The organism is Pseudomonadota bacterium, assembly GCA_036141575.1.
Taxonomy (GTDB): Bacteria; Pseudomonadota; Alphaproteobacteria; order UBA2136; family JAPKEQ01; genus JAPKEQ01.
In genome coordinates this window covers 1-57,072 of sequence record JAYZXF010000015.1, presented here as the reverse complement: position 1 = coordinate 57,072, position 57,072 = coordinate 1, and the positions used below count along the sequence as shown (strand labels likewise).

Here is a 57,072-nt window from a genome sequence, read left to right as displayed (position 1 = left end):
CGCACTATCTCCTGTTGTACCTTGTAACACAAGGATACCTTGGCCAGCAGCATTTGCAGAAGTAATATCATGTCCAGCTAAACCAGTAACTGTTAACGTACCATCACGATCTGCATTACCAACACCAAGCGCACCTGTTGTGCTATCTGCCTGATCACTACGCAGGAACTGGGTGCTATCTAAACCGTCAAGAGTGCCTGAGTCACCAGAACCACCAGCAACCTGTGCATCCACATATGCCTTTGTGGCGGCATCTTGCGCTGCAGTTGGGTCAGCAACATCTTGAACACGCCCAGACCCCATATGTACAGAACCACTTGCAACCTCAAAAGCTTTACCGTTTGTAGAACTTACAATAAGCGCCGTTGCTGTCGCATCATTTGCAGTGGCACGCACACCAACGCCTGACGAACCAGTCGCACGACCATGAACCCCTATCCCTCCTGCGCCATTTGTTTGCACATCTAGTCCTGTCGCAGCACCGTTCTTAAGAATGCTTACAGCACCAGACCCACTCACTTGAACCCCTTCATTATCCCCATCACCTGAGAGATAATAAGATCCTAATTGAATATTTTGATCAGCTACATGGTCACCCATGTCATCAGCAGCACCCGCTGCCGCTGTTGCGGCATCCACACAAGACAATGCTGTGCCGTTCCCGCTTAATAGTTGGCTTGCCGTACAGTTTGGCAAGTTATTCTTTGCAAATGCTTCCACTGTTGGGTCAGTCTCAGATACACTGGCCACACCAGCAGCAACCTCGGCATCTACATAAGCTTTTGTTGCAGCATCCTGCGCACCTGTAGGGTCTGCTACATTATTGATAGCATACGTTGCCATATCTAGAGCCTGCGTTGCAACGTGGCTACCAAGGTCATCGGCTGCACCAGCAGCGGCAGTTGCAGCATCTACACAGGCAAAGGCCTGTCCAAGGCCATCCGTGTTACTTAAAACTTCATCTGCGGCACAAACCGGTAGTGTCCCTTTTGCAAAGGTCATTGTAAGAGGGTCAGACTCGGTAAATCCACCGTCTGTATCTGTTACACAAGAAAGAGACGTACCATCAGCACGTAGAACTTGGCCTACACCACAGGTTGGTAGAGGGCTTTGTGCGAAAGAGTAAACTGTTGGGTCACTCTCCACACCTGCACCAGAAATAGCCACACAAGTCAGTGACGTACCATTCCCTTTAAGGGCCTCATTGGCGCCACAAGTTGGGAGCGGATCTTTCGCGAAATCTGTAACCGTAGGGTCAATCTCAGAACCTGTTACAACGGATGTGGCATCTACACAAGACAGGTCGGTACCATCCCCTTGCAAGAATTCTGTACCAGCACACGTCGGAAGCGGGTCTTTGGCGAACCCGTAAACGGTTGGGTCATCCTCTTGGATACATGTAAAGGAGTTAGTGCCTGCGTTCCAATTAATTTTTTCACCAAGGGCATCACAATCTGGAAGGACTGAAAAGGATTGTGGCTGAAGAAGATCAATGGTGGCTTGTTGACTGTCATGAAGCTGCTGCATACGCGCGCCCATTTTGGCATTTTCTAACCCTCGGCCAGAACTTTGCACATTAAAGGTCGCTTGAGAATGCACCATAGGTGCAACTAATAGCATAAATAATATAGATAATTTGTAGGCTTTCATGCCCCGTTCCCCATTTCAGTCACAGTTTTCCACTATTCTTATGTAAGTCTACACGAGACCGTATTAAAAAAATGTGTACATATTGCTCGCATACGGACATTACCTGACGTATTTGCCACAAACTGTTGTATTCTCAACACTTGAGCGCAATCCAGCGTTACATTTTAAATCACTGTTTTCTAAAGCAAAGCTCGTGCCTAAACCTCTTGCAGAATATGCAACAATCTTTGTCGCATTTAACTTTTTAGGGTAAACTCACCCCTAAGAATTAATAAAAGGCTATACAAATGAACTACTTCGGCGCCGCCCTCGGCATTCTTATTTCTTTAAGCTTTAAAGAGATTCACTGGATTACAGGAGGATTGCTTGGCTGGCTGATATTTGCTCTATATGAAACGCGCGCAGACCTAAAAAGCGCCAAAGAGCAACTTGCGAGCCTTAAACCTAAAAAGAGCCAAACGAAGAAAAAAGCTGTCGAAGCAGTTCAAAACATCCAAAAATCCATTTCTAAAACAGCAGACGAAAAACCTGCCACCAAGGCAATTAAAGCTGCCAAAGCAGCTCCTAAAAAGAAAACACCTACCAAAAAAGAGCCAGAACCACAGCTTGCAGGTAGCTTTTTCAATCTGATTATTGATTTCTTTAAAGGCGATAAAGGCCTTGTACGTATTGGTGTTGTGATCCTTCTGATTGGTATTTCTTTCCTCATGAAGACCATCACGCCGTTTATTGAAATTACGCCTCTCATGAAAGTGTCAGGTATTGCGCTTGCAGGTCTCGCCTTTATTGGCGCTGGCCATTACTTGAAAAAAGATAAAGAAGTTTACGGCCTCTCTCTTATGGGGACAGGTCTTGCGGTTCTGTTTTTAGATACCTACGCCGCGTACTTCATGTTTGAGCTCCTGAGCTATAAAGTTGCCCTGCCTCTCACTTGTGTTATTGGTGGTGCTGGCCTTGCGCTTTCACTTAAAAACAACTCCCTTTCCCTTGCTGTACTGGCACTTGGCGGTGGATTTGTGGCCCCTATTCTTTCTGGTGTTGCCAAAGACATCCCCGACATCTACGTCTTTGCGTACTACCTCATTTTAAACGCTATTGTCCTCTCTACGGCTTATTACAAGTCATGGAGACTGCTGAACATTCTTGGCTTCCTCAGCACATTTGTACTTATTCCACAATGGTACGCACCACAAGATATTCCACTTATGCAAATGATGCTGGCAACATTCTTCATCCTTTACCTTGCTGTCAGCATTCTCTTTGCCCGTAAAGAAGTGGTGAATAACGACGGCTATGTGGATAGCCTCATCACATTTGCTTTGCCGTTTGCGATTCTCGCCTTCAATGAGTTCCCAATGCGAGACATTGAGTACGGCTACGCTTATACCTCTGCCAGCATGGCCCTTGTGTATGGATTTACAGCCCTTATCCTACAAGGCCAAAAGCAGATGCAAGGCATTAGACTTTCATTCATGGCGCTTGCAGCCATCCTTGGTACGCTCACAATTCCATTGGTGTTTGATGCCCGTGAAGTGGGTGCCCTCTGGGCGCTAGAAGGTGCTGCCGCTGTATGGCTTGGCCTGCGTCAAGGCAGCAGATCGACAGCAACAGCAGGTATTATTCTTCAACTGCTTGCAGGTGGCGCACTCATCCTTGAGTACCTCAACCCATTTGCGAGCCATACAACAGGCTTACCGATCTTCAACCCAGAATTTATTAGTTTCATGAGCCTTGCTGTAGCAGGCCTGTTTACTAGCTATATTACCGGTAAAGATAAAGGCAATGCCAGCCTCTACTGTACGCTCTGGGGCATGACATGGCTTTTTACAGGATTATTTAGAGAAATTTTAATTTTCGGCACCAATGAATACCTGACAAGCCCTATCATATTTTATAACCCTGCCGACCCTGTTATATACTTTGCAGGGTACAACCTCTTTGTCCTTGCATTTGTGCTTATTACTGCAGGGTTCCAGTGCATGAGCAACAAACTTAAATGGAAAGACATTGGCCTGCTCTCACCTATCTATACACCGGCTGTATTTACTGCTGGAATCTGGATTGAAGCCACTATGTGGCACAAAGGCTTAGGGATCACTGGCCTTACAGTTCTTCCTTTTGGCTGGATAACTTGGATTACTGCCATTGCCGTTCACTTCATGCTACTCAAGCAACTACCAGAGAAAAAATTATCAATTTCATGCGCTATAGGGCTATTAGGCTCTCTCTCTTTTGCAGCCTATGAAAGCTTTTGTATCCTTGGGACATCAAATATAATCACAGATAACATTAGCTATTTCCATTCTGAGCTGGTTGGATTCCTATTATTTTCCGCTGCCCTTTGGTTTATTCCTTACAAAGGTATACAAATACTGTCACCCTTTAAAAAGCGTGCAGATACCTACCAAAACATTGCACTCCCAATTATTGCAGTAGTGGTCATTCTATTTATATTGTTTGAATTCACGCATGGATACCATAAACAAGGCGTTTATATTCCACTGCTATATTCAGCAGAACTTGTGAACCTTTTTGCCCTTTATGTCCTTTTTATATACCAGAAAAAACTGCCTATATATTTACAGAATTATAAAACTTACCTCACTCTAGGGTGGGGCGCACTATGCTTTATATTTATAAACACAGTACTGGCACGTACTATCGTGGAGTATTCGGGCGCTACATCATATAATATGGATGAACTTTGGAATGATAATACCTTCCTTGCAGCAACCTCGATCCTATGGACAACCATCGCCCTTGCTATGGTGCTTTACGGTGCACGTATTCAGCACCGCACACTATGGCTCACAGGTGCTGGCCTTATTTGTGTGGTAGTTGGTAAGCTCTTCCTTGTTGATATCTCACAGGCAAGCATGATTGCGAAAACAGTATCCTTCATTGCCACAGGCCTCATGCTTGTGGGTGTGGGTTACTTTTCACCAATCCCGCCAGCCTCGAAAAAATAACGAGACGTTGTAACAAAGCTCGTATATAAACTTTAAAGTTAATATTTTATGGAGATAGAAACCTTATGAAACGAACATTCAGAAATATGCTGATTGCATCAGCATGTCTAACAATTTATGGATGCAACAAACAAGCCCCAGAACTCAGCCGAGAAGAACAATTCAATCAAGATGAAGAACGTAAAGTCTTTGAAGCTACACACATGACTCGCATCTACAAAGGGAAGACTCAAGAGGAAGTCATTATAGCTGCTGAAAAGCTACTTACACTATCGGATCCTAAAGATACAAAATTTATTCATAATAAAAACGGGTTCCTCGCAAATCGTTCATGGCTCTGGTATGCCATACTTACAGCAGATAGCGGCATTGACAAATGGGAAGTTCACACAGAGGAACAATCCAATAACAGTATTAAAATGACAGTTACTCTCAATACAGGTGGTGTAAACTATGGCGATAATAGTATCTACGCTATAGGAGAAGGTATTACATTTGCAGGTAGAAAAAAAATGACCCAGCCAGAGCTATTCCAAAATCGTAAAGACCTTTACAGCTTATTCTGGAAACGAATGGACTATTTACTAGGTAAAACTCAAACTTGGACAACATGTGAGGACTTCAAGAACCAACTTGGTCTAAACAAATTACATCAAGAAGAAAAAGTTAAAAAAGGGAATAAACTTAACCCCCTATGCGGGAGCCTTTCAGCTGATAAGCTTCCTGAAGAATTGAGAAACAGCTAAGAAGAAAAGAGCCTCTAAATAGAGGCTCTTTTTTTTAGAACTTAAGCTTTATTTTTTGCTTCTTCTCTTAACTCCTCAGGAAGTAAATCTTTAGCTAACGGGCCACAGAGTTGGTTAAATTTACCTGAAAGCTTATTATTGCTTTTCACCTCTTGCTTATGGGATTCACAGGTTGTCCAATCGCTTCTCTGTCCTAATATATAGTCCATTCGCTTCCAGAATAAATCGTAAAGCGCTGAGCTTTCAGAAATCAACTCTGTCTTCCTAACTGTTGTTCCTGTACTCATTGTACCTACACCATGGACATATATATAATTAGGTTGACTACTTGCACGATCAGTCCTCTCTTCTACAGTAGCTTCAACTCTCCCTCCTGAAAGCTCTTTGACATTAACTGTCCAGTTATCTGTCCCTCTTTCATTTGTAAAAACGGCATAATAATCCCAGTCTCTACGGGCTTTGAACCCATTATCATGATGAGAAAACCCAAAATCTTTAGGGTCTGAAAGCTTTAATACCTTTTCAGCTGCATCAATAATCTCACGCTTATTTTTTCCATTATACACCCTGGTTAAATGCTCTTGCTCAAATACTTTTTTCTCAGCCTCTTTTCTTGCATTTTCTGCAAGCTGCTCTGCGCGCGTTAAAGGAGGTTTATTACCAGCACAACCAACAAGCACAGTTGTAATAAGTGCAAGCGGTATAATTTTTAAATTATTTAACATTTTTCTCACCTATTTCTTAAAAACTAACACCCGTATAAATATTACAAAGCCCATAAATTCACAACAAAAAGTTACATTTCTCATCTATAAAAAACACCCCGCTTGGGGTGTTTTTTAATTCGATTTAAAAGAGCTTTACAGCGCCTTCAAAGTACTTCCATCCTGCACGGACAAAGCCCGCCAGAGACAGTACCGCAAACAGAGTGCCTGCACCGCTGCTGAACATCAGCAGAAAGATAATGGCAAGCACCAGAGCAAAAGTACCCGTGGTTGCCAAATCAATGGCCCGTGAAAGCGCATGGCTTGCATCGCGCGCAATAGAATTGATAAGACCCATAACAGCCTCCTTAGAGTAAAAGCGACCACATGTCGCATCAGAAAAACTAGGCAGATAAATATTAACGCTGTTCTAACGTATACAAATCACACTATCAATCTAAAGGCTGGTTTCTTATGAGATTTTATGCTTCTTTTCATGTGCCAGCAGCCACTCTTTGCGTGCCAGCCCACCCGCATATCCTGTAAGAGATCCATCAGACCCAATTACACGGTGGCATGGAATAAGAATGGCAATTTGGTTGCAGCCATTGGCCCTAGCAACAGCACGTACGGCATTCGGGTTACCAATATGCACAGCTTGCTCTGCGTAGCTGCGCGTGCTGCCATACGGAATCCCCTGTAGGGCGTCCCACACCTGCCCTTGGAAAGGCGTTCCGCAATAGACAAGCGGTGTTTTGAACGTTTTTAGCTCACCTTTAAAGTAAGATGCAAGCTCTGTTTTTAGCTGATCAATCACAGGCGTTCCACCCGGTAGAATCACCGCTTTAAATTGACTGCGCATGCGCTCAATCTCACGCTCCAGTCCTCTGCGGCTGGTAAACTCAAGGAGATATAAACCATCATCATCCGCAATGGCAAGCATGGCACCAATCGGCGTATCAATCCACTCTGCCTTTAAAACCAATTCAGGCTCTTTGCTTGGCGCTTTACCAATAATGCGAGAGAACGCATCTCTAAACCCACTGCCAGATTCATATCCAGCTGAAACTTGCGCTTCAATCACTGATGCTCCTTCTCTGATATCTTTAAGGGCAATGCCCATACGGCGCGCCCTTGCATAAGCTACAAACGTCATGCCAAAGCGTTTTTTAAACTGCCTGCGCACAGTAGAGCTATCTACTCCAAGGGCCTTAAAATCTGCATCTTTCCAGCGTTTATCAGGCTCATTTTCCACCGCAGCCACCAGCTTTTTAATCAGTGGAGATTCTTCATTTGGTAGAGACATCGGCTGACACTTTTTACATGGCCTATAACCTGCAAGTAGTGCTTCCTGTGCATCCTCAAAAAATTCGCAGTTTTCAAACTTAGGTGTACGTGCCGTACAACTCGGACGACAAAACACACCTGTCGTTTTCACCCCCATAAAGAACACACCTTCATATTCAGCGTTCCTTTCCACATAGGCGGTATAGAACTCTTGCTTTTTCTGTGCTGATTGCATCCTAAAACTCTTCTATTACAATTCGTTTAGGAGTATAGAGGGCTTTGAACACCTTGTCCGCCGAAATTCAGGCATGGAATTTATTAAAAAAGAAAAATCGCCCTCTGGGCGATTGAAATAAATGGAGCGGGATAGGGGAATGATTCGGGCTAAAGCCCTCACCCTACGGGTCCCTCGCTAACGCTCGGTTTCTGCGTCGCTACGCTCCTGTCGAACCCAATGGTTCGCTTCCCAACCCTACCAATTTAAATAAAAAATCACCCACAAGGGGTGCTTTTCATTTAAATGGAGCGGGATAGGGGAATCGAACCCCTCTAGCTAGCTTGGAAGGCTAGAGCATTACCACTATGCTAATCCCGCGTATAAAATTGTCTTTTGTTTGGTTGTTTGCGTTTTTCGTTCTTTGTGTACATTTAAAGTACACGGCGTCACTCAAAACCACAAACATCCTGCCAAAATCTAAATTTTACCTCAAACAAAGTAAATATTAATTTTAGCTTTACTGGTGCTGGTGAGAAGAATTGAACTTCCGACCTCTTCATTACCAATGAAGTGCTCTACCACTGAGCTACACCAGCTGGGTAGTGCATTACTTTTAAAAAACTATGGATGCCTCGTCAAGAGATTTATCCCCTCTTCTTTTATTTTTATGCCTTTATACGCAGCAGATACCACAGCGCCCGCTTTAACTTTTTCTGCATCTGCCCTTCTGCTTGCACAGGCCTTTGGGGATTGCTAAACTTTCTACGGGTAAAAACAATTAAAAAGGTAGGTTCTCCATGAGTAACTTTGATGCAAAAGCAATGGCAACAGATATGGTCGCACTTTGCAAAAATATGATTAAATCGCCATTCCAAACCATTAGTGCAGAACTTGCTAAAGGCCGCTCTTGGAAAACAACCATGACAACTCAAGTGCTTCCATTGCTTGTTTTGGTTGCTATCATTGCCTTTATTCTGAACATTGTATCAGGTAACCCTATTTCTATTGTTGCAACAATTCTTGAACCAATTTTCGGTGCTGCAGGCCTTCTGCTCTTTGCTTTCATTATGGGTAAAATGGCGCCAATGCTTGGCGGTAAAGATGACCTTGATAAAGCATTCAGCGTCACATTCCTCACGATGATCCCAATGATTATCATTTCTCTCATCTTTAATGTTCTGACATTCCTTGCGCTCCTCAGCTTTGTTCTACTGGCTTACACAATTTACCTACTCTACAAAGCAGCAGGTGAGCAGCTTGATGTCACAAAGCTCCCTCAAAGAATCGTTCTTGTAGTGGCCCCAATGGTAATTTGCATCGTGATCATGATGATTATTTCTCCAGTAATACCGCACCAGCCAATGCCTGAGGACTTTGCAGGCATGGAACACATGAACATTCCGAAGTAAGGAGACGTAAATGGCAAATACAATCCTTGACGCCATTGGCAACACACCTCTTCTGCATTTGAATAATAACCTCATTAAATGTGAGTTCTTAAACCCATCAGGGTCTCTCAAGGCGCGCCTTGCCAAGTACATGATTGAGCGTGCGGAACAAGAAGGCCTGCTTAAACCTGGCGACACCATTGTAGAATCAACCAGCGGAAACACAGGCAACGCCATGAGCATGGTGGCTGCGGTTAAGGGCTACAAAATGATTGTCTGCATGCCGAGCGATTTCTCACAAGAGCGCGCTTATATTTCACGTGCCTTTGGTGCAGATGTGCGTTTTGTAGGTACCTTCAACGTGGATGAAGCGATGGAAGAGTCGATCCGTCTTGGGAACCTACCCGGCCACTGGTGTCCTCAACAGTTTAACAATGAGTGGAACGTAGAAGAGAACATGCACTGGATGGCAGAAGAGATCCTGACCCAAATTCCAGAAGGTGTAACCATTGATGCCATTACCAATGGCATTGGTACAGGAGGAACCCTCATCGGTGTTGGTAAAGTGCTTAAAGAAAAGCATAACCCGAACCTTAAAGTTGTAGCTATGGAGCCTGACGGCGCAGCGCTGATTAAGTGTGGTGAGTTTTGTCATCACTTGATTGAAGGCATCTCTGACGGTTTTGTGCCAGGCATTATTGAGCGCCACAGGGGCGAAATTGACGACATTGTAAAAGTTAAAGGTGAAGATGCCGTTGCTAAAATGAAAGAGCTTGCCAAAACATACGGTACGTTTGTTGGCCCATCAAGTGGTGCCAACTGGCTTGCCGCTGAGCGCATCAGAGAAAAACACAAGGACGTCAAAACCGTCCTCACCTTCTTTTGTGATAAGGGCGAGAAATACCTCTACGACCACTTCAAAAACGAAGGTTAAGACAAAAAGAAAACGCCCCCTCACGGGGGTGTTTTTCATGAGACCCAGAAAAAATATGTATACTTTTCTCAAAAATGACCCTTAGCCATTGAAATTTTTCCGCTGAATTGTTACAACTGAGGCTGTAAAAGCTTATACAAAAGAAAGTCCAAAACCCCATGACACTGGAAACAAACTCTGTCATTGATGCACGCCGCGCAAAAGTAGACGCTCTGCGCGAAGCTGGCACCAACCCATACCCAAACGATTTTAAGCCAACACATAGCGCAAGCGCCCTTTGGGATAAATACAGCCCAATGAGCAGCGAAGAGCTAGGTGAGCTAACTGATAAGGTGGTGATCGCAGGCCGTGCGATGTTTATTCGTGAGTTTGGTAAACTGGCGTTTGTACGCCTGCAGGATGAAACTGGTCAAATCCAGTGTGCACTAAGTGTAGACGGACTTTCAAAAGAAGTTTACGACGAGTTTAAAACAACATGTGATGTTGGTGATATCATCGGTATTACAGGCACAATGATGCGTACACAGAAAGGTGAACTTTCTGTAAAGGCTGACTCTTACAAAATGGTCACAAAATCTGTGCGCCCTCTTCCAGAGAAATGGCACGGCCTAACAGATAAAGAGACACGTTACCGTCAGCGCTACGTTGACCTGATTGTCAACAAAGACACACGCGACACATTCCGTAAGCGTTGTGAAATCATGTCTGAGATTCGTCGTTTCTACGAAAATGCAGGTTTCCTAGAAGTTGAAACACCATTCCTTCACCATGAAGCTGGTGGCACAACAGCCAAGCCGTTTGGTACACACCACAATGCTCTAGATATCCCTCTAAACCTCCGTATCGCACTTGAGCTTCACTTGAAGCGCCTTGTTGTCGGTGGTTTTGAGCGCGTGTTTGAAATGGCTCGCGTATTCCGTAATGAAGGGATTTCTATTAAGCATAACCCAGAGTTTACAATGCTTGAATCATACACAGCATACTGGGATGCAAACGATACAATGGACTTTGTTGAGGCACTGATTAAGCACCTATGCCAAAAAGTATTTGAAACAACAAAGCTCACTTACGGTGATAAAGAGATTGATTTCACAGGCCCATGGAAGCGCATGAGCATGAAAGAAGCCCTTCTCACACTTGGTGGTGCGAAAGAAGAAGACCTAGAGAGCAAAGAAAGCATGCTTGCCTTTGCAAAACGCTGCCACGTAGACGTTGAAGACTGGCAGGAAGAAGGCCATATCTTCGCAACGCTATTTGAAGAGCTATGTGAAAGCCAACTGATTAACCCAACGTACATTTACGACCACCCACTTGCTACGTCGCCTCTAGCGCGTACGCATGATGATAACCGCAATATTGCACAACGTGCTGAGCTGTACATCAACGGTTGGGAAATCGCGAACATGTACAGTGAGCTGAACGACCCTGCTGACCAAGCAGGCCGTTTCCAAGCGCAAGTTGAAGAAGCTGCTAAAGGTAACGATGAAGCGATGCCTTACGATAGCGACTACATCCGTGCCCTTGAGCATGGTATGCCACCTGCTGGTGGTATCGGTATCGGTATCGACCGGTTGGTCATGCTTCTGACAAACGAAGAGAGCATCCGTGACGTGATCTTCTTCCCGCTTCAGCGCCCAGAAAATGCTGGTACTGAAAACACTAGTGTTGATGCTTCTGAAGAGAAGAAAGATGAAAGCGCGGCTTAAGTGAAGGTATTTACTGAAATCGGTTTTGGTAACGAAACCTTTATCAATACTGAACTTGAAGATGACCATGGAAACGAGACAAGGCAACCCGGCTTTGTCTCGTTTTCACTTAAAGGCATTTATCTTCGCATATGGATTGGCTATAAAGTTTTTGTAGCTTCCACAGTGAACGGTTTTTCTATTACGAAAAAACCAAAGCGCAGATTTAAGTTTTTATTTGGCCTAGAAGGCATACCAAAGAGTTAGCCTACTAGAGTGCGAAGTAACACGAAGCCAAAACCTTAAGAGGTTTTGAGCGAAGAAAAGTAAATATTTTAGGACTGTTGGCAGGACTAAAATACCTAAAAAGCTTTTCTTCAAGATAACACTTCACGGAGAATATCATTTTACAAATTTTACATTTGAAAAATGATAGGCTGAGAGTGAAGAAGTAATTAAGGAAACAAACATGGCACCATACATTAACCACAAAAAAATGGCGATGGCAGGCCCTGCTGAGGGTGTGTACTGGCAAGATGGACTTCTAAAGTCTCGTATGTATGATGATTTGTACTGCTCCAAAGAAGGCGGTGACGATGAAACACGTCATGTATTTATTGGTGGTAACAACCTAGGGGAACGCTGGGCAAAGCTAGAAGAAGACGAAGTTTTCACAATCTGTGAGCTTGGCTTTGGTACGGGTCTTAACTTCCTCACAACAGTTGACGCATGGCTTGCAGCAAAACCGAAAGGTCGCCTTGTTTATCTCTCTTATGAGCTCCATCCACTGGACCTTTATGATGTGAAAAAACACCTTGAAAAGCATGAGTCACTCTCACCTTATATTCTTGAATTTTCAAAAACTTACAAGACAATCCATAGTGAAGACTTCATTGCCCCAGATGACTTTATGGGTGTGCAGCTTCAAGTACTAAACCACAACGCACTTGAGCACCTTCCAGAGGCTGATTTTATGGCCGATGCATGGTACCTGGACGGCTTTGCACCTTCTAAAAACCCAGAACTTTGGGACGAAAAACTCATGCTTGCACTTGGTAAACACACCAAGCCAGAAGGTACCTTTGCTACCTACTCTGCAGCTCGTCATGTACGCGATAAACTGGAAGCTGCAGGCTTCAACGTCACCAAAACAGAAGGCTTTGGTAAAAAGCGCGATATGCTATTCGGCGTTTTGGCTTGACACCCAAGGTGTATACCAGTTAATAATGCTCTGATTTAATATCCTTTTTCCCGTTTTTACACATCTATCCTGATGGAGATGCACCATGTCTGCCCCAAAATCCAACACGTTTGAAGCCGTGCTCATATTCATGAGAGAAGCTTCCGAAGCCACTCTTGATCGTCCAGTATCTTCCCTGCAAAAGTTTTTGCAGCTTTCTCCGGCCTCCCAACGCAAAGTTCTGTTCGGCCTGACATCCAAGAATGAAGTACGCAAACAAGAAACACTGAAACATGTGGATAACGGCAGGTTCCCCAAAGCCGATTTCAAATCCGTGAAAGGCAATTTCCGCTCTGAACCCGCATCCGGCGACTTTAGCGAAGCCCGTACCGCCTTTGAAGTTCTCTTCAAGCTCCGCGACCGTGTCAGCAAGAAGCCTGGCGCCTGCGCAACGGCCCTGTACCAGCTTCTCAAAGCCTTTGACGAACTGCCATTCGAAGAAAAGGATGACATTTGGGAAAAACTTCAAAATCCCAAAAGCGAGCATAAAGGGTTTATTGATCTGTTGATTGCAACAGACCTGATCTACAAATCAGAAATCATCTTCCCTGCATAACATACGAATTTAAAGCCCTCCATTTTGGAGGGCTTTTTGCTTGCTCATGCCCCAGATTTCCCATATAAACAGCTGGAATAACAAAAACTTCTTTCCTTTTTCCTAACCCAACGAGGACTCTATGCCCCGATTTTTTCGTCTTGAAAACTCCGCAGAGCAAATCTTGGTGATCCATGAACGCTCCAAGCAATTGGTTTTCTTTAGTCCTGATGGCAAAACTTTTCAGGCTTTGAAAACAACTCACATTGCGACACAGAACGGCATTCGTGTGCTCACCCTGCAAGGGCCAAATACTGTATTGCCACCAATGGAGCTGCATTTCTCAGGTCCAGCTCACATTCTGTTCAAACAAACGCCTGATGATACTGGCACGGTGTATCGCTATCATGAACATCTCAGCCTAGCGCAGGTCACTCTGCTGCCACTGCCGAGCCCCACGCCGACCATGCTTAAGCCGCCCCTTGAGGCCAAAAAGCTGGAACTGCGTCACTTCTTCCGTGTGGATGCTGAAATTTACATCGCTGTAACCTCCTATGCAGGTGAAAGCTATTCTCAGTTTAAGTACTATATCGGCAAGCTTGGCGAACCGATGGACGCCATGGAAAGGCTGGATATCAGCGTTGCCCGTGATGGCGGCAGCACTTGGGTTAAAACAGATCAAGGTGACCTGTACTGGCCCTCGTCTTTGCATGCTGGCTCCTTTGGCGCATCTCTGAGGCCTCCCAAGTCTCCTACTTGGAACAATGAAGACATCGCCCGTGAAAATGTATCACAATATGATGTTCTACCCTCAGGTGACACCATCACCGTGTTCCATGCCAGTCATAAATTGACCTAAATCGACGAAAAAGCCCTTATTTAAGGGCTTTTTTTTCATATACAGCCATTGACATCTTACCCTTCCCTCTCTATATCTCATCTACCTTAAAATCTTCACTCTTTTTCCACCGAGCAACAATAGGAGAATGCTCATGACTTTTTCGCCTTTGCCGCGTATTGAACTCGCCAGCAAAATCGTTGAGGCATGCAAGGGCCTTGTGGCCAGCACAGCCCAAGCAGTTGTCAACGATGCCTGCCAGACCCTGCCGGCCTCATCGAGCAATGTTCGCCACCTGATGTACGACCAGGCTTACTATGCTGTTCGTGATAACATGACCGAGGACCTGATGAAAGATGACACTGTGAGTGACGAGCGCCTGCAAGAGCTGCTGACCGCCTGCAACCATGAAGGCGGCCTGGAAACCACCATCAAGGCCCTTGGCCTCAAAGGCGTTGCGGCTGTTCATCAGGACGCTGCCCGTCAGCGCATCCTGAGCCAGTTCAACTGATCTAATCGATAATGTGAAAAGCCTTCCTCTAGGAAGGCTTTTTTCATGTGACAGTTTTGAAAGAAAAACCTATCTTATTTTTTATAAGACTTTCTATAAATAAGAGATAAAAAGAGAGAGAGACCATGTCTGAACAGCACCTTTACCCAGAAATTGAACCCTTTGAATCCCACATGCTACAGGTGAGCGATGTGCACTCACTCTACGTGGAAGAATCAGGTAACCCAGAAGGAATTCCTGTGCTGTTTATTCATGGTGGACCTGGTGGTGGTACAGACCCTCTTTACCGACGTTTCTTTAACCCTGATAAATACCGTATTATTCTGTTTGACCAGCGCGGCTGTGGGAAAAGTACGCCATTTGCTTCTCTTGAAGATAACACCACAGATCACCTGATTGATGATATTGAGCAAATCCGCATTCACCTTGGCATTAACAGATGGCACCTCTTTGGTGGTAGCTGGGGTAGTACACTCAGTCTTGCTTACGCACAATCATTCCCAAAGCACGTAAGCGCTATGGTTCTGCGCGGTATCTTCCTATGCAGAGAACAAGACATTAAGTGGTTCTACCAAGAAGGCGCATCACACATCTTCCCTGATGCGTTTGAAACATACAGCCACCACATTCCAGTAGAAGAGCGCCATGACCTTGTGTACGCCTACTACAAGCGCCTGACAAGCGATGATGAAAACGTACGTCTTGAAGCAGCAAAGCACTGGACCACATGGGAAATGGCCACAAGTAAACTGCTTCCAAGCAAGGAACTGATTGAAAAAGGCGTAGACCCGAAATTTGTTCTGCCATTTGCCCGTATTGAAGCGCACTATTTTGTGAACGATGCCTTCCTCACAAATAATCAACTGATTCACTACATTGATAAAGTACGTCACATCCCATGCACCATTGTGCATGGCCGTTACGACGTGGTTTGCCCAATTTCTCAAGCTTATGAACTCCATAAAGCATGGCCTGAGTCAAAACTAATTATTACACCTGATGCTGGCCACAGCGCTATGGAGAATGGTACGGCCAAGTCTCTTGTAGAGGCAGCGGACGCCTTTTCTCATATTGAAGCATAAATTAAATACCTAGCAAAAGCCCCGCAAATGCGGGGTTTTTAAATTTTCTTTTATTTTCTATTTGCGCGCCCGTCCTGTTTTGTATACCATTTTATTAATACATATGAAATCTGCGTCCCTCTTTCTGAAAGGAGACCTGCCATGTTAAGGCATATGATTGCTGTTACGGCTGCTATTCTGGCCCTGTCCACACCGACTTTTGCTCAAGAAACATCTGAGGCAACTGCTCCTGAATACCAGCATTGCTCTGAATTCCCTGAAAGACTGTTCAGCGGCGATGTAGAAAGCGTCATCGTTGCGCGCCTGCAGGCCTTCAAAGATATGAACTGCAGCGTGAGCGAGCGCTACAGCCAAAAGCGTCAAGAAGACGTCTGTGATTTCAGCTTGGTGATTCTGAAAGAAATTCCGGATGACCCAACCCAAATCCTGATTGCACAAATCTTTGACTGCTAAGCCGTCAAATCGACTAAAAAAGCCCTGCAAATGCAGGGCTTTTTGGTGCTTAGGTAAAGCTTAGTGCAAGATCCTTGTGGATGGTGCATTGTCCTTAAGCAAGTCTTCCAGCGCTTCAAACAGGTCTGCATCCGCACGGTTACTTTGTGCATGGATGTGCCTTAGGCTGGCTTGGTAAATAACGCGGTGGCTCGGGGTTACATCCCCACCTACTATGGCAAATTCAGGAATTGCCACCACTTCTGCGCCCTTTTTATGGGTGAGGCACAGCTCAGCTTGCTCAGGCGTAATCTGCATCATCCACACCAGTGCTTGGATCGGACGAATCTTGCCTGTAAACTTGTCTTCATATTTAAACATTGGCGCGCTCATTACGCGGTCCACATCAAAGAGTCGTTTATCAACGGTTTTAATGAAGGCTTCACCTAGGGCGATACGGCAGGTGTTCATCAGCGCAACTGATGGGCTTTCGTACTTACCACTATCCAGGCAGCTTACAAAGCGTGCGCGGTTTTCATCCTGCTTTTCACGCACCATAATAAACTTACGTGTATTACCTTCAAAATACCAAAGGATCATAGACGATGCGATTGTGCTCGCTGGTGTCGTGCTAATGCTCACTGGACGACCAATCAGCGCACTTGCTACCTTATGCGCAAGAGTCGAGCGGAGTTGCATCAGCTTTGCTGAAAATGTCTGCTTTTCTGTGTTTTGCACGTTTGTCATTGTTTTCAAATCCTTTTTTAACTTTGGCAGATTCTCACGTTCTGCCGTCTGTAGCAAGGGTATGTGAATGGGCAGGTAAACTTTCAAGGCCAAAATGATAAAAAAGTGGCGAAAATTCGCCACATCATGCCTTAAGTATGGACAAAATAACACAAAATGATATTTTAAATTTTAAAACAATTCTAAGGCCAAAAACATGCAAGATCTGATCTCGACACTGAATGACCCACAACGTGAAGCCGTCCTCCATACAGAGGGCCCTCTTCTTGTGCTCGCAGGTGCCGGAACAGGTAAAACACGTGTGCTGACAACACGTCTTGCGCATATTCTAATGAGTGGCCTTGCAGCGCCCTCTCAAGTGCTTGCGGTAACCTTTACCAACAAAGCTGCAAAAGAGATGCTGGAACGTATTGAGCAGATGCTCGGTATGCCCGCTTCTGGTATGTGGCTGGGCACTTTCCACAGCCTTGGGGCTCGCATTCTACGTATGCATGCTGAAGCTGCTGGCTTTATTGATCGTAACTTCACCATTCTGGGGGCTGATGACCAGCTCAGCGTGTGTAAGCAAATTCTAAAAGACCGCGGCGTTGACGATAGCACACTAAGCGCCCGCCAACTGACTTACCTGATTGGAAAATGGAAAGATAACGGCTGGCTTCCGCACCAAGTGCCTGAAAACGAACACTACGGTTTTGAAATTCCCGTGATTGATTTTTACAAAATGTATGAGAAGCGCCTCGCTGATGCGAATGCAGCAGACTTTGGTGACCTGCTTCTTCGTCCAATTGAGCTATTTAAAAAGAACCCAGATATTCTTTCTCGTTACCAGAACCAGTTTAAGTACGTACTGGTTGATGAGTACCAAGATACCAACACGGTACAGTACCTGTGGCTAAGGCTTCTGGTTCAAACTCACAATAACATTTGCGTGGTGGGGGATGATGACCAGTCTATTTACGCATGGCGTGGGGCTCAAGTGGGGAACATCCTCCGCTTTGATAGCGACTTCCCGGGTGCAAAAGCCGTTCGTCTAGAGCAAAACTACCGCTCAACAGGCCACATTCTAAATGCAGCTTCAGGCCTGATTAAATATAACGAAGAGCGCCACGATAAAACCCTTTGGACCTCTGACGATGACGGTGAGCAAGTCGAAGTACACCCAGTATTTGATGACCGTGAAGAAGCGCGCTTTATTGCTGATCGCATTGAAACTGACCTGCAAGGCGAAGCATGGGATGACTTTGCGATCCTGGTGCGTACGGCTTCACAAACCCGCTCTATTGAGGAACGCTTCATCCGCCAAGGGATTCCATATCAGGTAATTGGTGGACTGCGTTTCTACGAACGTAAAGAAATTCGTGACGCTATTGCGTACCTACGCCTTGTTAATAGCCCACGCGATGACTTCGCTTTTGAGCGCATTGTAAACGTACCGAAGCGCGGTATGGGCCCTGCGGCCATTGCTACCCTTACTCAACTCGCACGTGAGCACCAAACAAGCTTGTACCTTGCCACCCGTATGGCGATTGAGAACGGCATATTGCAGAGTCGCATTGCCAATAAACTGCGTCCGTTTATTGCTCTGATTGATGATGCGGGCAAAGCTATGGAAACCACCTCTCCAGATAAACTAATGGAAAACCTTCTGGAAGATAGTGGCTACCTAGAAATGCTACGTACTGATAAAGATCCTGATGCGAAAAACCGCATTGATAACTTGAAAGAGCTTATCCGGGCTCTGCAAGACTTTAGCGATATTGGCACCTTCCTCGAGCACATCAGCCTTGTGATGGACAGAGATGCGGACAGTACAAACACAGTGAAGATCACCACTGTTCACGCCGCCAAAGGGCTAGAGTTTGAAAATGTCTTCCTACCAGGTTTTGAGGAAGGCCTCTTCCCGCACCAGCGCAGCCTGAATGAAGAAGGTAAAAAAGGCCTTGAAGAAGAGCGCCGCCTTGCTTACGTAGCGGTCACACGTGCCCGTAAAACACTGATTATCTCTTACGCCTTTTCACGTCGTATGTATGGTCAGTTCCAACCGGCTACGCCGTCTCGTTTCCTTGCTGAAATGCCAGACGAAGCACTGCACATGGTGGCTGCAACGCCTGATACAGGTTTCTTCCGTCCACAAGTGCACTCAAGTGTAGACCGCTACGAGAACACGCAGCCTGTTGTTTCTTACACAAGTGCCGTTGGTGCTGAGGTAAATGTAGGTAACCGTGTCTTCCATGATAAATTTGGCTACGGCATTGTGAAAAGCGCAGAAGGTAAAGGTGAAGGCGCCCGCCTCACAATCGCCTTTGATAAAGCCGGCCAAAAGAAACTTGTCGCAGGCCTCGCTAAGCTAGAAGTGGTTCGCTAATTTAAGCCCCCACTACGGGGGCTTTTTTAGAATTATACTTTTTACTTGTTCCAAAGCGCGCAGCTGTATATCTTCACGTTGATTTCTATCTGACTTTCTTTTCCCCCTTCAGCAACAGGAGATTTCTATGTCTGAAGAAAACACCTCCATTACCATTGAGCAATTTGAAGATGTTCTGAACAGCATGAAGCTGCATATGGATGCGGATAACTGGCACAAGGCACAAGTTGCCCTGAGCACGCTGAAACAGCGTGGTCTGCCTGATCCGAGCACTTACAGCACCACGTCCGTTACCGCTGATGATGAAGAAGACCTGAACCTGAAAATGCATTTGATCATGATGCCGGGCCTTCTGAAGTTCAAAGCTGGCGAAGCTTCTCTGGAAGATGCCGTGGCAGAGGTTATACCCCTGCTGAACGAAATGGCACACTGGGCCATGAACTTTGCCTGGGGCGGTACGCCTGATTGGCCTGTAACCATCTCTGTTGAGACTGAAGAAAACGACGAAGATTAATCTTCATGCAAAAAGCCCCCAACTGGGGGCTTTTTTTATTCGATAATTTTGGTTACCCGACCAGGTATAAACGGCGCACACACACGCTTTTGAACAGTTCTCAAGAAATCGCTAAGCGTTTTCTTCTCACTGTCCGTAAAATGCGTCGTGTCGTTTTCCAAAACTTTAAGCAACGTATCAAGGTTGGCATAAACCGCCCCTGCATAGGTTGACATCGCTTCACCGCGTACAGGTGTGACACGCTCCTGAGAAGGCAGGTCCGCATACAGCTTCATGCACAGCTCTTCATAAGACCACTTCATCTCGGTAAACACATCCAAAAGGCTGCTACCCACATGACCAGAAAAACCAACATGTCGGGCCTGATCTTCAGCAACGATACTGTCCATGACACGCACCATGTTCACAACATGGCTAATGGTGCCAATCACTTCCATTTCACGGGGGGTTACTTCTTTCATAGTAAAAACTCCAGAAGGGAAAAAGAGAAAAAGATTAAATTCGCCTCAACATATCAATCCCCTTAGATATTTGCAACGCTTTCACCTAGATTTAAAACGCTTTTTCGGATACATTGAGCCGAGATCAATACAAGGATGCTTAAACTGATGACACAAGCCGCTAAAAAAGTTCAAATGAATGTTCCAGATCAACACCTTCACTTGTTTGAAGATATGGTGCTTGGCCTTGCCACTGCCACAGACATTGGCAAAGTGAACAAAGACGATGCGAACTGGGTAGTCACAGCCTTCTTTGATCCACGTATTGATGACGCTGATGTACAAAGCTGCATGCGTGAAGCTGCTGAAAGCTGCGGCCTAAGTTCAAAAGAGCATGCTATTACAATTGTGTCAGACGAAGACTGGCAAAGCAAAATGCGTGAAGATTTTCCTCCTTTAGAAGCAGGTGATTTCTTTATACATTCGTTTGATGAAACACCTCCAAAAAACAAACTAAGTTTGCATATTCCAGCAGGCATGGCCTTTGGTACAGGCGAGCACTCAACAACATATGGCTGCCTTGTGCTTTACAGCAAGCTGAGTGAAGAGCGTACATTTAAGAACGGCCTTGATATGGGTTGCGGAAGCGGTATCCTTGCGCTGGGTGCCACGAAAAAGCAAAACACACCTTTCCTTGCGGTTGATATTGACGAGCCAAGCATTGATATCTGCAAAGAGAACATGGCCAATAACGGTGCAAGCGAGGCAGTCACGTCTCTTGTTGGAAACGGCTTTAACACGGCTGAAGTTTCTAAGAAGGCCCCATACGATCTGATTTTTGCAAACATTCTAGCAAGCCCACTGCTGCAAATGGCAGATGGTCTCGTGAACGTACTTGAAAAAGACGGCGTTGCAATTCTTTCAGGTTTCCTTACACACCAAGAAGACGCGATTGTAAAAGCTTACCGTGCCCTAGGGATGGAAGTCACCGCACGTGAGCAACGTGAAGAATGGGTGGCGCTGGCTATGAAGAAAATCAGTTAAACCGATTTAAGCCGATTACGCCTAAATCTGTTTAAAAACTCGCTAGAACGAAGCGAAAATGATTATCTTTGAGAACCAGCGCGCAGTGTATTAAACATACATGAGCACTGGACGCGCAAAAAGATAAACATTTGCAGCCAGTTATAGTAGAGTTATGAAATAGGTTTTAACAATAAGGATAAAAGATAATGAAAATCGGTGTTTTGCTTTCTGGATGCGGTGTAAATGACGGCAGTGAAATCCATGAGGCGACGCTGACACTGCTTCATATCCTTAAAAACGGCGGCACACCTGTTTGTATCGCGCCTAATATGCCTCAAAAAAATGTAGTCAATCACCTAACTGGTGAGGAAGTGATAAACGAAACACGTAACACACTTGTAGAGGCTGCCCGCATAAGCAGAGGTGATATAAAAGATCTGGCTGATATCACAGAAGATGATTTAGATGCCTTGATTATTCCTGGGGGCTTTGGTGCAGCTAAAAACATTTCTAATTTTGCGCTCATTGACGATAAAACACAAACCATTGTAGAGCCTCAAACTGCACGACTTATCCAGTCCATGCACATGGCAGCTAAACCTATGGGCTTTATGTGTATTTCTCCTGCCAGTATTGCTGCACCAGCCTTACAAGGCCGTATGGTTCAACTCACAACAGGGCAAGACGAAGGCACAATTCTCGCCATTAATGCATTAGAAAATATTGGTATTATGTGTAATGTTGATGAAATCATTATTGATGAGAAGAATCGCATTGCTTCAACACCTGCTTACATGCTTGGTAAAAACATTGCAGAGATTGAACTCGGTATTGCAAAACTCGTCTCATGGGTCTACACAACAGCTCAATCAGCAAAGGCGGCTTGACAATGTTTCCAAAAACAAAGACAGTGAACTCAAACACATCTGGACTTTTCTCTCGTTTTTCAAAGGTACATGACATGCTTGAGGTTCTCCCTGAAAAGCAAGGACGTGTAGCAATGGGGCTGATTATGGCTGCCGTTGTTCTGTTCGTAACGCTTGCTTTGCCTGCATGGGCATTTGGCGTAGCTATGGGTGTGCTTTCGGTTATGATGGTCCGTGAACTCGGCCATATGTTTAAAGGAAAACTCCCTCCTCTTCCCATTCTACTGGTTGTTATCAGCGCGCTCTGCTTGTTCTTTATTCGTAAAGAAGCAGACGTTGGTCACCTGTTTATCCTCTACCTGGCCCTTGTTATTTCTCTGAATGACTCAGGCGCATATTTGGTTGGTAAACGTATTGGTAAGCGCAAGCTTGCTCCACAGATCTCTCCGGGTAAAACCATTGAAGGTGCTGTGGGCGGTATCCTTGTGGGGACACTTGGCAGTGTTCTGCTGTTTAGCATTGCTGGTCTACCGATTCTGCTTGGCCTTATTTCAGGCGCCATCATTGCCGTAAGCGCAGTGGCTGGTGACTTGTATGAATCCAAGCTGAAGCGTATGGCTGGTGTAAAAGACAGCGGTACAGCACTCATGCATCATGGCGGCTTTTTAGACCGTTACGATAGCTACCTATTCGCAGCGCCTCTATTGGCGTTTCCACTCTTCATTCTTTCACTACTGTAAAGTTCATTTATAAATGGAATTCAGTTTACGATTTGGAATTGAAAAATTTATTTTGCGAAGTGATGTGTGCACACATGCACATGAACGACAAAAAATAAGTTTTTTGATCCAAAGAAACCATTTAGGGATGAACTCCTAAGGAGATACACACATGACAAAGACGGTTCACCTTCTTATTGAAGCCCGTGACAACATTCAATACGCCACTGGCACACCTCACCACGACCCTGCGGTTTGGGTGGGTGATGAAAACGCGGGGGGTGTCCTTCTCACATCTGCGCTAGACTTCGGCAGCATGACAAGCCATGTCAACAGCCGTACGAAAGTGATCAACTACTCGGTTCTTCTGAAAGATAACGCATCTGAAGAAGAACGCGCTGGTATTACAGGTAACATTGACATTGCCATTTGGTATCTCAACCACATTGGCGCAACAGAAGTGGTTGTGGCTAAAAATGGCGACCGCAGTGACGACGGCATGGCCGGCGATTACGTAGATGCTCTACGTGATGCAGGCTTTAAAGTGACGTACGCCTCACCGATGTTCCCTTGCCGTGAGCGCAAAGATGCGGATGAAATCAAAAAGATTGCAGACGCACAAGCCATCAACGAACGCGGCTTTTACCGTGCTTTCAAAATTCTGCAAGACAGTACCATCGCCAATGATAACACACTCATGTGGAACGGCGAGGTTCTGACGGCTGAAATTCTGCGCGCTGAAATGAGCCTTGAAATCTACAAGGCAGGTTACGGTACCATGGAATCTGATGGTCCGATTATCGCATGTGGTTTGCAAGGTTCTGACCCGCACGAGCGTGGCCATGGCCCGCTGAAAGCTGGTGAGCTGATCGTGATGGACTGTTTCCCACGTATGCCAGACGGCTACTGGGGTGACCTGACACGTACAGTGATCAAAGGCCCTATTCAGCCTTGGCAGCAAGACATGTTCAACATGGTTCTAGACGCGCACAACTGGGTGGAAACGCAGGTGAAAAACGGCGCCGACAGCAAAGCCATTTTTGACGGTGTGATTGCCATGTACGAAAAAGCTGGTTACCCAACAGATGCAACTGTGCCGCATGGCATGTTCCATGGTGTTGGCCACAGCCTTGGCCTTGGCCTGCATGAAAGCCCGGGCATTGGCTCGCGTGAAGGTACGCTTGTGACAGGGAATGTTGTGACTAACGAGCCTGGCCTCTACTACAAAGGCCATAACGGTATCACTGGCGGTGTTCGCATTGAGGACATTCTGGTGGTAACCGATACAGGCTGTGACAACATCACAAGCCTACCCAAGGAGCTGGACGTGGATAAAATTTCCATACCTTCAGACTTCTAAATCGATTTAAAACAGCCCCACTCGGGGCTGTTTTTTCATAGAAGGCTTGTATTAAGTCTGCTCTATTCCCATATCTTCATCATCATTAACTTCTTCTTTTCCTATGCCACAATGGAGGTTTCCCATGGCAACTACTGAACGTCACCCGAATCGCTATCCCAAGCATGAAGGCGACAAGGGCCAAGTGTTTGGCGGCGAATGCAACCGCACCCGCTGCACGGAACATGGCGCCACATGGTTCAACAATGGCACAAGGGGCTACGAGTGTGAACAGCACGCTCGTGGCGCCAATGCAATGCCCATGGGTGGTGTTGCTCCTTGTGTCGAAGTTGATCATCAACTCACCCTTGAAGAAATGGAGGTCATGGCAGCCGATGTCAGGAAAGCCATGCGCGTCTAATCGATCTCAGCAAGCCGCCCTTTGGGGCGGTTTGTTTTTTATGCTTGATGCTATGTATACCAAGGTGCTATAAATATGAAATCATTCATCTTTCCTCTTACTTTTTCTTGGAGATGACTATGCAAGATCTCATTCTACAGATTGGCACAGGTGGCCTTCTTGGTATTGCTTTTGTTTTTACTCTGGCCATACTGGCATCTACTGCCTTCTTTGAAAACTTCAGGTTGGGCCACGTGACCCCTGCCTATATGTACTTGGTGGCCTCGGTTGTTGTGTTTATCACAGCACTCACCAATGCTTACTCTGCTATTGCCATCCCTGCTTGTTTGGTGGGTGGCCTCATTGGATTTCTCATCGCATGCTATCGCGCTGAAAAATTCACCCCCTAACCTTTCAGGAGATTCCTATGGAAAATCCGACTTATCACCCGCGGCGCTACCCGCAACACAACGGCCCTAAAGGCCAAGTGTTTGGCGGTGAATGTAACCGCCCCAGCTGCACTTCACAGGGCGCTGTTTTCTATAACCGCGCCAACCATGCTTACAATTGCCCTGCATGCGCTGCAGACATTAATAAATGGCCTTTGGGCGGTATTGAAGCGTGTGTTGAAGTAAAGCACCCCCTCACCCTTGGTGAAATGACAAACATGACGGCGCGCGCCATCATGGCCATGCAGCCGTAGAGACGCTCATGTTTGAGCTGATTTTTCTGTTGGTTGTCTTTAGCGTTGCTGCGCTTGCTGGCGGCTTTTACATCTTCTTTGGCGTTCATGCCATACAAGAAGGTGATATGGCTATGGGTATCATATTCCTAGGGTCAGCAGTTATGAGTACCATTGGCCTTGCCATCTTGGTCCTGGTATCTAGCTCCCCTTGGCTTTTTGCCACCTGTGGTCTGCTTTCAACTGCTGCTGGCGGATTACTAGCACGCCGCATACTCAACGAATAAACGATGATGCAGACCGCCCTAAATAGGGCGGTTTGTTTTTCCTTATTGCCGCATTGAATACAATCATGATATAACACTGCCATACCTCATCTTCCCTTCCCCTTCTATAGGAGCAACTCATGCCCCAGAAAACCATCTACTTTGCTCACCCCATGTGCGATTACGGCACAGAACGTGAAGCCAAGATCATCAAATTCCTTGAAGCTGAAGGCTACCATGTCGTCAATCCTGCGGATCATCAGCAAGCCTATGATGACTGGCTGGAAAGCCCTGCCTTTACCGGCGAACGCATGAAGTTTTGGACCAATATGGCCATGTCCTGCGATGAATGTGCTTTCATTGCCTTTGCCGATGACTTGAATGCTGAGGGCGTGCCTCATGGCTACCACGGATTTCGGGACAGCACAGGATTTGAGTTTGGAACCTCCCCCTGCCACCGCATTGGTGCAGGCGTTTGGAAAGAGGTTGATACCATCTTTGATGCTGGTAAACCTGTCTTTTTCGTCCAAGACTCGACCAACTCTATCTTTCTCATGGGTGTCGCGGCTGATGACTGGGCTACCGCTAATGGTTTTACCAAGCTGACCGTGGATGAAACCCGCGCCCTATTGCGTGCCTCTGGCACCTACAAGAAATAAATCGATCCTTGCAACAGCCCCTCCCATGGGGCTGTTTTATTTTTCTCCTTGATATATTCCCCCCGCTCCCCTACACCTAAGGCATAAATACACCTTATAGGTCCCGCTTATCTGAGGTTCTTATGCCCCAAAAAACACTTCTGCTCGTGCTGCCTGCCTGCGATTACGGCACAGACAAAGACAGAGCGATCACAGCTGCTATGGAAGCTGAAGGCGTCAAAGTCATTAGCCCTGCTACGAGTGAACTCTCTTACGATGACATGATGAAATCCTGTGACAAATGCTGCTTTGCTGGGTTTGACCATGACCTCCACTCTGAAGAAGCCCCTTCGGGCTGGATGATAAATCAAGGTGTACGCCGCCCTGCACGTCGTATTTCACAGCAAATCTACCAAATGGCTGATGCCTTTCTTGCTGCAGGTAAACCCGTCTATTATGTAAACTATGTGCTGATGGATGGCACCCTTGCCGCCCCTATCAAATTCATAGAGCATAGCAGTTGGGAAGCTGGCTATACGCTGCTGAATAGACACCAAACTGAAGCACTTTACTGCGCTGCTGGTTTCTAAATCGAAAATAAGCCCTGCAACTGTGGGGCTTTTTTCTGTTCTCGTCCTTGCATAAGGTTTAAACTTTTCCTATACCTTATGCAGCAAACAAAAGGACGCCTATGAGCATAGTTCAACTCACAGCAGAGCAGGCTGATAACATGAGCCGCTACTTGCACAGCCTAAAAGGCCATATTGAGATGTGCCCAGATGTGAGTGAGTCTTACGGTGAACGCGCTGAAGAACTTGTTGAAGCCGCTGAGAGAGCCGTAGAGCCTTTTGATGAAATTTTACAGCTTGATTATCCTTTAGTTGACGAAGAAGACTTAAAACGCGCGCTCCCGCTTCTTGAGGAGACATATCATGTGTTTGAATCTCACTGTTATAACAACTGTCCTCCAGATGAAAGAAACGCAAGGGACGATGCTCTGAGAGCATTTATTGATGAGATGAAGAGTGTTTCGCATGAGGCTGTTTTAGAGCGTTAGATTTTATATTGTTTCTCTTTGCTTGCTCTCCGCCTCACATTTAGAAAATATGAAATTTTCAAAATAAGATTCTCCGCAAGCTACGGTCTTGGTTTAAAGCGCACCTTTGCAAAAATAATCCTCCGTCTTATTTTTAAATGCTTTAAACCGATCAAAACGCCTGAGCGTTTTGGCTCCGCTTCGCTACGCAATCTACTAGGCAAGCATTTTACGTATTGAGCATTTTGAGATGATTCATAACGTCATGCGAGGCGAATAGCCGAGCCGCAGACCTAAGGGGCTGCGACGGCAAAAAAGAGTTCTTTTGGGATTGCTGGCAAAACCAAAAGGCCTAATATTTTTTTGCCAAGATCATACTTTGCGGGAATTCATCTTTTTGAAGTAGCGAAGCGCATGAAAAAAGTGACTTCGAGAGCAAAGAAAAAACACCAACGAAAAAGCCCCGCTCTTGCGGGGCTTTTATGTAAGTCAGACTTAGTCAATCTGAGGTGTTACGTCAGTAGCCAGTTGGCTTTTACGCATTGTGCTCAGCATCTTACCTGTACCCGCTGGGATCAGGCGACCAACAATTACGTTCTCTTTCAGACCGTTCAGGTCATCTACACGTCCGCTTGTTGCAGCGTCAGTTAGAACCTTCGTTGTCTCCTGGAACGATGCCGCAGAGATGTAAGAACGAGTTGTCAGGCTGGCCTTCGTAATACCTTGCAAGTACAGTTCGTACTCAGCAGGTGTCTTACCTTGTGCCACTAGACGTGCGTTCTCTTCTTCGACTTCAACCGCATCAGCAAGTTCGTTAGGAACGAATGTTGTTGAACCTGCACGCGTAATCATCACCTTACGCATCATCTGGCGCATAATCACCTCGATGTGCTTATCGTTGATTGTTACACCTTGCAAACGGTAAACCGATTGGATCTCACCGATCATGTACTCAGCGAGAGCTTCTACACCTTGCGTACGGAGAATATCCTGAGGTACACGCGCACCTTCAATCAGCATTTCACCGGCCTCGATGAAGTCACCATCACGTACGTTTAGGTGGATACCCTTAGGTACAAGGTACTCACGTACATCTTCAGAGCCATCAGCAGCTTTACCAGTTACGATAATACGACGCTTACCTTTCAGGTCCTTACCAAATGAGACTGTACCTTCAACTTCAGAGATAAGGGCACTGTCTTTTGGTTTACGTGCTTCAAAGAGTTCAGCAACGCGTGGTAGACCCCCGGTAATATCGCGAGACTTAAGAGATTCGCGAGGCATACGAGCAATCGTGTCACCAGCAGAAACTTCTTTACCATCTTCCGCAGCAAGAATCGCGTCTACAGGTAGGAAGTAGATCGCTTGCGCGCCGTTTGGTAGAGTTGCCACTTTACCTTTCTTGTCTAGAAGAACCATAGCAGGCTTCATGTCAGCACCACGTGGGTTTTGCTTCCAGTCAAGAACTGTCTTAGATGACATACCAGTTGTTTCATCCATTTCTTCCTTGATAGAGACACCTTCTACAAGATCCATAAACTGGATTGTACCTTGTGCTTCTACCATGATTGGAAGTGTATATGGATCCCAATCCGCAATCGTGTCGCCAAGCTTAAGCTCAGCACCGTCTTTCACGTGAACCTTAGAACCGTAAGGAAGCTTGTGCTCCTCACGCTCACGGCCAGATTTATCTGTGATACGTGCAACAGCGTTACGGCTCATGATGATGCTTGCACCATCAGAGTTCGTCACAGTGACTACGTTCTCAAGTTTCACTGTACCTTCAGATTCAGCAGCAGCCTTAGATTTCGCTGTACCAGCAGATGCTGTACCACCAATGTGGAACGTACGCATTGTCAGCTGTGTACCCGGCTCACCAATCGACTGAGCAGCAATGACACCAACAGCCTCACCGATGTTCACAGGAGTACCACGAGCAAGGTCACGGCCGTAACATTTCGCACATACGCCTTCGTCACTTTCACAAGTCAGAACAGAACGTACGCGAACTGTACCAATACCAGCAGTTTCGATTGCGTCTACAAGCTCTTCGTCAAGTAGAGTGTCACGTACAGCGATGATGTCACCAGTTAGAGGGTTCACAACATCTTCAGCCACAGTACGGCCAAGGATACGGTCCTCTAGAGATTCCATCACGTTACCGCTATCAGTAATCGCAGATACGCTAATTGCTTGTTCAGTACCACAGTCATCTTCAACGATTACGCAGTCCTGAGATACATCCACAAGACGACGAGTCAGGTAACCAGAGTTCGCTGTCTTAAGGGCGGTATCGGCAAGACCCTTACGCGCACCGTGAGTCGAGTTAAAGTACTGAAGGACGTTTAGACCTTCACGGAAGTTCGCTGTAATCGGCGTTTCGATAATCTCACCATTCGGCTTGGCCATCAAACCACGCATACCAGCGAGCTGACGCATCTGAGTAACGGAACCACGGGCACCAGAGTTTGCCATCATGTAAACGCTGTTTACAGAAGGCTGTGTGCGTTTTTCACCGTCAACATCTACTTGTTTGTCAGAAATTTCCGCCATCATCACATCTTTAACTTGGTCAGTTGTACGCTGCCAAATATCGATGACTTTGTTGTATTTCTCACCAGATGTAATCAGACCATCCATGTACTGTTGTTCCATGCGCTTCACTTCAGCTTCTGCTTCAGATACAAGCGTGTACTTCGTATCAGGGATTACCATGTCATCCTTACCGAACGAGATACCTGCACGTGCCGCAAACTTGAAACCAAGCTGCATGAGGTGGTCAGCGAAGATACAAGTCGTCTTCTGGCCACACTTCAGGTAAACCGTGTGCATAAGTGCACCCACTTCCTTCTTCGTAAGAATCTTGTTCAGTACGTTGAAGTCTAGTTCTGGATGGTCAGGTAGCAGTTGCGCAAGAATCAGACGACCAACAGATGTGTCGTATGTCTTACCGCGGAAGCGACCTTTAATACGTGTATGAAGCGTTACGCTACCTTCGTTAAGGGCGTGCTCAATTTCACCGATGTTTGCAAAGACAGAGCCTTCACCAACTTCACCAAAGCGTGCAAGAGATAGCCAGTACAGACCCAGAATAATATCCTGAGAAGGCACGACAATCGGCTTACCAGATGCAGGCGATAGGATGTTGTTTGTCGACATCATAAGTACGCGCGCTTCAATTTGTGCTTCAAGTGATAGTGGTACGTGTACCGCCATTTGGTCACCATCGAAGTCGGCGTTGAATGCTGTACATACAAGCGGGTGAAGCTGAATCGCTTTACCTTCAATAAGCTTAGGCTCAAAGGCTTGGATACCAAGACGGTGAAGTGTCGGTGCACGGTTAAGCATAACTGGGTGCTCACGAATCACTTCTTCAAGTGCATCCCATACTTCAACCTCACCATCTTCAACCATGCGCTTAGCAGCTTTAATCGTTGTTGCTAGGCCTTTCATTTCCAGACGTTGGTAAATGAATGGCTTGAACAGCTCAAGAGCCATCTTCTTCGGAAGACCACATTGGTGTAGCAGTAGGTCTGGACCAACGGTAATAACCGAACGACCAGAGTAGTCTACACGCTTACCAAGTAGGTTCTGACGGAAACGACCTTGCTTACCTTTCAGCATGTCTGCAAGAGACTTAAGTGGGCGCTTGTTCGCACCAGTAATCACACGTCCGCGACGACCGTTATCAAACAGAGCATCCACAGATTCTTGAAGCATACGCTTCTCGTTACGGATGATGATTTCTGGAGCACGTAGCTCAAGAAGGCGTTTTAGACGGTTGTTACGGTTAACTACACGACGGTAAAGATCGTTAAGATCAGATGTCGCGAAGCGGCCACCATCAAGTGGTACGAGAGGGCGAAGCTCAGGTGGTAGTACTGGAATAACATCCATAACCATCCACTCAGGCTTGTTACCAGAGTCACAAAATGCGTTCACAACTTTTAGACGCTTCACAAGCTTACGACGACGTACATCAGGTAGGTCATCGCTGAGCTCAGCTTGCATTTCAGCTTGTAGAGTCTTCAGGTCAAGCTCTTTAAGCAGTGTACGGATCGCTTCCGCACCAATTTCTGCTGTAAAGGCATCTTCACCAAACTCATCTTGAGCGTCCATAAGCTCTTCATCAGTGAGCATTTGGTGCTTTTCAAGCGTTGTTACACCAGGGTCCGTTACGATGAATGATTCAAAGTAAAGAACCTTTTCAAGATCTTTAAGCGTGAAGTCCAGAATGGCACTCATGCGGCTTGGTAGAAGCTTTAGGAACCAAATGTGCGCAACAGGAGCAGCAAGATCAATGTGACCCATGCGCTCACGGCGTACTTTAGATTCGATTACTTCAACACCACACTTCTCACACACAATACCACGGTGCTTCATGCGCTTGTATTTACCACATAGACATTCGTAGTCTTTTACTGGACCGAAGATACGGGCACAGAACAGACCGCCATGCTCAGGCTTGAATGTACGGTAGTTAATCGTTTCTGGTTTCTTCACTTCACCAAATGAGCGAGAACGGATTTGCTCAGGTGATGCGATTGAAATTCGGAGCGCTTCAAAAAGCTTTTGGTTTTGTTGCTTGTTTCCGAACAGGTTTGCGATATCGTTCATAGTCTATCTATCCTTTTTTCACCTGATTAGTTTGAGTGTTCTGCTGATGTGGCATCAAGTGTATCTACACCTTCTGGCACTGGAAGAGCATCAAAGTCTGTTACATCTTCCGCTGTACCGTCAACCATGTCAGGTGCTTCTTCAAGCATTTCCACGTTAAGACCAAGAGCCATCATTTCATGTACAAGTACGTTGAATGACTCAGGAATACCCGCTTCAAAGTTCTGCTCACCACGAACGATCGCTTCGTAAGTCTTCGTACGACCTGATACGTCATCCGATTTCACAGTTAGCATCTCTTGAAGTGTGTAGGCTGCACCGTATGCTTGCAGTGCCCATACTTCCATCTCACCAAAACGCTGACCACCAAACTGGGCTTTACCACCAAGCGGCTGTTGCGTAACGAGTGAGTACGGTCCAATTGAACGTGCGTGAATCTTCTCATCCACTAGGTGGTGTAGTTTCAGCATGTAGATGTAACCTACTGTCGTGCGACGATCAAACGCCTCACCACTGCGGCCATCAAACAGTTGAACCTGACCATCTGTGTCAAGACCAGCTTGGTCTAGAAGCTCAGAGATATCTTTTTCTAGCAGACCGTCAAATACAGGTGTTGCCATTGGCATACCTTTTTGAAGGTTAGAAGCCAGTTCAATGATCTCATCATCACTTAGGGCTTTCAGGCTCTTTGGATCTGTGCCGTCTTTGTACATTGTTTCAAGGTACTTACGGATTTCTTTCACGTCACCATCTGCAAGAAGCGCTTTCACCTTCTTACCAATACCTGCTGCCGCCCAACCTAGGTGTGTTTCAAAGATCTGACCCACGTTCATACGAGATGGTACACCCAGTGGGTTAAGTACGATATCAACGTGCTCACCATCTTCCATGAATGGCATGTCTTCGATTGGGTTTACCTTAGAGATAACACCCTTGTTACCGTGACGACCGGCCATCTTATCACCAGGCTGTAGCTTACGCTTCACAGCGATGTAAACTTTAACCATCTTCAGAACGCCTGGAGACAGCTCATCCGCAGCACGGATCTTCTCGATCTTCTCTTCACGACGCTCATCAAGAGCTTTCACAGCGCTATCAAAGTGAGTCTTAAGGCCTTCTAGGTCTTTCATGAGTTTGTCATCACCGATGGCAATCTTCCACCAGTCAATCTTCTTCATGTCTTCAAGCATATCAACGGTAATTTCTTTACCCTTAGTAATGCCGTCAACTTTGTTTGTAGCCTTCTGGCCAGCAAGGGCATCTCTTAGACGGCCGTAAACGTCCGTTTCAAGAATGCGACGCTCGTCAGCAAGGTCACTGTTTAGCTTTAGAATTTCCTGCTCTTCAATCTCAAGCGTACGGGCGTCTTTTTCACCACCACGACGGTTGAAGACTTTCACACCTACAACAGTACCGATAAGTCCTGGAGGAACGCGAAGAGATGTATCACGTACGTCTGCAGCTTTCTCACCGAAGATCGCGCGAAGAAGTTTTTCTTCCGGCGTCATTGGTGTTTCACCTTTTGGCGTAATCTTACCAACAAGGATGTCACCAGGGTGTACTTCCGCACCAATGCGAATGATACCAGCTTCATCAAGGTTCTTAAGGGCTGCTTCACCTACGTTTGGAATATCACGAGTGATTTCCTCAGCACCAAGCTTCGTGTCACGTGCTTGTACGTCGTACTCATCAATGTGAATCGATGTGAAGACGTCATCACGTACGATGCGCTCAGAGATTAGGATTGAATCCTCAAAGTTGTAACCATTCCATGGCATGAAGGCTACAAGTACGTTACGGCCAAGCGCAAGCTCACCCATATCCGTAGAAGCACCATCGGCCATAATGTCGCCCTTCTTCACAGTGTCGCCCTTGCTCACAAGAGGACGCTGCGTCATGCAACTGTTTTGGTTAGAACGCTTAAATTTGTCCATGCGGTATACGTCTACACCAGAAGCAGAGATATCTACGTCTTCTGTTGCACGTACTACGATACGGTTGGCATCAACACTTTCAACGATACCACCACGCTTCGCAACAACTGTAATACCACTGTCACGCGCTACAATCGCTTCCATACCTGTACCAACTAGTGGTGCATCTGCACGCAATAGAGGAACGGCCTGACGTTGCATGTTCGATCCCATAAGGGCACGGTTCGCATCATCGTTCTCTAGGAATGGAATCAGAGCGGCTGCTACAGATACAATCTGCTTTGGCGCAACGTCCATGTAAGTTACTTCGTCACGAGGTACGAATACAACTTCACCACGCTTACGACAAACAACGAAGTCTTCCGTCATCTTGCCGTCTTTATCAAGAGGGCTGTTTGCCTGTGCAATGTAGTGCTCACCTTCTTCAATGGCACTCATGTAGTGTACTTCGTCAGTTACTTTAGAGTTTGTTACTTTACGGTAAGGTGTCTCGATGAAACCGTACTTGTTCACTTTCGCGTATGTAGAAAGTGAGTTAATCAGACCAATGTTTGGACCTTCAGGTGTTTCAATCGGACAGATACGACCGTAGTGAGTTGTGTGTACGTCACGTACTTCAAAACCAGCACGCTCACGAGTCAGACCACCAGGGCCAAGCGCACTAATACGACGCTTGTGAGTCACCTCAGAAAGCGGGTTTGTTTGGTCCATGAACTGAGACAGCTGAGATGAGCTAAAGAACTCACGCAGTGCTGCACTGAGTGGACGTGCGTTCACAAGGTCATGTGGCATCATTTGTGAAATTTCACTGCTTGCCATACGCTCTTTTACAGAGCGCTCCATACGGAGTAGACCTACGCGGAATTGGTTTTCAAGAAGCTCACCAACACTACGTACACGACGGTTACCAAGGTGGTCAATGTCGTCTACGCTGTCGTTACCATCGCGGATATCAATCAGCTTCTGGATCACAGCGAGGATGTCTTCTTTACGTAGAACGCTGATTTCTTCGCCAAGGTCTTTAAAGCCAAGACGTGCGTTCATCTTCATACGACCAACATCAGAAAGGTCAAAGCGCTCATCATCGAAGAACATTGTTTCGAATAGCTTGCTTGACGCTTCAAGGGTTGGTGGCTCACCTGGGCGCATAACTTTGTAAATTTCAGCAAGCGCTTTTTCACGTGAGTCTGTCTTATCAATTTGAAGCGTGTTACGGATGTAACCACCAACGTTTAGGTGGTCGATCTTCAGGATCTTGAAGCCTTTCAGCTTCATTTCTTCCATCTTCTCGATCATTTCCATAGTGATTTCTGAACCGATTTCGAACAGAACTTCACCTGTTGATTTCTCAACAATCGCTTCACCAAGGTAACGGCCTAGCAGTTGCTCTTTATCTTGAGCGATCCACTTCGTGCCACCTTCTTCAATTTGCTTCATCTTACGCTTCGTTGGCTTCTTACCAGCTTTCACAAGTACATCTTTGCTATCTGCATCGATAAGGTCTTGCTCTAGCTTCACACCCATGTAAAACATTGGCTCAAATGCAAGGGCGAATTTGCCAGACTTAATGCGTACATCTACGTTATCGTAGAATGTTTCTAGGATTTCTTCTTCACTCATTTCAAGAGCACGTAGAACGTAAGTAGCAGGAAGCTTACGACGACGGTCGATACGTACGTACATGTTGTCTTTGTGGTCAAACTCGAAGTCCAACCATGAGCCGCGGAATGGAATCACGCGTGCAGAAAATAGCAGTTTACCAGATGAGTGCGTTGCACCGTTATCATGGTCAAAGAATACACCCGGACTACGGTGCATCTGAGAAACGATTACACGCTCAGTACCGTTAATCACGAATGTACCGTTGTCTGTCATTACAGGAACGTCACACAAGTAAACTTCTTGTTCTTTAATATCTTGAACGCTGCGAGCGCCTGTTTCTTCGTTTTTCTCGTAAACAGTAAGGCGCAGAACCACCTTAAGAGGCGCAGCGAAAGTCATATCACGTTGCAAGCACTCATCAACGTCAAATTTTGGCGCTTCTAGAATGTGTGATACATAGTCAAGTTCAGCAAGGCCTGCACTGTCCTCAATTGGGAACATCGTGCTCAGTGCGCTTTTTACACCAGAGTTAACCTCAGTTGCTTTGCCACCCTTGCCTTTTTTGGCGAAAACTTCGCCAGAAAGAAACTTTTCGAATGATAGTTTTTGAATATCGAGCAGGTTTGGAAGTTCTGCTACAGATTGAATCGAACCGTAGTTCTTGCGGATACGCTTTTTCTCAGTGAACGTATAAGACATGTTATGAGCCACCCTTTGTCTTGTCACATTAATATTAACCTTCGGCATTTCTTGTCTAAAAGTTAGACCCAGTCCGAAATCTGGAGCATTTCTGGTATGCAACCCCCTGCTATTAATTAGGCATGCAGCGTCCTGTATTCAAGAGCTAGAGAAAGAATTCTTTTAAAAACCCCAACTTTTTGCCCTTTTGCTTCTTTTTCAAAAAGCAAAAGCGCTCCAGCGCACCTGACGGCGCACTGGAGAGCAATTATCGTGCCAAAGAACTATTTAAGTTCAACTTTAGCACCAGCTTCTTCAAGCTTCTTCTTCAGTTCTTCAGCTTCTGCTTTAGCAGCGCCTTCTTTAACGACTTGAGGAGCACCTTCTACCATGTCCTTAGCTTCTTTCAAGCCAAGACCAGTGATAGCGCGTACTTCTTTAATCACACCGATTTTGTTGCCACCTGCTTCAGCAAGTACGACATCAAATTCAGTTTTCTCTTCAGCAGCACCAGCGTCGCCACCAGCAGCAGGCATTGCAACTGCAGCAGCTGCAGCAGCGCTTACGCCCCAAGCTTCTTCAAGAAGTTTAGAAAGCTCAGCAGCTTCCATTACTGTTAGAGCTGAAAGCTCTTCTACCATTTTGTTAAGATCAGCCATAGCTGTTTCCTTTCTTAATACGGATTCTTACGTTTATATCTAAAGTTTAATACTTAAGCTTACTCAGGCTTCATTGTCAGTACACGAGCCAGTTTTGCAGCAGGTTCAGCCGAAACACGTGCAATCTTCGTTGCTGGAGCTTGAAGAAGTCCAACAAGAGTTCCACGAAGTTCGTCAAGGCTAGGCATAGAAGCAAGATTCTTCACGCCAGCTGGATCTAGAACCGTATCGCCCATAGCACCACCAAGGATTACGAAATCTTCGTTTTCCTTAGCAAAGCTTTGAGCTACTTTAGCTGCGGCAACTGGATCTTCTGAAAATGACAGAGCTGTTGGGCCCGTCATAAGATCAGAGATGTTAGTGTACGGAGTGCCTTCGAAAGCAATTTTAGCAAGGCGGTTCTTCGCTACTTTAACAGTACCGACTTCACCACGCATGCGAGAGCGTAGATCAGTCATCTTAGCAACTGATAGACCGCGGTAGTGAGCTACCACGACAACGCCTGCATCTTGCAGATTGGTATTAAGCTCAGAAACAAACGCTTGTTTTTGTGCTTTATCCATTGTTTTCTCCATTATGTTTGAGGTCTTTCATGAAACTTTCATTTCATGTCACCCTCAGTCCCAGTTACCTGCCGATAACGCAACGTCCGATTTGGTATAAAACCTATATCTTTTGTTACGCCGTCTCAAGGCGGGCGGACTGCTGTCCAATTAAGCCGTGACCCATGTCACGTCCCATCCCTTCTTCGACAGGGTTGCCCTAAATTATTTAGAGCAGATTGACGACACACCGAAGTGCGCCGTCAAAACTTGTATTATTAGCCGTTTAGTGAAGCCATGTCTACAGGAACACCAGGACCCATCGTAGAAGTCAGAGTCAGCTTGTTCATGTAGTTAGCTTTTAGGCTTGATGGCTTAGAAGCCTTGATGATGTCGTAAACAGCTTGGATGTTTTCAAGAAGTTTCTTGTCATCAAATGATTTCTTACCAACAGCAATGTGGATAATACCGTTTTTCTCAGTCTTGTACTCAAGCATACCCGCTTTAAGATCAGTAACTGCTTTACCTACGTTAGGTGTTACAGTACCAAGTTTCGGGTTTGGCATAAGGCCTTTAGGACCAAGAAGCTTACCGATTTTACCAACAGTTGCCATGCAATCTGGTGCTGCTACAGCGTAGTCAAACTCAAACCAGCCGTCTTGGATTTTCTTCACAAGATCGTCTAGGCCAACCATGTCAGCGCCAGCTTTAGTTGCTTCTTCCACTTTATCGCCTTTAGCAAATACAACAACACGTGCTGTTTTACCAGTACCGTGTGGAAGTGAAATCATACCACGAAGCATTTGGTCAGCGTGACGTGGGTCAACACCCAGGTTAAACGCTAGCTCAACTGTTTCGTCAAATTTAGCAGATGCTGCACCTTTAAGTGCTTTTACTGCTTCATCAATCGCGTACACAGAGTCTTTGTTGATCGCTGTACGGTTTGTTTTTACACGTTTGCTCATGTTCATATCTCCCCGTATTAGCCGTCAATAACCTGAACACCCATTGAGCGGCAGCTACCAGCAAGCATGCTTACAGCGGCGTCAACGTCGTTTGCGTTCAAGTCTTTCATTTTAACTTCTGCGATCTCAGCAAGTTGAGAACGCTTAATTTTACCCACGTAACCTTGAGAAGGCGTTGAAGAACCCTTCTTAAGTTTAGCAGCTTGCTTAATAAGGAAGCTTGCTGGTGGAGTACGCGTTTCAAAAGTGAAGGTACGATCAGCGTAAGCTGTAATCGTCACAGGGATTGGCGTACCAGGCGCCATGCCTTGTGTCTTCGCGTTGAACGCTTTACAAAATTCCATAATGTTTAGACCCTTTTGACCAAGAGCTGGGCCCACTGGTGGGCTAGGGTTGGCTTGACCTGCAGGAACCTGCAGTTTGATGTAGCCTGCGATTTTTTTCGCCATTTCATCTAACTTTCTATTGGTTATCCGCCGTTCGAACGTACATCTCCCATAGACGCACTCCGGCAAACTAAAGGGTTTCATACGCCCTCTGGGCCCAAATGTCAAGTGTGAAATGAGAGAAAGTTCAAAGAAAAATTCATTTGTCAAGAGGGTCGCGGATGGTGCACACTCCTTTTTATGAATTTCGAAACAGCATTATTTATCGGCCTTATCGCCTTAGGCATTGTTTTAGCAAAGCTTCCTTTTGTAAGTCGTCCATTTGACTGGATGGAAACTTTTTTCCATGAGCTGAGCCATGGCCTGGTTGCAACAGTTACGTTCGGCTGGATGAAACGCATCAAACTGAATTGGGATGGCAGCGGCTACTGCGTCACCAGAGGTGGTATTCGTATTTTTGTGCTGCTCGCAGGTTACCTTGGCGCCGTTATAGCTGGCATGGCCATTTACCTTGTAGGCTGGGAAATTGGAAACGGCACATTAACGGCTGTAGATCAAGTTTACGTCCTGCGCATTCTTATTGGCCTCTTTGCTGCTGTCACAATATTTTCAGTGAGAGATCCAATCACACTTCTGATTATGATTCTGATGATATGCGCACTTGGCCTTCCTATTTACTATGCAAACCTACTACACCATTTCCCATGGTACCTAGAGTTTGTAGGGCTTTACATTATGAAAGGTGCACTCATTGCTCCAACTCACCTTATTGATGGTAGACATGTTGGTGATGGCGCAGAGCTCGCTAACATTACCTTTATTCCAGAAATTGTATGGGTGGTGCTTTGGCTCATCTTTGCAGCAGGTGCACTCAGCTACCTCTATCTTCTTAACTTATATCAAAATAAAGCTGAAGCCTGGTTTGTGCTTACTCAAAGCCTGCCATTTTAAGCCGCAAGTTTTTCCAGAACATCTCTCACAGAGATATTTGCAATATCATCCTTTTGCAGAAGCTTCATGAGACTGCCGCGCGGCGCAAATGTTTCAGGGCTACTCCCTTGACCAAAGAGCATGACACCCTCAGCCCCTACAGAGGCTGCCAGATGCGTTGAGCCTGAATCATTCCCTACAACTGCATTAGATGCCCATAGAAGCGCTGCAGACTCATCTGGTGCAAGGTCCATAACCTTTAAGCCATGCCCTGCCTCCTGTTGCACATCATGCAGAAGATCTTTTTCAACAGATGTCCCAAGGAAGACAAGCTGCTCCAGCTCTTTATCAATCTCTTTTGCAAGCTCTGCGTAATGCGGCCAGCGCTTATGCTTCAAGCGCTCAGAAGACCCTGGTAGAAGAACTGTGTATTGCCCCTCATCCAGCGCAAAGCGATCTAGAACACGGTCCACCGTATTGGCATTTACTGAAATTTGCGGCGCAAGCGCAAACGCATCTTCTGCAATATGCAGCCCTTTATTGTGCAGCTCATCCAACACAATATCGCTCACATGCTTATGATCTGGGTGCGTATAAGCACCATACAGGTCTTGCTCAAGTTTGTTTTGGATCCCCATCACCAGTCGCGCATCACCCACTTCAGGCTGCACATCCGCATATACATTTAAATCTACAAGACCATCAAAAGAACCAACAGCATCAAGACCAGCCTGCTTCATGCACGGGAACAAGAAAGAAAGCATCTTCTCATCCCCCTTCATGAGCGAGACATCATACACCTCGTCCAACGCCTCAATAATACCCTTCAATAGAATATAGTCGCCAAAGCCCGCAAGTGGCGCAATGAGCAACTTAAAATCTTTCATGTTTGTCACAGGTCAGTTCCTCCCTAAAAAACCTAACATTTACTTTTGGCGAGATACACAACCCCTAAAACTGACAAAACCCCTCCCTGATGTCAGGAAGGGGTTTTGACGTTTCATATTTAAAGATTAGCGCCTTTCAGTACGACACTCCACACGTCCTGTACGCGTGTTCAGAGCATAAAACTGCCCCGGACCATTACAGCTCGTACCAGAACTTGTACCTGTTGACGTATTACGGCACTCTAAATTACCTGTTGACGCATTAAGCACATATCTCTGAGTACTTGTACAATTTGGTTTCTCTACCGTTCCAGCACTTGCAGTAATACAGCCTTTACCGTCCGCATCTGCATCATTTGGCGCATAAAGCTTAGAGCGATTGGCACATACATTGTGCGCATTGATCTGGTTTGTCAGGTTGTTAATATGCGCATTTGTTGTTGCCTTGTAGTTTGACAGGTCCGTCTCAATTGCGGCTGCACGTGCTTCTGTAACCGTTTTGAACGACCTCATGGCTAAATTCAGCGCACTTACCTGACGGCTTACGCCTTCAGAACCTGCAGAAATCGCATGGGTTTGCGCCGACAGCATCAACACAGCTCCACACATTAAAATTTTTAGTAAACGCATATCGTAACCTCCTATACACCACTCACTTATATCCTTATGAAGGCTAACAAAAAAACTCCCTCAGCAAAAACCCTCTCCTTAATCAGGAGAGGGTTTTCTTCATCGATTAATCTTCATAGCCTAGCAAGCGGCGTTTGCGCAGTTTTCTGAGTGCCAAATACGAACGAGGCCAGCGGTTAATGCCTTCCTCATACATACTCCGGAAAACTTCACCTTGAGCGGCTGCATCTTCAACCGCAATATGGGTATGCGGATAACGCGGGTTTGCCCAAGAGTCTTTCCAAGTGGAGGCTTTCGCATCACGGTAGTGCTGCCCATGGCGCAAGCCCATCAAGTAGGACTGCATATCAACACCAGTGTTTCCAAAGGGGTTTTCAACACCTGCCATAGCAAAAGCATCACTAAACCAGCGAAAATCAAAGGCACCAGGACGTGCCACCGGCACAACTTCGGCTGGGTAGCTTGCCATGCTGCGTATATCTTCAAGCCATCGCACCAAACGCGCCATCCCTTCTTCAATGGGCACTTGGCGATCTTGTGTAGCTTGATAGAGCGCCATATGATGCTCATCCTTAAACCAGAAATTTTTCATGGTATTTTCATCAGGCATCGCGCCTTTTTGCGGGCGAATATTTTCGCTAAAGAAGCTCGACAGACGACGCAAGCCACGGCATTTAAGCCCCCAGCGGCTATTGGCCACAAAGGTATCTGTTACATAGGCGACTGCGCCCAATGACAAAAGGTTGTTCCGATAGGGCGTTGGCCCGTCGGACTCCATATCAACACTGACAAACAGTGTTGAATCAAACATTCTTTCCCAATACATGAGATGTTCCTAAAAAGAGAATAACGAGATAGGCGTATGCCTCCTTTATAAAGGGGGATATACGCCTTTGTAAAATGAAAATTATGTTTTAGGAAGAACGCTGACGCTGCACCTCATAAAGCGCAATACCAGAACTCACTGATACGTTAAGGGACTCAACGCTTCCAACCATAGGAATTTTAGCAAGGTCATCACATGTTTTAGCAACAAGATCGCGAATCCCCTCACCTTCACTGCCCATAACCAGTGCAATTTTACCTGTTAGACGCTTTTCACTGAGTGTTTCAGTTGCTTCACCAGCAAGACCAACCACCCAAAAGCCTGCTTTTTGTAGCTTTTCAATAGCACGGTTCATGTTACCTGCCTGCACAAGAGGAACGGTTTCAAGCGCACCGCTTGCCGCTTTGGCAACCACATCACTCACACCTGCACTGTTATAACTTGGCACAAGCACAGCGCCACAGCCAAAGGCATCAGCACTACGCAGACAGGCACCAAGGTTATGCGGGTCTGTCACTTGATCAAGAACAAGAAGTACATCACTCTCAAGAACGTCCTCAATAAACAGCTCAGGAAGTGGCGCCACACGTGCAGCTACACCTTGGTGCGGACGGCCTTCAAACTTATTATCAAACTCCTGCTTCTTCAAAATCACAGGACGGAACCCGTAGTGTTCAATCCATTCCGCTTGCTGGTCTGTTGCCAGTAGCTCAAGCACGTCACGTTTCCCCTGCGCAAGCACAGCCTCAACCGCATGACGACCAATCAGCCATGACGTACCACTGCCACCGCCACCAGATTTCTTTGGTGCGCCTTTTTTACCGTGAAACTTACCACCTTGTGGCTTTGCTTTACGCTCATGCTTTGGACGGAAACTCATACTTAAACCTTTCTTGTGTGAAGACGTTGTATACCACAACCTTTTCCATCACAAGAATATTTTGCCTTTTCTTTTCAGACCAAGTAAAAATAAAAGGCTTAATAAAAAGCGTTTGCAAAATATCCCCTAGATATTTCTTTTTGAAAAGTGCCGTGTATATCTCCATACATAAGCGCTGAAAAAAGGAAAAGATAGGGTTGAGACTTTTGCAAGCCAGACAATAAAATAAGGATTTTGTGCATGAGCAATGCAGATAAAAACATCTATTATCATACCTATGAGCAACTCGATAAAATTTTAACTGCACAAGAGCCTGAAAGCGCCAAAGCTGGCAACCCTGCCCATGATGAGATGCTGTTTATTGTTGTCCACCAAGCCTACGAGCTTTGGTTTAAGCAAATCCTATTTGAACTCGATGCTGTGTGCCACCTCATGACAGGTGACGATCTCCCTGAGCGTAATATTAGTAAAGCCACTCACTTGCTTGAGCGTGTTCATAAAATCCAAAAGCTCATGCTCAGCCAACTTGATGTTCTTGAAACCATGACACCGCTCGACTTCATGGAATTTAGAGATTACGTGATTCCTGCGTCTGGCTTCCAAAGTTGGCAGTTCCGCATGATTGAAAACCGCCTCGGCATGAAACCTGAACGCCGCGTGCAACTTGGCGACACGCCATACATTGCCTCTCTTAAAGAGCCAGAACAAAAGCGCGTACAAGAATCCCTCAACTCCCCAAGCCTACTTGAGCTTGTAAATGACTGGCTCAGCCGTATGCCTTTCCTCAATATGCAAGATTTTGACTTCTGGGGCGAATACCAAAGTGCTGCTGAAAGCATGTTCAAACAAGATGAAGCGAGCATTCAAACCAACGATACTCTGGATGAAGAGCGCAGAGACCGTGAACTCAAGCGCCTTAAAACAACCAAAGATGCCTTTATGACGATCTTTGATAAATCTTCACATGAAAACATGGTGAAAGAAGGCCGCCGCACATTTACACATAGCGCTTTGCAAGCCTCTATGCTGATTCACCTGTATAGAGACGAGCCGATTTTACACCTGCCTCACCGCTTCCTAACGGCGCTAATGGATATTGACCAAACCTTCACGCTTTGGCGCTACCGCCACATGCTGATGGCGCGCCGTATTATTGGTCAACGCATTGGTACCGGTGGCTCAAGCGGGCATGACTACCTACGTGAAGGTGCTGAGAAGCTCAAGTTCTTCCCCGAACTGTTTGAAATTTCAACATTCTTCATTCCACGCAGAAGCCTTCCAACCCTGCCTGAGCACGTACAAAAAGAAATGGGCTTTGTTTATGGGTAACTTTGCAGAACACTTTAGCCTCTCCCTTAAGCATCACAAAACGGCTTCTGGGCATACCAGCCATTTTGCTGCCCATAGCCATCACCCATGGCCTGATGCAAGCCTTGCAGGCCAAAAGCAAGCTTGGCAGGATGCGGCCGTAAACCTTGATGATAAATGGGATACGGTATTTGGCAGCATTGTGCCAGACGTACAAAAAGGCATCGCGAAGCGCATAGGGTTAAATGAAGCTAACAGCTCCAACATCTGCTTTGCACCCAATACACATGAACTGGTCAACAGGCTTCTCTCTTGCCTGCCAGAAAACCCAACCATTATTTCTTCAGATAGCGAATTCCATAGCTTTAATCGCCAAATGACACGCCTACAAGAAGAGAGCAAAGTCAAATGGATACAAGTACCATCAGAGCCGTTTGACACCTACGAAACTCGCCTCAAAGAAACGCTTCAAACGCAAAAGGCTGATATGGTCTTTCTCAGCCACACCCTCTTTAACAGTGGTTACATCATGCAAGACCTTGAAGGCATTATTGGCGCTATTAATGACAGCGAGACATTTGTGGTGATTGATGGCTACCATAGCTTTATGGCCCTGCCGATCGACTGGACCCCGTTTAAAGACCGCGCTTTCTTCCTTTCTGGTGGTTACAAATACGCCATGAGCGGTGAAGGCTGTTGCTTTATGTACTGCCCCAATAGCTATGGTATGAGACCACGCAACACCGGTTGGTACGCATCCTTTGGTACACTCCAAGCTCAACAGAACAAAACTGAAGTCCCTTATGCCGAAGGCGGTATGCGTTTTATGGGCGCTACATTTGATCCATCGGGCCTATACCGTATGCGCAGCGTATTTAAGTGGATGGACGAGCAAGGCATCACGCCACAAACTGCCAGAACCTATACACAAGAACTTCAGGAGCAGTTTGTAAAGGAGACTCATAACATTAACCTCGGCAAGCTGGTTAACGTTCCAGGAGAGCACACAGGGCAGTTCCTCACCTATGAAAGCCCGAACAGCCCAGAACTATACCAAAAGCTCAAAGAGCAAAATATTCTGACTGATGTACGTGGTGAACGCATTCGCTTTGGGTTTGGTATCTATCACACAAGTGCAGATGTGAGCGCGCTGAGCGACATTCTCCACTCTCTTTAACCCATGCAAAAAGCCCCGCGTTGCGGGGCCTTTTAACATGTACAGTTCAGCTTACGGGTTTGGAGTAACCACAAGCGTAATCGTGTCAGAGTAAGAACCGTTAGCTACACCAAGAGGTGAACCTGTATCCGTTACTGTTACACGAATTGTAGATGTATCACCAGTCGCAGTTACACAGTCATCATCCGTAGTTGTTGCTGTGTTCACTGTGTACGTTGAACCATCATCGAAGGCTGTAAACGCACCCGCACCTAGACGGTCGTTCTGGTATTCAGCGTTGTAAGCAACGTTGTCCGCACCAAGGTTAAGCTGGTAACCAGGACCTGCAGAGTTTGCAGATGTTGGGGCAATGTCGTACTGAGTTGCGTTGTTATAGTACACACATACTGGCGTTGTACCCGTAAGGTTACCACCACCAGGTACGTACTGACCAAGCGCGATATCTACAAGGTTACTGATCTTTACTTCCTCAAGGATATCCATTGTCACAGCAATAGTACCTGTAGAAGTAGGACCTGCAGTACCCTGAGTAGCAGCTTGTGCAGAAGCAGCAGCCATCACACCAGCGCATGTCGCAGAAAGTAGCTTCATAAATTTCATGATTGCATTTCCTTATTATTGTTATTTATTCAAGGCACTGACCTACATGTCTGATACCCAAAACATAAAGCTCCGAAAGAGAGCGATATACTCATTTGCAGAATCACTTGCACGTTAAATGCCAAAACCATAGACCCGCCTTAAGTTTTTCCCTCTTCCTCAAACTTTGCATACGAAAAAAGCCCTGAAAATCAGGGCCTTCGTAAAATAAAAAATATTTTATGGATTTGGCTGAACCACAAACGTGATTGTATCTGTGTAGGTTCCGTTTGGAACACCTAGCGGTGAACCTGTATCTGTTACCGTTACGCGAATATCAGACGTGTCACCACCAGCAGTAATACAGTCATCATCTGTTGTTGTGGCTGTGGTTACAGTATAGGTCACGGTTTCGTTCATATTTGAGTACGCACCTGCACCCAGAGCATCATTACGGTATTCTAGTCCGTAAGGAATATTATTTGCACCAAGGTTCATCTGGTAACCCGGACCAGCTGAATTGGCAGACGTAGCTGTAATATCATATTGAGTTGCATTGTTATAGAACACACAAGCTGGAGACGTTCCAACGACGTCGCCACCGCCGGGAACATACTGGGCAAGGTTCATATCAATAAGATTACTCACTTTAACTTCTTCAAGAACATCCATTGTTACGGCAAGAGTACCTGTAGATGTTTGACCGGCTACTCCTTGGGTAGCAGCTTGAGCGGATGCAGCAGCCATAACGCTGGCGCATGTCGCAGAAAATGTCTTCATGACGTTCATCGCGATTCCTTTTATTATTGTGGCACTTGTCTCGCGTACCTGCTCGATCTATCTGTGCACCTGTATAGGGTAACACATACTTCGCGTTTTACTTGCAAAGTTAATGCCTATATTTTGAATCTATCAGAGAAAAATTATAACTCGTGGAATGATAGGGGTTTTTAGTAAAAAGGCCCCGCCATGCGGGGCCCTTTCAGACATGTACAAATCTTAGCTTACGGGTTTGGAACCACTACAAGCGTAATTGTATCTGAGTACGAACCGTTCGCCACAGGAAGTGGTGAACCAGTATCTGTTACACGCACACGCAGAGTAGACGTACTGTCAGTCGCAGTTACACAGTCATCATCTGTCGTTGTTGCAGTGTTTACAGTGTACACTGTTGTTTCGTTAAATGCCGTAAAGGCACCAGCACCAACACGGTCGTTCTGGAATTCACCAGTGTACGCTACGTTATCAGCACCAAGGTTAAGCTGGTAACCAGGACCTGCAGAGTTTGCAGACGTCGGTGTGATGTCGTATTGGTTTGCGTTGTTATAGTAAACACATACTGGAGAAGTACCTGTAAGGTCACCACCACCTGGTACATACTGACCAAGAGCGATATCCGCTAGGTTACTAATTTTTACTTCTTCAAGAATGTCCATTGTTACAGCAAGGGTACCCGTAGATGTTGGGCCTGCAATACCTTGCGTTGCTGCCTGTGCTGACGCGGCTGCCATTACACCAGCACACGTAGCAGAAAGTAGCTTCATGAGTTTCATCGCGATTTTCCTTTCGTTATTTTTGGCACGTGTCTCACCTACCTGTTCGACACATATGTGCACTAGAGAGAATAACACATTCATATCTCCCATGTGCATCTTTTTCCGACTCCGAAGAGTCAAATTATTATGTTTTTCGTAACAAACTATTACATCCCTGTTGCAGACTTGCACACCACTCCCCCCCTCTAAAAAGCACTCCAAAACCCCTAGTTTTTCAAGCTTTTCCTTTATATTTCAAACCTGTCAGACAACTGTCAGAAATTAAAATGCCCACAAACAAGCCCCCTTAACCATTTCCTGAAAAAACTGTCAGGAGAAAACTAATGTGATTTTTTTTCATATTCCCCATTGACGTATACAGAGAGTTTAGATAAAAGTATTCCTCGTAACCCACAGGCCGGATGGCGAAGTGGTAACGCTGCGGACTGCAAATCCGCCATGCGTGGGTTCGAATCCCACTCCGGCCTCCATTGGTTTCACAACTTAAGGAAGCCAAGGGATACAAAATATTGTTCCGATGTAGCTCAGTTGGTAGAGCAAATGACTGTTAATCATTGGGTCACAGGTTCGAGTCCTGTCATCGGAGCCATTTAAATCCCCCTCAACCGAGGGGGTTTTAATTTTTCTACACATCAAACGGCCAACGTCAGCACCAACAGCCAGAGGCAGAACTAGAGCAATTGCGATCAGCACTTTTTGGGGTGTAGTAGCCTTCTAAAAAAAGCAAACACCCCGCCAATAGCGGGGTGTTTTCGATTTTCAGAGCAGATACAGCGTCAAAGGGCTCAAGAAGCCAATCACGCCGAGCCACCCCCCAATATGGTTGACACCACGGTGGGATGGGGCGTTCCGGTCAAAGGCTGTCACAGCCAGGCACATGCAACCGATCATATAGCCGCCGCCAATAATCATGATGCACCCAATAGAGATCGTCACCCTAAAGGCCTCTATAAACGTCCATGAAGAAACCTCCATAAACGCCACAGCAGTGCCCACAAGAACTGCCAGAAGCAAAAGAGTGACCAGATAGCCAAATGCTTCACGAAGCATCTTGCTAATGATTCTGAACGTGTCTTTCACTTGTGCTTGATAAGTCATATCTTTTTTCTCCAAGAAAAAGCATTCCCTCGTTCCCAGAAGAGGAACGATCAAAAGGAACACAAAGTAAGCAAGTCAAGCTTGCATTACTCTTTTATGGAAATCTCCATTAATCATAAACTTACAGCAGAAGAACAGCCGCAAGCCCTAAGAAAGCAAAGAATCCACCCACATCTGTAATGGTGGTGAGAAGAACACCAGAAGAGACTGCAGGGTCTTTACCGAGCTTATTAAGTGTCACAGGAATCAAATACCCTGCAATAGCAGCCAGCACATGCACAATCACCGTTGCAGTGGCAATCACCACACCGAGCATGAAGTTGCCGTAAACCAGCCATGCGCCAATCGCGAGAAGAAATGCGAGGAATAAACCATTAAAACTGCCAACCGTGAGCTCTTTCTTAAGGAGCATGAAGGCATTTTGCCATGTCACCTGCCCCATACCAATAGCACGAACAGTCACCGTTAAAGTCTGCGTGCCTGCGTTACCGCCCATACTCGCTACAATCGGCATAAGTACCGCAAGCGCAACAAGTGTTGCAATTTGCTCTTCAAACAGGGCAATAACAAGAGAGGCAAGAACCGCTGTAAATAAGTTTACAATCAACCACGGCAGTCGCTGCCTTGTAATATCTGCGACAGGAGCAAACACATCTTGAGACCCATCAAGACCAGCACTTCTCAGCTGCTCTTTCTCATGACGTTCTTCAACTTCATCAATGACATCATCAATAGTAATCATACCCACCAGACGCCCTGCTTCATCCACTACAGCACAGTCAATCAGGTCATACTTTTCAAACTTTTCAATTACGCCGTCTACATCTTCACTTGTAAGAGAGCGATATGTGTTCTGACGCATGACATCTAGAAGCTTATCTTTCGCCTTTAAACGCACCAAACGAGAAAGGGAAATACTCCCTACCAACACGCTATCTGGAGAAGTGATAAAGACACTATGAATATTATCAGGCAAATTATCGTGCGGCTTTTGGAAATCCGCCATCACGTCGCCAACTGTCCAATCCAGTGGAACTTTGTAAACCTCAAGCTGCATGAGGGATCCAGCTGTATTTTCTTCATATTTAACCAGCTGTTTTTCTTCTTTAGAAAGCGCTTTAATGGCTTTTTCAGCAACCTCACCATCCATATTCTGGACGATATCAACAACATCATCACTATCTAGTTGTTTAAAAGCCTGTTTAAGGTCTTTATTCGCGAGTTGCTCAACAAGCCCTTCTTGCGCCGCATCAGATGTCTCAGAAAGCACTTCCCCTAATACATCTTTGGGAATGCACGGTACAATTAACTCACGCTTCTCTGGTGGAAGCTTATCAATCAGCTCGGCAATATCACTCGGGTGAAGAGTAAGAAGAACTTCAACAACGCTTCCAGCCTGGTCTTCCTCACGTAAAGCGTCCCAAACCTCTTTATAAAGCGTGTCTGTTAAGGGCTGAAAGTCATGGCGTGCTTGTTTAGGATCTGATGGCGCTGTCATGATCTTCCCTCCTCAATCTCGTTCTTGTTATATGTATAGACGTAAATCTTGTACTTAGATGCCACTAAGCTAACAAGGAATGCCGCTGTTTTCAAGGGGGTTATAAAGGCAAGCCACAAAAAGCGCCCCCTACTGTTGCAGGGGGCGCTCTATTCGATTTTATGCCTTAAAACAGGCGTGCTTTCAGTTCAACCCACAAGGACTGCCAGCGTGTATCACTGATTTGGTATTGGCGAATGCGACAAAACGGATCATTCAACACAGGAATGTGACGAACACCTTCCATATCGCGAATGATATGTTCAATGTGCATCAACAGAAGCGGTTGCATAACTTCTTGTGGAAAGCCATGAGAGAGGCCCTCAGCCACAAGTTCAGGCGCAATTTTCATACCGTTGTGCGCTGACGGCGGAACATCCATATAGATCGCATCTTCCATGGATGTAAAAGGCGTTTCATACACCTCTGGTGTCACGGCCTGATAGACCCCAATCGGCGTATCATTCAGTGTCATACGAACCGTATAAAGCATGCCATCCAGCGCCGGTGTTTTCACAAGAACGGATGTGAGCGTATTCATCAAGGAGACTCCTTTGAAAAGAAAACGGAAAGATAGGGTGAAAGTATCCTTGTTATAGCATGAAGTTAACCTCTACACAACAATGTATACACGCCTATTTATGAGCAGATATCTCTAAAATACTTGGCCAAGGCTTTTGCGTGATAGACTTTAAACTCCCCTGCCCCCACCAAACAATCATATTTACGCCCTGCTCTTTGGAAACACGTACCATGTGGCTTAGCTCTTCATAAGTTGGTGCATTAACATAAGCCCTCAACTTTTCAGGAACTGTTCTTTTCAAAAACGCCTCATCATATAAATCATCATAAGAAAATCCTTGAAGAACCATCAAGTGCTCTTTATCCCCTAGGTTTTCCTGCATCCAGTGTACATACTCCGCTACAGCAGTCGCACCTTCATAGCTTTTCAATTTATTTTTGGGCGTTGCTACCTGCGCCACAAGAGCTGGTACTGGATATACATCAAACCCAACAATATCAGAAAATACTGAAAACTCTTTCACCTTATCTAAATACGCCTCTGTAAGTTTTACAGTTTGAAACTGAGGTTTATCTAGCACAATAGGTGCATGCACCATTAGAACAGGAATCTCTGGTGCAATGCGCTTAACATGCTTATATAAATGCTCCACCTCACCTAAAGTTTTTCCATGTAACACAGCTTCATCATAGCTTGTAATGCCTGCAATATTCTCGACACCTCCAGCACAAGAAATCACTTTCTGTAAAGGGTCTTGAGAAACATTTGAGTTCATTGAACCTATTGTAGGATAAAGAATTTCAGTAGGTAATATAAGTTTTATACCATAGGCTTTTAAGGATTTAAAAGCCGTACCTTCTGATGAACAATTTGCCCCAAATAAAGCTTCATACCCATATGATTTTGCTTTTGGTATTTCCTGATACTGAAACGTTGGAAAGAACGTATGAATGCTATTTTCACTTAAATGCTGAAAAAGCTTATTCCAATCCGCCTCTTTTACCAAAGGCCGAGGTGCCCCTGCTGCAACAAAATTTATTGAAAAAGCAGAGGTATGCATGAGTACGGAAATGCATACCCCAACAATAATTTTGAAAATACAGCTGATCTTTTACCCCTCTTGCTTGGCACTGGCCTCTACAACAGCAAGGGCTGTCATATTCACAATTTGGCGCACGCTGGCACTTACATTTAGAATATGCACAGGCTTTTCCATACCCAGAAGGATCGGCCCAACCGTCTCCCCGCTACGCATAATGCTGCGCACCATGTTAAAGGCAATATTGGCACTGTCTAGGTTTGGCATCATCAATACGTTTGCAGGCTCAGTCAGCTGACTATCAGGGAATGTACGTTCCATAATTTCCATGTTCAGAGCGGCGTCTGCCTGCATCTCACCCTCAACCAGAATCTCAGGATGATTATCACGGATCAAACGGTACGCCTGACGCATTTTCTCTGCGCTTGCATTTTCATGAGAGCCAAAGTGAGAGTGACTCAGCAGCGCAAAACGAGGCTCCATACCAAAGTGCTTCACTTCTTCATGTGCAAGGCGCGTCATCTCAGCAATTTGCTCAGGTGAAGGATCTACATTCACGTTGGTATCCCCAATAAAGAACATACGCCCTTTATGCATAACCAATTGAAGAGCATACAAGTTTTGCACTCCGTCACGGGCTTTAATAATCGGCTGAATGGCGCGGGCAAACTTACTAAAACGACCTGTTACACCAACTACCATGGCATCTGCATCGTTCTCATGTAGCATTACAGCGCCAAGGGCTGTCCAGCGGCTACGTAGAGCAATTGCGGCTTCAGGTGGCAGCATTCCGCTACGTTTACGCATGCCGTAATAAATCTCGGCGTAATGGTCGAGTTTGTCGTAAGTGTTTGGGTCAATAAACTCAAAGTCTTTACCCGGTTTAATCGTAACACCTGAAGCTTTCAACTGTTCTTTGACAATCTTTTCACGGCCAATAATAATTGGTTTTGCAATGCCTTCATTAATCACCTGCTGTGCGGCACGAAGCACACGCGGATCTTCGCCCTCAGGGAAGATGACACGTTGTGGGTTGCTTTTTGCCTTCATAAAGACTTGGCGCATAATGCCAAAACTTTCATCCACACGGCCACGCAAGCTCTCTGTGTATGCGGCAATATCAGCTAATGGCTTGCGAGCAACACCACTCTCCATCGCAGCCTTTGCCACAGCTGGAGACACTACGCTCAATAGGCGCGGATCAAACGGTTTCGGAATAATATACTCAGGGCCAAACTTCAGCTGCTCAGCGTTCTTGTAGCTACTCACAAGGCTATGGTCTGCTGTTTGACGTGCAAGGCCAGCAATGGCTTCTGCCGCTGCAATCTTCATTTCATCGTTAATACACGTGGCTTCAACATCAAGGGCACCACGGAACATGTACGGGAAGCACAGCACGTTGTTAATTTGGTTCGGGAAGTCACTACGACCTGTCCCTACAATCGCATCTGGACGGGCTTTCTTTGCAACGTCTGGCATAATCTCTGGTGTTGGGTTTGCCATAGCAAAGATCACAGGGTTCTTCGCCATTTTCTTCACCATAGACTCTTTCAGAACATTCCCAACAGAAACACCGAGGAACACATCCGCACCGTCAATCACTTGCTCAAGTTTGCGCTTCTTGGTCTTCACCGCAAACTCTTCAATATATGGGTTCATTTGCTCACGACCTTGATAGATCACACCATCAATATCCACCATGGTGATGTTCTTCTTCGGCACGCCCCACGCATGGAGCATCTTCATGCAGGCAAGGCCAGCAGCCCCTGCACCATTACACACCACTTTAAGCGATGATTTTTTCTTCTTATTCAGTTTTGTGGCGTTAATAATCGCCGCTAGGAAGATGATCGCCGTACCGTGCTGGTCATCATGGAAAACTGGAATATCGAGTTTCTCTTGAAGCTTCTTTTCTACAATAAAGCACTCTGGCGCTTTAATATCTTCTAGGTTAATACCGCCAAATGTTGGCGCAATACCGGCGCAAATATCAACAAGCTTGTCAGGGTCATCTTCGTTGACTTCAATATCAAAGCAATCCACCTGTGCGAAGTTTTTGAAGAGGACCGCTTTCCCTTCCATCACAGGCTTACTGGCCAGTGGACCAATGTTACCCAGCCCGAGGACTGCCGTACCGTTGGTAATCACAGCAACCAAGTTGCTCTTTGTTGTGAGAAGACCTGCCTGAGAAGGGTCGTCTTTAATCACATTACACACATCTGCCACTCCCGGCGTGTAAGCAAGGCTCAAATCATCCTGAGTAATCAAAGGCTTAGATGGGAAAACCTCCAATTTTCCTGGCTTTGGAAGTGAGTGATACGCAAGAGCATCAATAGATGTTTTAGGTGTCTTTTTCGGCATGTTCTTATTTCTTTTTTGCGGTTAACCGTATTCACTATAACGAAAAGCGCCCCCTATCCCAATCTAGAACCTCATTTTTACCCAATTGTACGCCAAAGGTTGACACTAGAATGCAACAGAGACTATACAAGGATATTCTCTACCTGTTTTCCTTTCCTCTGACATATTGGAGATACATAATGCTTCTCGTGAACACTTCCCAAGACGGCGTCACCTTCTTCAACAGCATGGATGAAATTCCAACGGATACCAAACCTCAAAAGCTCGCCATGAGCGTTGTTATGGGTTATACCAACGACAAACCTGAAGGTGCTGATGGTGAAGATTCAGATGTAACCAAAGATGATGTAACGCGCTTTCAAATGAATAAAGAAAAAGAGTTGGCGCGTGAAAATTTGCTGCAAGACATTGCTTCTTGTAATGGCTGTAACGCTGTCATCATTGAATCTGCCCAATTTGAAACAATCAATAGTAGCGCCACTGCGTTTATTATCAGGGCAACCCTGCTGAATGTGCGCCCAGCCTAAATCGATTTCAGAGAAAAGCACTATTACGGTGCTTTTCTTTTTTTGTACTCCTGCTTGACACCTCCTACCCTCAGCAGGTATCCATAGAGTGATAAAGATCTTATTCCCTTTCTTCTCTATCTCGGAGAAAACCCTATGACAACATATCACTCCACCTATTCAGTCCTGTTCAGACAGCTGTACGTTAAGCCTGGAGGTTCTTTTTCATGAAATTGAATTTTTCTCGAAGAAATTTTCTGGCCTTTGGTGCCGCTACTGCAGCCCTTGCCGCGGCTTCCCCGGCTCTGGCCAGCACAGCTGAAGCTGAGCGTCACCTGCAGAACTTGTTTGCAGCGATGACCCAAGCTGTCACGAAGCCTGCTGGAGAACGCACAAGTCGCTTTGAGCGCATTCTCACCCAATTTGGTGATATGAGAAGCCTTGCGCATAATGCACTTGGTCGCGAGATCAGAAGCCTGAACCCAAGCCAAATTCAACAGTTTACAACTGCATTTAAAACCTACATGGCTAAAAAGTATGGCCGTGCACTGGCAAAACAGCGCATTAATGGCCTAACCATTGAAAGCAGCGCGATTAAACATGATCGCCGTGGCACCCCTTACTTTTTGATTAAAGCCAAGGTGCACCGCTCTGGTAAAGGCTCGGTGAACGCAGAATTTAAGCTCACCAATACTTATAAGTTCTTCAACATGGCGATTGAAGGCATCAACATGCTTCTTTCTGAACGACGCGCCATTGCAGATATCTTCGATCAGCAGCCCCATTTTAATGCTGTTCTTGAAGCACTGCGCAAAGGCTAAACGACAAGAAAACACCCCGCTGTCTGCGGGGTGTTTTTCATGCTTACCTGTTACGTTAAGGGCAACATACCGGGTAGGGTTTAGGTAAGATGAAACGGTTTACTCTTCTTGTTCAAGCATTTCCCAGCGCTGCTCTTCACGTACTTCTTGAATATGTGGGGCCGCCTCTTCAGTCTCAACCACTGGCATACCAATCACAACATCACCAATGTTCACTTCCCCGTACTGCATAGCAAGATGGTAGTTCATGGCAATATCTGAAAAGGCCGCAGAATCAAACATTTTAGCAGCTCCCAGAGCTTCAATGGTTTCAAAGTCCACCACTTTTGCCTGTTCAGGGAGCCCGTCCACATAACCAATTGTAGAAACAATGATGGATCCACCTGGACAAAATAGCACAACGCTTTGCGCCACTTTCTCTTGAGAACCTGCATGACTCTCCACCTCTTGCGGGTCGGCATAGATTGGGAAGATTCCGTTTTCATTTAGTGAAGCCACTTTATTGGTCAAGCAAGCAATCACATCTCTCATTTCAGGAACAGCGCCCATACGACGGACAGGAATCTCAATGTTCCCTCTCATAGCAAACGCGGCCTGCGCACGACCCATAATGCTATTTTTCTGCCTTTCCTTTTGCGTTTGAGCTCTCTCATATTCTGCTGTTTGCAACTCGGCACGCTGCTTGTAATAATTCACCACCATTTTTGCCAATGTTTGCCCTACCATATATGTCACCCTTCTCTTTTTCTCGTTAAGCCTGCCTTATGCCGCTGTTGCACCCACGTGCATATGTTCAATTTCAACGCCCTTGCCCTTTGTATAGAGCAAGTAGTTATGGAAAATCTCTTTTTGAGCCGTCGGCCCAAAGCGGTCAGAACGAATGAGGTGTCTCAGCGTATCAAACGCAGCAACATCCGCGTACACAGGACGCGTCCCCTCATAGCCAATACGTGACGCAATGACAGAACCGTCAAAGCAGAGAATTACGGATTCTTGAATTGATGAGTAATAAATAGAATTGGCATCAACCAATAGTTCTTTTGGGTTTGCGTAAATTAAACGCATGCCCTTGTTCTTAAATTTAGAAGGCTCTTGCTCCACAAGCTGTGGAACAACATCCCCAAGCTCGGGCACACTTTCAATTGGGAAACCAGGATTCTCAGGTTCACCAACAAGGCCAACCAATGCTTCTGCTTTATGAATAAGACCGTGCGATACATGCACATAATGTTGATAGTCCTCAACATTCTTTTCAAACTGCTCATGCATTTGCTGTGTCGCAGCTTCATAGTACCCAACAATAGAGTCAGCAATGGTTTTTGTGAACATAGGTGCACCTCACAAGTTACGTATTGGTTTTGTTAATAACCTACGTACTTATGAAAAAATTATTCTATGTCCCTTAGGCAAAAAATGTCAGGCCAGAAAAAAGCTGACACCTATTTATAAGCGAACTGCAAAACACCATCACGAATCACATCAGAAGGCGCTTCATGCTTAAAGAAGCCAAGGTTTGTCACACCGTCGGTATCCATTAAATAAATGTATGAACTGTGGTTCAGAAGGTAGTTACCAAGCGCATCTAAATCAGAGCGCTCATCCTTGGCGTAATACACTTTGTAGACTTTTGCCATGTTCTTAATATTTTCTTGTGAACCCGTAAGGCCAATAAAGTCTTCACTAAAGTTTGGAAGGTAGTGTGCAAGCAAGCTCGGGTCATCACGCTCAGGGTCAACCGTTACAAACACAAGGTTGACTTTCTCTTGCACTTCTTC

General features: G+C 45.8%; 57 protein-coding genes and 4 tRNA genes. 32 read left to right on the top strand and 29 right to left on the bottom strand.

Features of this window, described 5'->3' with window-relative positions; all coding sequences use genetic code 11:
* Positions 1 to 1,620: hypothetical protein (locus tag VX730_06865; protein MEC9292103.1), on the bottom strand; the 1,620-nt coding region annotated here is incomplete at its 3' end.
* A 317-nt stretch (positions 1,621 to 1,937) separates the two neighbouring features.
* Between VX730_06865 and VX730_06860 the strand changes: the two genes are divergently transcribed.
* Positions 1,938 to 4,619 carry a DUF2339 domain-containing protein gene (locus VX730_06860; protein MEC9292102.1) on the top strand — a complete coding sequence of 894 codons (2,682 nt, stop codon included), beginning with the start codon at positions 1,938 to 1,940 and terminating at the stop codon, positions 4,617 to 4,619.
* 65 nt (positions 4,620 to 4,684) lie between these two features.
* On the top strand, positions 4,685 to 5,365 hold the full coding sequence (locus VX730_06855; GenBank protein MEC9292101.1) for a hypothetical protein: 681 nt from the start codon (positions 4,685 to 4,687) through the stop codon (positions 5,363 to 5,365).
* A 41-nt stretch (positions 5,366 to 5,406) separates the two neighbouring features.
* Here the strand turns inward: VX730_06855 and VX730_06850 are convergent, their stop codons facing one another.
* From VX730_06850 to VX730_06830, 5 genes are all read right to left on the bottom strand, one after another.
* A complete protein-coding gene (locus VX730_06850) occupies positions 5,407 to 6,090 on the bottom strand; it encodes a hypothetical protein (protein MEC9292100.1) in 684 nt (227 codons plus the stop codon).
* Positions 6,091 to 6,214: 124 nt separating this feature from the next.
* Positions 6,215 to 6,427 carry a hypothetical protein gene (locus VX730_06845; protein ID MEC9292099.1) on the bottom strand — a complete coding sequence of 71 codons (213 nt, stop codon included), beginning with the start codon at positions 6,425 to 6,427 and terminating at the stop codon, positions 6,215 to 6,217.
* A gap of 114 nt (positions 6,428 to 6,541) precedes the next feature.
* Positions 6,542 to 7,591 (bottom strand): trifunctional transcriptional activator/DNA repair protein Ada/methylated-DNA--[protein]-cysteine S-methyltransferase, encoded by a 1,050-nt coding sequence (locus tag VX730_06840; GenBank protein MEC9292098.1) that lies wholly within the window; start codon positions 7,589 to 7,591, stop codon positions 6,542 to 6,544.
* Between the two features lie 286 nt (positions 7,592 to 7,877).
* Positions 7,878 to 7,951 (bottom strand) — tRNA-Gly (locus VX730_06835).
* 143 nt (positions 7,952 to 8,094) lie between these two features.
* Positions 8,095 to 8,169, bottom strand: a tRNA-Thr gene (locus VX730_06830).
* Between the two features lie 201 nt (positions 8,170 to 8,370).
* On the opposite strand from VX730_06830, the gene VX730_06825 reads away from it, so the two are divergent.
* The 10 genes from VX730_06825 (at position 8,371) to VX730_06780 (ending at position 16,239) form a co-directional block, all read left to right on the top strand.
* Positions 8,371 to 8,982, top strand: a complete 612-nt coding sequence (locus tag VX730_06825; GenBank protein ID MEC9292097.1) for a Yip1 family protein — start codon at positions 8,371 to 8,373, stop codon at positions 8,980 to 8,982.
* Between the two features lie 10 nt (positions 8,983 to 8,992).
* Entirely contained in the window at positions 8,993 to 9,895 is a 903-nt protein-coding gene (locus VX730_06820; protein MEC9292096.1) for a cysteine synthase family protein, read from the top strand.
* A 158-nt stretch (positions 9,896 to 10,053) separates the two neighbouring features.
* Positions 10,054 to 11,601, top strand: a complete 1,548-nt coding sequence (gene lysS / locus VX730_06815; GenBank protein ID MEC9292095.1) for a lysine--tRNA ligase — start codon at positions 10,054 to 10,056, stop codon at positions 11,599 to 11,601.
* Entirely contained in the window at positions 11,602 to 11,847 is a 246-nt protein-coding gene (locus VX730_06810; protein MEC9292094.1) for a DUF3977 family protein, read from the top strand. It abuts the gene before it with no gap.
* Between the two features lie 202 nt (positions 11,848 to 12,049).
* Positions 12,050 to 12,781 (top strand): tRNA (5-methylaminomethyl-2-thiouridine)(34)-methyltransferase MnmD, encoded by a 732-nt coding sequence (gene mnmD, locus VX730_06805; protein MEC9292093.1) that lies wholly within the window; start codon positions 12,050 to 12,052, stop codon positions 12,779 to 12,781.
* An 85-nt stretch (positions 12,782 to 12,866) separates the two neighbouring features.
* Entirely contained in the window at positions 12,867 to 13,376 is a 510-nt protein-coding gene (locus tag VX730_06800) for a hypothetical protein (GenBank protein ID MEC9292092.1), read from the top strand.
* A gap of 121 nt (positions 13,377 to 13,497) precedes the next feature.
* Entirely contained in the window at positions 13,498 to 14,214 is a 717-nt protein-coding gene (locus VX730_06795) for a hypothetical protein (GenBank protein ID MEC9292091.1), read from the top strand.
* Positions 14,215 to 14,347: 133 nt separating this feature from the next.
* Positions 14,348 to 14,704, top strand: coding sequence for a hypothetical protein (locus VX730_06790; protein MEC9292090.1), 357 nt, complete (start codon positions 14,348 to 14,350; stop codon positions 14,702 to 14,704).
* A gap of 125 nt (positions 14,705 to 14,829) precedes the next feature.
* Entirely contained in the window at positions 14,830 to 15,786 is a 957-nt protein-coding gene (pip, locus tag VX730_06785) for a prolyl aminopeptidase (protein MEC9292089.1), read from the top strand.
* 141 nt (positions 15,787 to 15,927) lie between these two features.
* Entirely contained in the window at positions 15,928 to 16,239 is a 312-nt protein-coding gene (locus VX730_06780) for a hypothetical protein (protein ID MEC9292088.1), read from the top strand.
* Positions 16,240 to 16,299: 60 nt separating this feature from the next.
* Here VX730_06780 and VX730_06775 read toward each other — a convergent pair whose 3' ends face one another.
* Positions 16,300 to 16,965, bottom strand: a complete 666-nt coding sequence (locus VX730_06775) for a hypothetical protein (protein ID MEC9292087.1) — start codon at positions 16,963 to 16,965, stop codon at positions 16,300 to 16,302.
* A 196-nt stretch (positions 16,966 to 17,161) separates the two neighbouring features.
* Here VX730_06775 and VX730_06770 point away from each other — a divergent pair, with 196 nt between their 5' ends.
* Both VX730_06770 and VX730_06765 read left to right on the top strand, forming a co-directional pair.
* Positions 17,162 to 19,330: a UvrD-helicase domain-containing protein gene (locus VX730_06770; GenBank protein ID MEC9292086.1), complete on the top strand. Its 2,169-nt coding sequence runs from the start codon at positions 17,162 to 17,164 to the stop codon at positions 19,328 to 19,330.
* A 127-nt stretch (positions 19,331 to 19,457) separates the two neighbouring features.
* Complete coding sequence (locus tag VX730_06765) at positions 19,458 to 19,844, top strand: hypothetical protein (protein ID MEC9292085.1); 387 nt, start codon at positions 19,458 to 19,460, stop codon at positions 19,842 to 19,844.
* Positions 19,845 to 19,879: 35 nt separating this feature from the next.
* Here the strand turns inward: VX730_06765 and VX730_06760 are convergent, their stop codons facing one another.
* Entirely contained in the window at positions 19,880 to 20,305 is a 426-nt protein-coding gene (locus VX730_06760) for a hypothetical protein (protein MEC9292084.1), read from the bottom strand.
* A gap of 147 nt (positions 20,306 to 20,452) precedes the next feature.
* On the opposite strand from VX730_06760, the gene VX730_06755 reads away from it, so the two are divergent.
* The 11 genes from VX730_06755 (at position 20,453) to VX730_06705 (ending at position 27,277) form a co-directional block, all read left to right on the top strand.
* Positions 20,453 to 21,328, top strand: coding sequence for a 50S ribosomal protein L11 methyltransferase (locus tag VX730_06755; GenBank protein ID MEC9292083.1), 876 nt, complete (start codon positions 20,453 to 20,455; stop codon positions 21,326 to 21,328).
* Between the two features lie 185 nt (positions 21,329 to 21,513).
* The gene (gene elbB / locus VX730_06750) at positions 21,514 to 22,197 is read left to right on the top strand and encodes an isoprenoid biosynthesis glyoxalase ElbB (protein ID MEC9292082.1); all 684 of its coding nucleotides are present in this window, start codon (positions 21,514 to 21,516) and stop codon (positions 22,195 to 22,197) included.
* A 2-nt stretch (positions 22,198 to 22,199) separates the two neighbouring features.
* Positions 22,200 to 22,916 (top strand): phosphatidate cytidylyltransferase, encoded by a 717-nt coding sequence (locus VX730_06745; protein MEC9292081.1) that lies wholly within the window; start codon positions 22,200 to 22,202, stop codon positions 22,914 to 22,916.
* A 151-nt stretch (positions 22,917 to 23,067) separates the two neighbouring features.
* Positions 23,068 to 24,255, top strand: coding sequence for a Xaa-Pro peptidase family protein (locus VX730_06740; GenBank protein MEC9292080.1), 1,188 nt, complete (start codon positions 23,068 to 23,070; stop codon positions 24,253 to 24,255).
* Between the two features lie 124 nt (positions 24,256 to 24,379).
* The gene (locus VX730_06735; protein ID MEC9292079.1) at positions 24,380 to 24,655 is read left to right on the top strand and encodes a hypothetical protein; all 276 of its coding nucleotides are present in this window, start codon (positions 24,380 to 24,382) and stop codon (positions 24,653 to 24,655) included.
* Between the two features lie 119 nt (positions 24,656 to 24,774).
* The gene (locus VX730_06730; protein ID MEC9292078.1) at positions 24,775 to 25,044 is read left to right on the top strand and encodes a hypothetical protein; all 270 of its coding nucleotides are present in this window, start codon (positions 24,775 to 24,777) and stop codon (positions 25,042 to 25,044) included.
* Between the two features lie 17 nt (positions 25,045 to 25,061).
* The gene (locus tag VX730_06725; GenBank protein MEC9292077.1) at positions 25,062 to 25,337 is read left to right on the top strand and encodes a hypothetical protein; all 276 of its coding nucleotides are present in this window, start codon (positions 25,062 to 25,064) and stop codon (positions 25,335 to 25,337) included.
* 8 nt (positions 25,338 to 25,345) lie between these two features.
* Positions 25,346 to 25,603: a hypothetical protein gene (locus VX730_06720; protein MEC9292076.1), complete on the top strand. Its 258-nt coding sequence runs from the start codon at positions 25,346 to 25,348 to the stop codon at positions 25,601 to 25,603.
* A 119-nt stretch (positions 25,604 to 25,722) separates the two neighbouring features.
* Positions 25,723 to 26,241: a hypothetical protein gene (locus VX730_06715; GenBank protein MEC9292075.1), complete on the top strand. Its 519-nt coding sequence runs from the start codon at positions 25,723 to 25,725 to the stop codon at positions 26,239 to 26,241.
* 122 nt (positions 26,242 to 26,363) lie between these two features.
* A complete protein-coding gene (locus tag VX730_06710; protein MEC9292074.1) occupies positions 26,364 to 26,810 on the top strand; it encodes a hypothetical protein in 447 nt (148 codons plus the stop codon).
* Between the two features lie 101 nt (positions 26,811 to 26,911).
* Complete coding sequence (locus VX730_06705) at positions 26,912 to 27,277, top strand: hypothetical protein (GenBank protein ID MEC9292073.1); 366 nt, start codon at positions 26,912 to 26,914, stop codon at positions 27,275 to 27,277.
* Positions 27,278 to 27,751: 474 nt separating this feature from the next.
* Here the strand turns inward: VX730_06705 and rpoC are convergent, their stop codons facing one another.
* The 6 genes from rpoC to rplK form a co-directional block, all read right to left on the bottom strand.
* Positions 27,752 to 31,873, bottom strand: a complete 4,122-nt coding sequence (gene rpoC, locus VX730_06700) for a DNA-directed RNA polymerase subunit beta' (GenBank protein MEC9292072.1) — start codon at positions 31,871 to 31,873, stop codon at positions 27,752 to 27,754.
* Between the two features lie 26 nt (positions 31,874 to 31,899).
* Positions 31,900 to 36,108, bottom strand: a complete 4,209-nt coding sequence (gene rpoB / locus VX730_06695; protein MEC9292071.1) for a DNA-directed RNA polymerase subunit beta — start codon at positions 36,106 to 36,108, stop codon at positions 31,900 to 31,902.
* A gap of 263 nt (positions 36,109 to 36,371) precedes the next feature.
* On the bottom strand, positions 36,372 to 36,746 hold the full coding sequence (gene rplL / locus VX730_06690; GenBank protein ID MEC9292070.1) for a 50S ribosomal protein L7/L12: 375 nt from the start codon (positions 36,744 to 36,746) through the stop codon (positions 36,372 to 36,374).
* Between the two features lie 59 nt (positions 36,747 to 36,805).
* A complete protein-coding gene (gene rplJ, locus VX730_06685) occupies positions 36,806 to 37,309 on the bottom strand; it encodes a 50S ribosomal protein L10 (protein MEC9292069.1) in 504 nt (167 codons plus the stop codon).
* A gap of 257 nt (positions 37,310 to 37,566) precedes the next feature.
* The gene (gene rplA, locus VX730_06680) at positions 37,567 to 38,259 is read right to left on the bottom strand and encodes a 50S ribosomal protein L1 (protein MEC9292068.1); all 693 of its coding nucleotides are present in this window, start codon (positions 38,257 to 38,259) and stop codon (positions 37,567 to 37,569) included.
* 11 nt (positions 38,260 to 38,270) lie between these two features.
* Entirely contained in the window at positions 38,271 to 38,702 is a 432-nt protein-coding gene (gene rplK / locus VX730_06675; protein MEC9292067.1) for a 50S ribosomal protein L11, read from the bottom strand.
* 177 nt (positions 38,703 to 38,879) lie between these two features.
* Here rplK and VX730_06670 point away from each other — a divergent pair, with 177 nt between their 5' ends.
* Positions 38,880 to 39,590: a M50 family metallopeptidase gene (locus VX730_06670; GenBank protein MEC9292066.1), complete on the top strand. Its 711-nt coding sequence runs from the start codon at positions 38,880 to 38,882 to the stop codon at positions 39,588 to 39,590.
* On the opposite strand, the gene VX730_06665 is transcribed toward VX730_06670, so the two are convergent.
* The 4 genes from VX730_06665 to rlmB form a co-directional block, all read right to left on the bottom strand.
* Positions 39,587 to 40,456 carry a glycosyltransferase family 9 protein gene (locus tag VX730_06665; GenBank protein MEC9292065.1) on the bottom strand — a complete coding sequence of 290 codons (870 nt, stop codon included), beginning with the start codon at positions 40,454 to 40,456 and terminating at the stop codon, positions 39,587 to 39,589. The two genes, VX730_06670 and VX730_06665, sit on opposite strands and share 4 nt — an antisense overlap.
* Before the next feature lie 126 nt (positions 40,457 to 40,582).
* Positions 40,583 to 41,086 carry a hypothetical protein gene (locus tag VX730_06660; GenBank protein MEC9292064.1) on the bottom strand — a complete coding sequence of 168 codons (504 nt, stop codon included), beginning with the start codon at positions 41,084 to 41,086 and terminating at the stop codon, positions 40,583 to 40,585.
* Positions 41,087 to 41,192: 106 nt separating this feature from the next.
* Complete coding sequence (locus VX730_06655; protein ID MEC9292063.1) at positions 41,193 to 41,912, bottom strand: hypothetical protein; 720 nt, start codon at positions 41,910 to 41,912, stop codon at positions 41,193 to 41,195.
* A gap of 88 nt (positions 41,913 to 42,000) precedes the next feature.
* The gene (rlmB, locus tag VX730_06650) at positions 42,001 to 42,792 is read right to left on the bottom strand and encodes a 23S rRNA (guanosine(2251)-2'-O)-methyltransferase RlmB (protein MEC9292062.1); all 792 of its coding nucleotides are present in this window, start codon (positions 42,790 to 42,792) and stop codon (positions 42,001 to 42,003) included.
* 240 nt (positions 42,793 to 43,032) lie between these two features.
* Between rlmB and VX730_06645 the strand changes: the two genes are divergently transcribed.
* Complete coding sequence (locus tag VX730_06645) at positions 43,033 to 44,121, top strand: tryptophan 2,3-dioxygenase family protein (protein ID MEC9292061.1); 1,089 nt, start codon at positions 43,033 to 43,035, stop codon at positions 44,119 to 44,121.
* The gene (locus VX730_06640; protein MEC9292060.1) at positions 44,114 to 45,277 is read left to right on the top strand and encodes an aminotransferase class V-fold PLP-dependent enzyme; all 1,164 of its coding nucleotides are present in this window, start codon (positions 44,114 to 44,116) and stop codon (positions 45,275 to 45,277) included. Before VX730_06645 ends, VX730_06640 begins: the two co-directional genes overlap by 8 nt.
* A gap of 51 nt (positions 45,278 to 45,328) precedes the next feature.
* Here the strand turns inward: VX730_06640 and VX730_06635 are convergent, their stop codons facing one another.
* The 3 genes from VX730_06635 to VX730_06625 form a co-directional block, all read right to left on the bottom strand.
* A complete protein-coding gene (locus VX730_06635; GenBank protein MEC9292059.1) occupies positions 45,329 to 45,877 on the bottom strand; it encodes a hypothetical protein in 549 nt (182 codons plus the stop codon).
* Between the two features lie 219 nt (positions 45,878 to 46,096).
* A complete protein-coding gene (locus VX730_06630; GenBank protein MEC9292058.1) occupies positions 46,097 to 46,636 on the bottom strand; it encodes a hypothetical protein in 540 nt (179 codons plus the stop codon).
* Positions 46,637 to 46,860: 224 nt separating this feature from the next.
* Positions 46,861 to 47,409: a hypothetical protein gene (locus VX730_06625; GenBank protein MEC9292057.1), complete on the bottom strand. Its 549-nt coding sequence runs from the start codon at positions 47,407 to 47,409 to the stop codon at positions 46,861 to 46,863.
* Between the two features lie 398 nt (positions 47,410 to 47,807).
* Here VX730_06625 and VX730_06620 point away from each other — a divergent pair.
* Positions 47,808 to 47,882, top strand: a tRNA-Cys gene (locus VX730_06620).
* Positions 47,883 to 47,925: 43 nt separating this feature from the next.
* Positions 47,926 to 48,001: transfer RNA gene (locus VX730_06615), tRNA-Asn, on the top strand.
* A gap of 170 nt (positions 48,002 to 48,171) precedes the next feature.
* On the opposite strand, the gene VX730_06610 is transcribed toward VX730_06615, so the two are convergent.
* The 5 genes from VX730_06610 to VX730_06590 form a co-directional block, all read right to left on the bottom strand.
* Positions 48,172 to 48,510 (bottom strand): hypothetical protein, encoded by a 339-nt coding sequence (locus VX730_06610; protein ID MEC9292056.1) that lies wholly within the window; start codon positions 48,508 to 48,510, stop codon positions 48,172 to 48,174.
* Positions 48,511 to 48,631: 121 nt separating this feature from the next.
* Complete coding sequence (mgtE, locus tag VX730_06605) at positions 48,632 to 50,008, bottom strand: magnesium transporter (protein ID MEC9292055.1); 1,377 nt, start codon at positions 50,006 to 50,008, stop codon at positions 48,632 to 48,634.
* A gap of 166 nt (positions 50,009 to 50,174) precedes the next feature.
* The gene (locus tag VX730_06600) at positions 50,175 to 50,588 is read right to left on the bottom strand and encodes a hypothetical protein (protein ID MEC9292054.1); all 414 of its coding nucleotides are present in this window, start codon (positions 50,586 to 50,588) and stop codon (positions 50,175 to 50,177) included.
* A 94-nt stretch (positions 50,589 to 50,682) separates the two neighbouring features.
* Positions 50,683 to 51,630, bottom strand: coding sequence for a hypothetical protein (locus VX730_06595; protein MEC9292053.1), 948 nt, complete (start codon positions 51,628 to 51,630; stop codon positions 50,683 to 50,685).
* Between the two features lie 51 nt (positions 51,631 to 51,681).
* Entirely contained in the window at positions 51,682 to 53,970 is a 2,289-nt protein-coding gene (locus tag VX730_06590; protein MEC9292052.1) for an NADP-dependent malic enzyme, read from the bottom strand.
* Positions 53,971 to 54,158: 188 nt separating this feature from the next.
* Between VX730_06590 and VX730_06585 the strand changes: the two genes are divergently transcribed.
* Both VX730_06585 and VX730_06580 read left to right on the top strand, forming a co-directional pair.
* Complete coding sequence (locus VX730_06585) at positions 54,159 to 54,497, top strand: hypothetical protein (protein ID MEC9292051.1); 339 nt, start codon at positions 54,159 to 54,161, stop codon at positions 54,495 to 54,497.
* 206 nt (positions 54,498 to 54,703) lie between these two features.
* Positions 54,704 to 55,297 (top strand): ABC transporter substrate-binding protein, encoded by a 594-nt coding sequence (locus VX730_06580; GenBank protein MEC9292050.1) that lies wholly within the window; start codon positions 54,704 to 54,706, stop codon positions 55,295 to 55,297.
* A 99-nt stretch (positions 55,298 to 55,396) separates the two neighbouring features.
* On the opposite strand, the gene VX730_06575 is transcribed toward VX730_06580, so the two are convergent.
* The 3 genes from VX730_06575 to VX730_06565 all read right to left on the bottom strand — a co-directional run.
* Entirely contained in the window at positions 55,397 to 56,023 is a 627-nt protein-coding gene (locus VX730_06575) for a hypothetical protein (GenBank protein MEC9292049.1), read from the bottom strand.
* Between the two features lie 36 nt (positions 56,024 to 56,059).
* Positions 56,060 to 56,626, bottom strand: coding sequence for a hypothetical protein (locus tag VX730_06570; GenBank protein ID MEC9292048.1), 567 nt, complete (start codon positions 56,624 to 56,626; stop codon positions 56,060 to 56,062).
* Positions 56,627 to 56,736: 110 nt separating this feature from the next.
* The coding region (locus VX730_06565) for an SCO family protein (GenBank protein ID MEC9292047.1) at positions 56,737 to 57,072 on the bottom strand (336 nt) is incomplete at its 5' end.

Bases quoted from the DNA above. Each gene is read 5' to 3' on its own strand.
- VX730_06860 (MEC9292102.1), top strand. From the start codon at position 1,938: ATGAACTACTTCGGCGCCGCCCTCGGCATTCTTATTTCTTTAAGCTTT.
- VX730_06855 (MEC9292101.1), top strand. From the start codon at position 4,685: ATGAAACGAACATTCAGAAATATGCTGATTGCATCAGCATGTCTAACA.
- VX730_06850 (MEC9292100.1), bottom strand. From the start codon at position 6,090: ATGTTAAATAATTTAAAAATTATACCGCTTGCACTTATTACAACTGTG.
- VX730_06845 (MEC9292099.1), bottom strand. From the start codon at position 6,427: ATGGGTCTTATCAATTCTATTGCGCGCGATGCAAGCCATGCGCTTTCA.
- VX730_06840 (MEC9292098.1), bottom strand. From the start codon at position 7,591: ATGCAATCAGCACAGAAAAAGCAAGAGTTCTATACCGCCTATGTGGAA.
- VX730_06825 (MEC9292097.1), top strand. From the start codon at position 8,371: ATGAGTAACTTTGATGCAAAAGCAATGGCAACAGATATGGTCGCACTT.
- VX730_06820 (MEC9292096.1), top strand. From the start codon at position 8,993: ATGGCAAATACAATCCTTGACGCCATTGGCAACACACCTCTTCTGCAT.
- lysS (MEC9292095.1), top strand. From the start codon at position 10,054: ATGACACTGGAAACAAACTCTGTCATTGATGCACGCCGCGCAAAAGTA.
- mnmD (MEC9292093.1), top strand. From the start codon at position 12,050: ATGGCACCATACATTAACCACAAAAAAATGGCGATGGCAGGCCCTGCT.
- VX730_06800 (MEC9292092.1), top strand. From the start codon at position 12,867: ATGTCTGCCCCAAAATCCAACACGTTTGAAGCCGTGCTCATATTCATG.
- VX730_06795 (MEC9292091.1), top strand. From the start codon at position 13,498: ATGCCCCGATTTTTTCGTCTTGAAAACTCCGCAGAGCAAATCTTGGTG.
- VX730_06790 (MEC9292090.1), top strand. From the start codon at position 14,348: ATGACTTTTTCGCCTTTGCCGCGTATTGAACTCGCCAGCAAAATCGTT.
- pip (MEC9292089.1), top strand. From the start codon at position 14,830: ATGTCTGAACAGCACCTTTACCCAGAAATTGAACCCTTTGAATCCCAC.
- VX730_06780 (MEC9292088.1), top strand. From the start codon at position 15,928: ATGTTAAGGCATATGATTGCTGTTACGGCTGCTATTCTGGCCCTGTCC.
- VX730_06775 (MEC9292087.1), bottom strand. From the start codon at position 16,965: ATGACAAACGTGCAAAACACAGAAAAGCAGACATTTTCAGCAAAGCTG.
- VX730_06770 (MEC9292086.1), top strand. From the start codon at position 17,162: ATGCAAGATCTGATCTCGACACTGAATGACCCACAACGTGAAGCCGTC.
- VX730_06765 (MEC9292085.1), top strand. From the start codon at position 19,458: ATGTCTGAAGAAAACACCTCCATTACCATTGAGCAATTTGAAGATGTT.
- VX730_06760 (MEC9292084.1), bottom strand. From the start codon at position 20,305: ATGAAAGAAGTAACCCCCCGTGAAATGGAAGTGATTGGCACCATTAGC.
- VX730_06755 (MEC9292083.1), top strand. From the start codon at position 20,453: ATGACACAAGCCGCTAAAAAAGTTCAAATGAATGTTCCAGATCAACAC.
- VX730_06745 (MEC9292081.1), top strand. From the start codon at position 22,200: ATGTTTCCAAAAACAAAGACAGTGAACTCAAACACATCTGGACTTTTC.
- VX730_06740 (MEC9292080.1), top strand. From the start codon at position 23,068: ATGACAAAGACGGTTCACCTTCTTATTGAAGCCCGTGACAACATTCAA.
- VX730_06735 (MEC9292079.1), top strand. From the start codon at position 24,380: ATGGCAACTACTGAACGTCACCCGAATCGCTATCCCAAGCATGAAGGC.
- VX730_06730 (MEC9292078.1), top strand. From the start codon at position 24,775: ATGCAAGATCTCATTCTACAGATTGGCACAGGTGGCCTTCTTGGTATT.
- VX730_06725 (MEC9292077.1), top strand. From the start codon at position 25,062: ATGGAAAATCCGACTTATCACCCGCGGCGCTACCCGCAACACAACGGC.
- VX730_06720 (MEC9292076.1), top strand. From the start codon at position 25,346: ATGTTTGAGCTGATTTTTCTGTTGGTTGTCTTTAGCGTTGCTGCGCTT.
- VX730_06715 (MEC9292075.1), top strand. From the start codon at position 25,723: ATGCCCCAGAAAACCATCTACTTTGCTCACCCCATGTGCGATTACGGC.
- VX730_06710 (MEC9292074.1), top strand. From the start codon at position 26,364: ATGCCCCAAAAAACACTTCTGCTCGTGCTGCCTGCCTGCGATTACGGC.
- VX730_06705 (MEC9292073.1), top strand. From the start codon at position 26,912: ATGAGCATAGTTCAACTCACAGCAGAGCAGGCTGATAACATGAGCCGC.
- rpoC (MEC9292072.1), bottom strand. From the start codon at position 31,873: ATGAACGATATCGCAAACCTGTTCGGAAACAAGCAACAAAACCAAAAG.
- rpoB (MEC9292071.1), bottom strand. From the start codon at position 36,108: ATGTCTTATACGTTCACTGAGAAAAAGCGTATCCGCAAGAACTACGGT.
- rplL (MEC9292070.1), bottom strand. From the start codon at position 36,746: ATGGCTGATCTTAACAAAATGGTAGAAGAGCTTTCAGCTCTAACAGTA.
- rplJ (MEC9292069.1), bottom strand. From the start codon at position 37,309: ATGGATAAAGCACAAAAACAAGCGTTTGTTTCTGAGCTTAATACCAAT.
- rplA (MEC9292068.1), bottom strand. From the start codon at position 38,259: ATGAACATGAGCAAACGTGTAAAAACAAACCGTACAGCGATCAACAAA.
- rplK (MEC9292067.1), bottom strand. From the start codon at position 38,702: ATGGCGAAAAAAATCGCAGGCTACATCAAACTGCAGGTTCCTGCAGGT.
- VX730_06670 (MEC9292066.1), top strand. From the start codon at position 38,880: ATGAATTTCGAAACAGCATTATTTATCGGCCTTATCGCCTTAGGCATT.
- VX730_06665 (MEC9292065.1), bottom strand. From the start codon at position 40,456: ATGAAAGATTTTAAGTTGCTCATTGCGCCACTTGCGGGCTTTGGCGAC.
- VX730_06660 (MEC9292064.1), bottom strand. From the start codon at position 41,086: ATGCGTTTACTAAAAATTTTAATGTGTGGAGCTGTGTTGATGCTGTCG.
- VX730_06655 (MEC9292063.1), bottom strand. From the start codon at position 41,912: ATGTATTGGGAAAGAATGTTTGATTCAACACTGTTTGTCAGTGTTGAT.
- rlmB (MEC9292062.1), bottom strand. From the start codon at position 42,792: ATGAGTTTCCGTCCAAAGCATGAGCGTAAAGCAAAGCCACAAGGTGGT.
- VX730_06645 (MEC9292061.1), top strand. From the start codon at position 43,033: ATGAGCAATGCAGATAAAAACATCTATTATCATACCTATGAGCAACTC.
- VX730_06640 (MEC9292060.1), top strand. From the start codon at position 44,114: ATGGGTAACTTTGCAGAACACTTTAGCCTCTCCCTTAAGCATCACAAA.
- VX730_06635 (MEC9292059.1), bottom strand. From the start codon at position 45,877: ATGAAATTTATGAAGCTACTTTCTGCGACATGCGCTGGTGTGATGGCT.
- VX730_06630 (MEC9292058.1), bottom strand. From the start codon at position 46,636: ATGAAGACATTTTCTGCGACATGCGCCAGCGTTATGGCTGCTGCATCC.
- VX730_06625 (MEC9292057.1), bottom strand. From the start codon at position 47,409: ATGAAACTCATGAAGCTACTTTCTGCTACGTGTGCTGGTGTAATGGCA.
- VX730_06610 (MEC9292056.1), bottom strand. From the start codon at position 48,510: ATGACTTATCAAGCACAAGTGAAAGACACGTTCAGAATCATTAGCAAG.
- mgtE (MEC9292055.1), bottom strand. From the start codon at position 50,008: ATGACAGCGCCATCAGATCCTAAACAAGCACGCCATGACTTTCAGCCC.
- VX730_06600 (MEC9292054.1), bottom strand. From the start codon at position 50,588: ATGAATACGCTCACATCCGTTCTTGTGAAAACACCGGCGCTGGATGGC.
- VX730_06595 (MEC9292053.1), bottom strand. From the start codon at position 51,630: ATGCATACCTCTGCTTTTTCAATAAATTTTGTTGCAGCAGGGGCACCT.
- VX730_06590 (MEC9292052.1), bottom strand. From the start codon at position 53,970: ATGCCGAAAAAGACACCTAAAACATCTATTGATGCTCTTGCGTATCAC.
- VX730_06580 (MEC9292050.1), top strand. From the start codon at position 54,704: ATGAAATTGAATTTTTCTCGAAGAAATTTTCTGGCCTTTGGTGCCGCT.
- VX730_06575 (MEC9292049.1), bottom strand. From the start codon at position 56,023: ATGGTAGGGCAAACATTGGCAAAAATGGTGGTGAATTATTACAAGCAG.
- VX730_06570 (MEC9292048.1), bottom strand. From the start codon at position 56,626: ATGTTCACAAAAACCATTGCTGACTCTATTGTTGGGTACTATGAAGCT.